This window comes from Salinirubrum litoreum (assembly GCF_020567425.1).
In the GTDB taxonomy this organism is placed as follows: domain Archaea; phylum Halobacteriota; class Halobacteria; order Halobacteriales; family Haloferacaceae; genus Salinirubrum; species Salinirubrum litoreum.
In genome coordinates this window covers 1,349,145-1,403,103 of the sequence record NZ_JAJCVJ010000002.1, presented here as the reverse complement: position 1 = coordinate 1,403,103, position 53,959 = coordinate 1,349,145, and the positions used below count along the sequence as shown (strand labels likewise).

62 protein-coding genes and 4 tRNA genes (2 of these 66 only partly in view) are annotated in these 53,959 nt (G+C 67.2%); 30 read left to right on the top strand and 36 right to left on the bottom strand.

Features of this window, described 5'->3' with window-relative positions:
• Positions 1–96: the 5' end (the start) of a CPBP family intramembrane glutamic endopeptidase gene (locus LI337_RS20215; RefSeq protein ID WP_227230821.1), read on the bottom strand. Its footprint begins 687 nt before the window's first position; the window shows 96 of its 783 coding nt (coding positions 1–96); the start codon lies at positions 94–96; the stop codon falls past the left edge of the window.
• A gap of 135 nt (positions 97–231) precedes the next feature.
• Between LI337_RS20215 and LI337_RS15660 the strand changes: the two genes are divergently transcribed.
• The 6 genes from LI337_RS15660 (at position 232) to LI337_RS15635 (ending at position 3,598) form a co-directional block, all read left to right on the top strand.
• Positions 232–1,302, top strand: a complete 1,071-nt coding sequence (locus LI337_RS15660) for an anthranilate phosphoribosyltransferase (protein ID WP_227230820.1) — start codon at positions 232–234, stop codon at positions 1,300–1,302.
• A 30-nt stretch (positions 1,303–1,332) separates the two neighbouring features.
• Positions 1,333–1,554 (top strand): hypothetical protein, encoded by a 222-nt coding sequence (locus LI337_RS15655; RefSeq protein ID WP_227230819.1) that lies wholly within the window; start codon positions 1,333–1,335, stop codon positions 1,552–1,554.
• Between the two features lie 74 nt (positions 1,555–1,628).
• Positions 1,629–1,931, top strand: coding sequence for a ribbon-helix-helix protein, CopG family (locus tag LI337_RS15650; RefSeq protein WP_227230818.1), 303 nt, complete (start codon positions 1,629–1,631; stop codon positions 1,929–1,931).
• Positions 1,932–2,471 carry a PIN domain-containing protein gene (locus LI337_RS15645; RefSeq protein ID WP_227230817.1) on the top strand — a complete coding sequence of 180 codons (540 nt, stop codon included), beginning with the start codon at positions 1,932–1,934 and terminating at the stop codon, positions 2,469–2,471. It begins immediately after the preceding gene.
• On the top strand, positions 2,464–3,270 hold the full coding sequence (locus tag LI337_RS15640) for an E3 ubiquitin ligase family protein (protein ID WP_227230816.1): 807 nt from the start codon (positions 2,464–2,466) through the stop codon (positions 3,268–3,270). Before LI337_RS15645 ends, LI337_RS15640 begins: the two co-directional genes overlap by 8 nt.
• A gap of 52 nt (positions 3,271–3,322) precedes the next feature.
• Entirely contained in the window at positions 3,323–3,598 is a 276-nt protein-coding gene (locus LI337_RS15635; RefSeq protein ID WP_227230815.1) for a 4a-hydroxytetrahydrobiopterin dehydratase, read from the top strand.
• A 3-nt stretch (positions 3,599–3,601) separates the two neighbouring features.
• Here the strand turns inward: LI337_RS15635 and LI337_RS15630 are convergent, their stop codons facing one another.
• The 4 genes from LI337_RS15630 to LI337_RS15615 all read right to left on the bottom strand — a co-directional run bounded on the left by LI337_RS15630 (position 3,602) and on the right by LI337_RS15615 (position 4,819).
• Positions 3,602–3,853 (bottom strand): type II toxin-antitoxin system HicA family toxin, encoded by a 252-nt coding sequence (locus LI337_RS15630; protein ID WP_227230814.1) that lies wholly within the window; start codon positions 3,851–3,853, stop codon positions 3,602–3,604.
• Positions 3,854–4,123, bottom strand: a complete 270-nt coding sequence (locus LI337_RS15625; RefSeq protein WP_227230813.1) for a type II toxin-antitoxin system HicB family antitoxin — start codon at positions 4,121–4,123, stop codon at positions 3,854–3,856.
• Between the two features lie 147 nt (positions 4,124–4,270).
• On the bottom strand, positions 4,271–4,453 hold the full coding sequence (locus LI337_RS15620) for a hypothetical protein (protein ID WP_227230812.1): 183 nt from the start codon (positions 4,451–4,453) through the stop codon (positions 4,271–4,273).
• Between the two features lie 45 nt (positions 4,454–4,498).
• The gene (locus tag LI337_RS15615) at positions 4,499–4,819 is read right to left on the bottom strand and encodes a DMT family transporter (protein WP_227230811.1); all 321 of its coding nucleotides are present in this window, start codon (positions 4,817–4,819) and stop codon (positions 4,499–4,501) included.
• A 133-nt stretch (positions 4,820–4,952) separates the two neighbouring features.
• On the opposite strand from LI337_RS15615, the gene lwrS reads away from it, so the two are divergent.
• From lwrS to LI337_RS15600, 3 genes are all read left to right on the top strand, one after another.
• Positions 4,953–5,336, top strand: coding sequence for an LWR-salt protein (gene lwrS / locus LI337_RS15610; protein ID WP_227230810.1), 384 nt, complete (start codon positions 4,953–4,955; stop codon positions 5,334–5,336).
• A 206-nt stretch (positions 5,337–5,542) separates the two neighbouring features.
• Complete coding sequence (locus LI337_RS15605) at positions 5,543–7,351, top strand: vWA domain-containing protein (protein WP_227230809.1); 1,809 nt, start codon at positions 5,543–5,545, stop codon at positions 7,349–7,351.
• A gap of 131 nt (positions 7,352–7,482) precedes the next feature.
• Entirely contained in the window at positions 7,483–8,190 is a 708-nt protein-coding gene (locus LI337_RS15600) for an HAD family hydrolase (protein WP_227230808.1), read from the top strand.
• 36 nt (positions 8,191–8,226) lie between these two features.
• Here the strand turns inward: LI337_RS15600 and LI337_RS15595 are convergent, their stop codons facing one another.
• The 5 genes from LI337_RS15595 to LI337_RS15575 form a co-directional block, all read right to left on the bottom strand.
• Positions 8,227–9,051 (bottom strand): HalOD1 output domain-containing protein, encoded by an 825-nt coding sequence (locus tag LI337_RS15595; protein WP_227230807.1) that lies wholly within the window; start codon positions 9,049–9,051, stop codon positions 8,227–8,229.
• Positions 9,052–9,115: 64 nt separating this feature from the next.
• Positions 9,116–11,065 carry a molybdopterin biosynthesis protein gene (locus LI337_RS15590; protein WP_227230806.1) on the bottom strand — a complete coding sequence of 650 codons (1,950 nt, stop codon included), beginning with the start codon at positions 11,063–11,065 and terminating at the stop codon, positions 9,116–9,118.
• On the bottom strand, positions 11,062–12,384 hold the full coding sequence (locus LI337_RS15585; protein ID WP_227230805.1) for a molybdopterin molybdotransferase MoeA: 1,323 nt from the start codon (positions 12,382–12,384) through the stop codon (positions 11,062–11,064). Before LI337_RS15585 ends, LI337_RS15590 begins: the two co-directional genes overlap by 4 nt.
• Before the next feature lie 83 nt (positions 12,385–12,467).
• Positions 12,468–13,493 (bottom strand): sodium:calcium antiporter, encoded by a 1,026-nt coding sequence (locus LI337_RS15580; RefSeq protein ID WP_227230804.1) that lies wholly within the window; start codon positions 13,491–13,493, stop codon positions 12,468–12,470.
• An 86-nt stretch (positions 13,494–13,579) separates the two neighbouring features.
• Positions 13,580–14,833 carry a GNAT family N-acetyltransferase gene (locus LI337_RS15575; protein WP_227230803.1) on the bottom strand — a complete coding sequence of 418 codons (1,254 nt, stop codon included), beginning with the start codon at positions 14,831–14,833 and terminating at the stop codon, positions 13,580–13,582.
• Positions 14,834–14,962: 129 nt separating this feature from the next.
• On the opposite strand from LI337_RS15575, the gene LI337_RS15570 reads away from it, so the two are divergent.
• Both LI337_RS15570 and LI337_RS15565 read left to right on the top strand, forming a co-directional pair.
• Entirely contained in the window at positions 14,963–15,208 is a 246-nt protein-coding gene (locus tag LI337_RS15570; protein ID WP_227230802.1) for a DUF7996 family protein, read from the top strand.
• A gap of 91 nt (positions 15,209–15,299) precedes the next feature.
• Entirely contained in the window at positions 15,300–15,551 is a 252-nt protein-coding gene (locus tag LI337_RS15565) for a DUF8006 family protein (protein WP_227230801.1), read from the top strand.
• Between the two features lie 287 nt (positions 15,552–15,838).
• On the opposite strand, the gene LI337_RS15560 is transcribed toward LI337_RS15565, so the two are convergent.
• A tRNA-Asn gene (locus LI337_RS15560) sits at positions 15,839–15,911 on the bottom strand.
• A 161-nt stretch (positions 15,912–16,072) separates the two neighbouring features.
• Here LI337_RS15560 and cca point away from each other — a divergent pair.
• Positions 16,073–17,455, top strand: coding sequence for a CCA tRNA nucleotidyltransferase (gene cca, locus LI337_RS15555; protein ID WP_227230800.1), 1,383 nt, complete (start codon positions 16,073–16,075; stop codon positions 17,453–17,455).
• 38 nt (positions 17,456–17,493) lie between these two features.
• On the opposite strand, the gene LI337_RS15550 is transcribed toward cca, so the two are convergent.
• From LI337_RS15550 to LI337_RS15535, 4 genes are all read right to left on the bottom strand, one after another.
• Complete coding sequence (locus LI337_RS15550) at positions 17,494–18,501, bottom strand: histone deacetylase family protein (RefSeq protein WP_227230799.1); 1,008 nt, start codon at positions 18,499–18,501, stop codon at positions 17,494–17,496.
• Complete coding sequence (locus LI337_RS20120) at positions 18,501–18,932, bottom strand: histone (RefSeq protein WP_227230798.1); 432 nt, start codon at positions 18,930–18,932, stop codon at positions 18,501–18,503. Before LI337_RS20120 ends, LI337_RS15550 begins: the two co-directional genes overlap by 1 nt.
• 90 nt (positions 18,933–19,022) lie before the next feature.
• Complete coding sequence (locus LI337_RS15540; protein ID WP_227230797.1) at positions 19,023–20,501, bottom strand: single-stranded DNA binding protein; 1,479 nt, start codon at positions 20,499–20,501, stop codon at positions 19,023–19,025.
• 216 nt (positions 20,502–20,717) lie between these two features.
• Positions 20,718–21,209 carry a hypothetical protein gene (locus LI337_RS15535; protein WP_227230796.1) on the bottom strand — a complete coding sequence of 164 codons (492 nt, stop codon included), beginning with the start codon at positions 21,207–21,209 and terminating at the stop codon, positions 20,718–20,720.
• A 123-nt stretch (positions 21,210–21,332) separates the two neighbouring features.
• On the opposite strand from LI337_RS15535, the gene LI337_RS15530 reads away from it, so the two are divergent.
• Positions 21,333–21,405: transfer RNA gene (locus tag LI337_RS15530), tRNA-Arg, on the top strand.
• A gap of 42 nt (positions 21,406–21,447) precedes the next feature.
• Here LI337_RS15530 and LI337_RS15525 read toward each other — a convergent pair.
• A complete protein-coding gene (locus tag LI337_RS15525; protein WP_227230795.1) occupies positions 21,448–21,675 on the bottom strand; it encodes a DUF7564 family protein in 228 nt (75 codons plus the stop codon).
• A 217-nt stretch (positions 21,676–21,892) separates the two neighbouring features.
• On the opposite strand from LI337_RS15525, the gene LI337_RS15520 reads away from it, so the two are divergent.
• Positions 21,893–22,546, top strand: coding sequence for a DUF309 domain-containing protein (locus LI337_RS15520; RefSeq protein ID WP_227230794.1), 654 nt, complete (start codon positions 21,893–21,895; stop codon positions 22,544–22,546).
• Between the two features lie 33 nt (positions 22,547–22,579).
• Here LI337_RS15520 and azf read toward each other — a convergent pair whose 3' ends face one another.
• Positions 22,580–23,401: an NAD-dependent glucose-6-phosphate dehydrogenase Azf gene (azf, locus tag LI337_RS15515; RefSeq protein ID WP_227230793.1), complete on the bottom strand. Its 822-nt coding sequence runs from the start codon at positions 23,399–23,401 to the stop codon at positions 22,580–22,582.
• 221 nt (positions 23,402–23,622) lie between these two features.
• On the opposite strand from azf, the gene LI337_RS15510 reads away from it, so the two are divergent.
• On the top strand, positions 23,623–23,964 hold the full coding sequence (locus tag LI337_RS15510) for a dihydroneopterin aldolase family protein (RefSeq protein ID WP_227230909.1): 342 nt from the start codon (positions 23,623–23,625) through the stop codon (positions 23,962–23,964).
• A 35-nt stretch (positions 23,965–23,999) separates the two neighbouring features.
• Here the strand turns inward: LI337_RS15510 and LI337_RS15505 are convergent, their stop codons facing one another.
• Complete coding sequence (locus tag LI337_RS15505; RefSeq protein WP_227230792.1) at positions 24,000–25,157, bottom strand: DUF7093 family protein; 1,158 nt, start codon at positions 25,155–25,157, stop codon at positions 24,000–24,002.
• A 140-nt stretch (positions 25,158–25,297) separates the two neighbouring features.
• Here LI337_RS15505 and LI337_RS15500 point away from each other — a divergent pair, with 140 nt between their 5' ends.
• On the top strand, positions 25,298–25,597 hold the full coding sequence (locus LI337_RS15500; RefSeq protein WP_227230791.1) for a DUF6432 family protein: 300 nt from the start codon (positions 25,298–25,300) through the stop codon (positions 25,595–25,597).
• Positions 25,598–25,680: 83 nt separating this feature from the next.
• Positions 25,681–26,769: a CAF17-like 4Fe-4S cluster assembly/insertion protein YgfZ gene (gene ygfZ / locus LI337_RS15495; protein ID WP_227230790.1), complete on the top strand. Its 1,089-nt coding sequence runs from the start codon at positions 25,681–25,683 to the stop codon at positions 26,767–26,769.
• A 53-nt stretch (positions 26,770–26,822) separates the two neighbouring features.
• Here ygfZ and LI337_RS15490 read toward each other — a convergent pair whose 3' ends face one another.
• From LI337_RS15490 to ilvA, 7 genes are all read right to left on the bottom strand, one after another.
• Positions 26,823–27,209: a DUF7522 family protein gene (locus LI337_RS15490; protein ID WP_227230789.1), complete on the bottom strand. Its 387-nt coding sequence runs from the start codon at positions 27,207–27,209 to the stop codon at positions 26,823–26,825.
• A 101-nt stretch (positions 27,210–27,310) separates the two neighbouring features.
• Positions 27,311–27,976 (bottom strand): hypothetical protein, encoded by a 666-nt coding sequence (locus LI337_RS15485; RefSeq protein WP_227230788.1) that lies wholly within the window; start codon positions 27,974–27,976, stop codon positions 27,311–27,313.
• Between the two features lie 206 nt (positions 27,977–28,182).
• A complete protein-coding gene (locus LI337_RS15480) occupies positions 28,183–29,268 on the bottom strand; it encodes a geranylgeranyl reductase family protein (RefSeq protein ID WP_227230787.1) in 1,086 nt (361 codons plus the stop codon).
• A gap of 758 nt (positions 29,269–30,026) precedes the next feature.
• Positions 30,027–30,107, bottom strand: a tRNA-Ser gene (locus tag LI337_RS15475).
• Positions 30,108–30,134: 27 nt separating this feature from the next.
• A complete protein-coding gene (locus LI337_RS15470) occupies positions 30,135–30,341 on the bottom strand; it encodes a DUF7981 family protein (protein ID WP_227230786.1) in 207 nt (68 codons plus the stop codon).
• On the bottom strand, positions 30,338–30,724 hold the full coding sequence (locus tag LI337_RS15465; protein ID WP_227230785.1) for a Rid family detoxifying hydrolase: 387 nt from the start codon (positions 30,722–30,724) through the stop codon (positions 30,338–30,340). Before LI337_RS15465 ends, LI337_RS15470 begins: the two co-directional genes overlap by 4 nt.
• Positions 30,725–30,794: 70 nt before the next feature.
• The gene (gene ilvA, locus LI337_RS15460; RefSeq protein ID WP_227230784.1) at positions 30,795–32,006 is read right to left on the bottom strand and encodes a threonine ammonia-lyase; all 1,212 of its coding nucleotides are present in this window, start codon (positions 32,004–32,006) and stop codon (positions 30,795–30,797) included.
• Between the two features lie 812 nt (positions 32,007–32,818).
• Between ilvA and LI337_RS15455 the strand changes: the two genes are divergently transcribed.
• The 8 genes from LI337_RS15455 (at position 32,819) to LI337_RS15420 (ending at position 42,173) form a co-directional block, all read left to right on the top strand.
• On the top strand, positions 32,819–34,276 hold the full coding sequence (locus LI337_RS15455; protein ID WP_227230783.1) for a sodium-dependent transporter: 1,458 nt from the start codon (positions 32,819–32,821) through the stop codon (positions 34,274–34,276).
• A gap of 85 nt (positions 34,277–34,361) precedes the next feature.
• The gene (locus LI337_RS15450; RefSeq protein ID WP_227230782.1) at positions 34,362–38,420 is read left to right on the top strand and encodes an LAGLIDADG family homing endonuclease; all 4,059 of its coding nucleotides are present in this window, start codon (positions 34,362–34,364) and stop codon (positions 38,418–38,420) included.
• Positions 38,421–38,789: a DUF7854 family protein gene (locus tag LI337_RS20115; RefSeq protein ID WP_303645264.1), complete on the top strand. Its 369-nt coding sequence runs from the start codon at positions 38,421–38,423 to the stop codon at positions 38,787–38,789.
• A 79-nt stretch (positions 38,790–38,868) separates the two neighbouring features.
• The gene (locus tag LI337_RS15440) at positions 38,869–39,525 is read left to right on the top strand and encodes a DUF835 domain-containing protein (RefSeq protein ID WP_227230781.1); all 657 of its coding nucleotides are present in this window, start codon (positions 38,869–38,871) and stop codon (positions 39,523–39,525) included.
• 88 nt (positions 39,526–39,613) lie between these two features.
• Positions 39,614–39,835 (top strand): hypothetical protein, encoded by a 222-nt coding sequence (locus LI337_RS15435; protein ID WP_227230780.1) that lies wholly within the window; start codon positions 39,614–39,616, stop codon positions 39,833–39,835.
• A gap of 197 nt (positions 39,836–40,032) precedes the next feature.
• A complete protein-coding gene (locus tag LI337_RS15430; RefSeq protein WP_227230779.1) occupies positions 40,033–40,461 on the top strand; it encodes a 30S ribosomal protein S12 in 429 nt (142 codons plus the stop codon).
• Between the two features lies 1 nt (position 40,462).
• On the top strand, positions 40,463–41,077 hold the full coding sequence (locus tag LI337_RS15425; protein ID WP_227230778.1) for a 30S ribosomal protein S7: 615 nt from the start codon (positions 40,463–40,465) through the stop codon (positions 41,075–41,077).
• Between the two features lie 130 nt (positions 41,078–41,207).
• On the top strand, positions 41,208–42,173 hold the full coding sequence (locus LI337_RS15420) for a M48 family metallopeptidase (protein ID WP_227230777.1): 966 nt from the start codon (positions 41,208–41,210) through the stop codon (positions 42,171–42,173).
• Between the two features lie 407 nt (positions 42,174–42,580).
• On the opposite strand, the gene LI337_RS15415 is transcribed toward LI337_RS15420, so the two are convergent.
• The 4 genes from LI337_RS15415 to LI337_RS15400 are packed head-to-tail and all read right to left on the bottom strand — an operon-like array spanning position 42,581 to position 44,008.
• On the bottom strand, positions 42,581–42,853 hold the full coding sequence (locus LI337_RS15415) for a KEOPS complex subunit Pcc1 (RefSeq protein WP_227230776.1): 273 nt from the start codon (positions 42,851–42,853) through the stop codon (positions 42,581–42,583).
• Entirely contained in the window at positions 42,840–42,974 is a 135-nt protein-coding gene (locus tag LI337_RS15410; RefSeq protein ID WP_066378269.1) for a DNA-directed RNA polymerase subunit P, read from the bottom strand. The genes LI337_RS15415 and LI337_RS15410 overlap by 14 nt, the downstream gene beginning before the upstream one ends.
• Complete coding sequence (locus LI337_RS15405) at positions 42,971–43,240, bottom strand: eL43 family ribosomal protein (protein WP_227230775.1); 270 nt, start codon at positions 43,238–43,240, stop codon at positions 42,971–42,973. The genes LI337_RS15410 and LI337_RS15405 overlap by 4 nt, the downstream gene beginning before the upstream one ends.
• A 48-nt stretch (positions 43,241–43,288) precedes the next feature.
• On the bottom strand, positions 43,289–44,008 hold the full coding sequence (locus LI337_RS15400) for a DUF2103 domain-containing protein (protein WP_227230774.1): 720 nt from the start codon (positions 44,006–44,008) through the stop codon (positions 43,289–43,291).
• 912 nt (positions 44,009–44,920) lie between these two features.
• Between LI337_RS15400 and rtcA the strand changes: the two genes are divergently transcribed.
• Complete coding sequence (gene rtcA / locus LI337_RS15395) at positions 44,921–45,961, top strand: RNA 3'-terminal phosphate cyclase (protein ID WP_227230773.1); 1,041 nt, start codon at positions 44,921–44,923, stop codon at positions 45,959–45,961.
• Between the two features lie 26 nt (positions 45,962–45,987).
• On the opposite strand, the gene LI337_RS15390 is transcribed toward rtcA, so the two are convergent.
• Positions 45,988–47,667, bottom strand: a complete 1,680-nt coding sequence (locus tag LI337_RS15390; protein WP_227230772.1) for a DUF3604 domain-containing protein — start codon at positions 47,665–47,667, stop codon at positions 45,988–45,990.
• Between the two features lie 81 nt (positions 47,668–47,748).
• Here LI337_RS15390 and LI337_RS15385 point away from each other — a divergent pair, with 81 nt between their 5' ends.
• A complete protein-coding gene (locus tag LI337_RS15385; protein WP_227230771.1) occupies positions 47,749–48,219 on the top strand; it encodes an arsenate-mycothiol transferase ArsC in 471 nt (156 codons plus the stop codon).
• Between the two features lie 299 nt (positions 48,220–48,518).
• Here LI337_RS15385 and LI337_RS15380 read toward each other — a convergent pair whose 3' ends face one another.
• Positions 48,519–49,052: a type IV pilin domain-containing protein gene (locus LI337_RS15380; RefSeq protein WP_227230770.1), complete on the bottom strand. Its 534-nt coding sequence runs from the start codon at positions 49,050–49,052 to the stop codon at positions 48,519–48,521.
• A 392-nt stretch (positions 49,053–49,444) separates the two neighbouring features.
• Here LI337_RS15380 and LI337_RS15375 point away from each other — a divergent pair, with 392 nt between their 5' ends.
• Positions 49,445–50,071, top strand: coding sequence for a hypothetical protein (locus tag LI337_RS15375; protein ID WP_227230769.1), 627 nt, complete (start codon positions 49,445–49,447; stop codon positions 50,069–50,071).
• Positions 50,072–50,456: 385 nt separating this feature from the next.
• On the opposite strand, the gene LI337_RS15370 is transcribed toward LI337_RS15375, so the two are convergent.
• The 4 genes from LI337_RS15370 to LI337_RS15355 form a co-directional block, all read right to left on the bottom strand.
• A complete protein-coding gene (locus LI337_RS15370) occupies positions 50,457–50,618 on the bottom strand; it encodes a hypothetical protein (RefSeq protein ID WP_227230768.1) in 162 nt (53 codons plus the stop codon).
• Positions 50,615–50,800, bottom strand: a complete 186-nt coding sequence (locus tag LI337_RS15365) for a hypothetical protein (protein WP_227230767.1) — start codon at positions 50,798–50,800, stop codon at positions 50,615–50,617. The genes LI337_RS15370 and LI337_RS15365 overlap by 4 nt, the downstream gene beginning before the upstream one ends.
• A 500-nt stretch (positions 50,801–51,300) precedes the next feature.
• Positions 51,301–51,374: transfer RNA gene (locus LI337_RS15360), tRNA-Ile, on the bottom strand.
• A gap of 217 nt (positions 51,375–51,591) precedes the next feature.
• A complete protein-coding gene (locus tag LI337_RS15355) occupies positions 51,592–52,218 on the bottom strand; it encodes an FxsA family protein (protein ID WP_227230766.1) in 627 nt (208 codons plus the stop codon).
• A 120-nt stretch (positions 52,219–52,338) separates the two neighbouring features.
• Here LI337_RS15355 and LI337_RS15350 point away from each other — a divergent pair, with 120 nt between their 5' ends.
• Entirely contained in the window at positions 52,339–52,848 is a 510-nt protein-coding gene (locus tag LI337_RS15350) for a deoxyuridine 5'-triphosphate nucleotidohydrolase (protein ID WP_303645288.1), read from the top strand.
• A 29-nt stretch (positions 52,849–52,877) separates the two neighbouring features.
• Here the strand turns inward: LI337_RS15350 and LI337_RS15345 are convergent, their stop codons facing one another.
• Entirely contained in the window at positions 52,878–53,810 is a 933-nt protein-coding gene (locus LI337_RS15345; RefSeq protein ID WP_227230764.1) for a CPBP family intramembrane glutamic endopeptidase, read from the bottom strand.
• A 130-nt stretch (positions 53,811–53,940) separates the two neighbouring features.
• Between LI337_RS15345 and ubaA the strand changes: the two genes are divergently transcribed.
• Positions 53,941–53,959, top strand: partial view of an SAMP-activating enzyme E1 gene (gene ubaA, locus LI337_RS15340; protein WP_227230763.1) — the beginning only. 794 nt of this gene lie beyond the right edge of the window; only the first 19 of its 813 coding nucleotides appear in the window; the start codon lies at positions 53,941–53,943; its stop codon lies beyond the right edge, outside the window.

The following is a 53,959-nucleotide window of genomic DNA, read 5'->3' as shown; positions in this document are numbered from 1 at the left end:
ACCGAGGAAGATGGCCGCGCCGACCGCGAGGAAGTACGGGAGCGTCTCGACGCGGGACGGCGTGCTGGTGCGGGAGGTGGCGAGCGGAGAGGACACGTGTCTGTGGTGTGACGCTCCGGGCGATGAACGTTTCGGCGGCCACGCGGGAACGGACCCTCCCGATGGAACACACGCCGGATCCTGTCCTCCGATAGCGGGACGTTTTTCCTCACCGCGTCCCACGTCTCACACATGGCAGAAGCGACCCAACAGTTCGGTGAGTGGCCCCTGAAGCGGTTGATGACGGAGGTCGTCGGCTCCGGCACCAAGTCCGCCGAGGACATGACCCGCGCGCAGGCGACCGAAGCCTTCGAGCGCATCCTCGCGGGCGAACCGGACCCGACGACGCTCGGTGCCTTCTGGCTGGCGAACCGGTGGAAGCACAACGTCCCCGAGGAACTGTCGGCGTACGCCGACGTGATGTGTGAACGCGTCGAGTACGCAGAACCGGACGCCGACCCCGTGGACTGCGGCGCGAACTACGACGGGAAGGGCGAGACGGCGATTCTGGGGCCTGCGGCCGGTATCGTCGCGGCCGCCGCCGGGACGCCGGTCGTCGCCCACTCCGGCGACCGCGTGCCGACCCAGAAGCAGGACGCCTACAAACACGTCCTCGACGACCTCGGGGTCCGGACGGAACTCCAGCCGAGCGAGTCGGCGGACATGGTCGACGAGACCGGCTTCGGCTTCTACTACCAGCCGGCGTTCAACCCCGCGATCCACGACCTGTGGGAGCGGCGCGATCAGATGGGCGTCCGGACGTTCGTCAACACCATCGAGACCATCGCCAACCCGGCGAACACCGACGTCCACCTCGGCTCGTTCTACCACCTCGCCTTTGCCAAGAAGATGATCGACACGTTCCGCGGTTCGGAGCGACTTGACGTCTCCCGCGTGGTCATGTTCCAGGGGATGGAGGGGTACGACGACATCCGGCCCGGCTACACGAAGGTCGCCGAGTGGAGCGAGGGAAGCGAGTTGGACGACTTCGAGATCGAGACCGCCGAGTACGGCATGGACATGGAGACCGAGGACCTCGAAGTGAATCCCGACGACGTGGCCGGCGACTCCGCGACGATCACGCGGGAGGTGCTCGCCGGCGACCGCGAGGACGCCTTCGCGGACGCCATCGCGCTGAACGCCGCTGTCCGGATGTACGCGCGCGAGGACGTCGAGACGCTGGACGCCGGACTGGCGGAGGCGCGGGCCGTCATCGCAGACGGGTCGGCAGAGGCAGTGCTCGAAGACCTGCAGGCGTTCTGACCCGGCACAGAACAGTTATTCTCGGGCGGTGTGTTCCGAGATACGATAGTCTCCGACAGACTACAACTCGTGGTCGGCGCGTTCGTCGTTGTCCTCCTCGGCGGACTCGCGTGGCTGTACCTGATCGCCGCCGAACGGGCCGGCCTCGGCACGCTGATCGATCCCGTGTTCGTGTTCATCGCTCTGGCGATGACCGGGTTTCTCGGATTCGGCTACGTGCTCGGTGAGCGACTGCAGGACGAGGGGGAGTAGTCGGTAGCGACACGCGCCGGTCGTGAGCGAGCCGGCGCCAAACTTTTACCTTTGTATGTACGACGTATGTACAAATGAGTAGCAAACGAGTCAACTTCCGATTACCCGAGAAGCTGGTCGAACAGGCTGACATCGCCGCCGAGGTGACACACAAGAACCGAACCGAGATCCTGACCGAAGCACTCCAGCAGTATCTCGACGAGAAGGAGTCCGACGAACAGTTCCGAGAGTCTGTAGTCGAACTCTACCTCGACGGAACGATTGGCTTCGACGCACTCGTTGCGATAATCGGTCGGCAAGACGCCGAGTCGGTCCGCGCCTCGAAGGAGCTACTCGACGAGGGGGAGCGACTGGCCGACGAACTCGCCGATCAGTAGATGATCGTCGTAGACACGAGTGCGTTCGTCTCGTTGGGTGTCGGCGACGTTCTCCATCCAATCGCCCGCGAGTTCGACCTCGGAACGACGAAGACGATAGTCACAGAGTTAGAAGAGACAGCTGAGTACGACGACAGACACGGTCGGGCGGCGGCTGTCGCGCTCGATGTGGTGTCCGAGATGACGGTCGTCGACAGTACCGACGAGTCGCTCGTAACGAGTCGAATCGACGCAGGTGAAGCGAGTTGTGTTGCGGCAGTCCGAAATCACGGAGCAACCTTTCTCGTTACAGATGACTTCCGAGCACTGCCGGAGTTGCAAGCGCTCGTAGATGCCGATGTCGCACTCTCGCCGATTTTGCTTCGAGCGTCGGTACGAAGGAGCGTTCTTACAGAGGCCCAAGCGAGAGCCGCACTACAGACAATCGCAGACGAACGCGACTGGCTCGGTGCGCCGATCTATCGGTACGCTCGGCGACTGTTCAAGTTGGCGGCAGGGTCGGATGACACGGAACCATCGGGGGTAGAGAACGATGGTTAACCCCGTCTTCCTCGTCGCCGGTCTCCTCCTCTCGGTACTCGGCGCGTGGCTCCTCTACACCGGTCGGACTCGCAAACGACAGCGCGAGGTCATGGAGTCGACGGCCACCAGCCAAATCTCGACACTCACCGAAGGTCCCGCGGAGATCACGGGCACCGCCAAACCGACCGAGGAACACGGCACCGCACCTGCCCCGTTCACCGGCGAGGACTGCCTCGTCGCCGAGTGGGAGGTCGAAGAGTGGGACGAAGACGACGACGGCGGGCGCTGGTGGTCGAAAGGCGAGGGTGTCGACGGCGTCCCGTTCCTCGTCGAGGACGACTCCGGCGAGGTGCTCGTCCGGCCCCAAGGCGCGACACTGGAGATCGACTGGAGCGACCGGCAGACCATCGAAGTCGGGAGCACGGACCCACAACCCGATCACGTCCAGGCGTTCATCGCCCGTGCCGACACACCCGGTCAGCCGGATCGCCCGCTGATCGCGGCACTCGACTGGGGGACACAGGAGGGCGACCGGCGGTACACCCAGCGACTCGTGCGACCGGGCGAGCAGGTGTACGTCTACGGGACGGTCCAGAAGAAGCCCGAAGACGAACACGTCTGGGGTGGCAACGTCCGGAATATGCTGATCCAGAAGCTTCCCACCGACGCGGCCGGCGAGGAGCCACTGTTTCTCATCTCCGACAAGTCCGAAGCCGAGTTGGTCGAGGATCGGTCGCTGGCGACGGTCCGGATCGTCGCCGGCGCGGTCGCCGGGGTGCTCGGTGCGGTGGCGCTCGTCTTCGGTCTCGTCGGGTGACCCGACCGGCGACGGGCACATCCTTTATTCCCGCGCCGAGCGACAACCGGGTATGGGTGAACTACTGTCCGACGAGGAGATCGAATCGCAACTGCCCGAGGACTGGGAGCGCGAGGACGACGAGATCGTCCGCATCTACGAGTTCGACGACTACCTCGACGGCGTGTCGTTCGCCACGACGGTCGGGGAGATCGCAGAAGAGGAGTGGCACCACCCCGAGATCCGCATCCACTACAAGAAGGTCGAAGTGCGCTTCACCGACCACGAGGCTGGCGGCATCTCCGATCAGGACGTGCGACTCGCCGAACTGGTGAACGCCGAGTTCTGATCGTCAGCTGTTACTGTCTATCCAGTCGCAGAAGGCGCCGAAGTCGTTCGCGCCAGCACTATCGGCGATTTCTCGAAGTGTTCCAGTTCGTAACTCGTCGTGGAGGGGGACTGTCACCTGCCGGCGGTCGGTGTCGTTCGTCGGGTGTTCGTAGTGCAGTTGTGCGTGATCCCCGGTCGTTCGACGCCACTCGAATCCACCGACGTTCACGAGTACTTTGACGACTTCGAGACCCGAGAACGTTCGTCGGGCCATCTACTCCAGCACGTCAGGTGGGGCCTGCGTCCCCGTCTCGTTGTCTTCGGGGTCGATTCCGGCCGCCCGGAGTTCGTCGTCGGTCGGTTCACGACCGATCTCTCCCCTGTGGAGCGCGACTGCCTCGTCGAGATTCGAGAGTGCCGACTCGCGCGACTCTCCCTGTGTGGTGACGCTTGTCTCGACGTGTCTGGCGATCCACCAGTCGTCCTCGGGCCACAGCCGAATTTCGTCGGTGTGGTCGTCGGCGTCTCGGGAGGTGCTGGCCATCGATTACGAGTACGGGCGGAACGGGATAAGTATCCAGCGACAATCTGCCTCAGACCGCAACGCGGTGACGACCCCGAGGTCGGCGGCATCTCCGATCAGGACATTCGGCTCGCCGAACTGGTGAACGCGGAGTTCTGACTACGTCTCTCAGGTACTTCGGTCCCTCGGTCCCCGTTCGAGTCGGCGTCGGAGATACCACCGGACGAGGAGGTATCCACCACCGACTGCGAGCAGGAAGACAGCGAGTGGGAACCAGAACACCAGTGCCAGTGGGACGACGATCAGGAGGACGACGAGGAGGAGGACCGCGAGCGGGGAGTTTCGGGGCACGGCACCCGATTCAGGCGAGCGATACAAGAGTCGGTCGTCTTCGAGTCACGCGCCCGAGACGGAGTGCAGACCGACGATGCCGACGACGATCAGGCCGATAAATCCTGCTCGGACCAGGGTCGCCGGTTCGTCGAACAGCACGACCCCGAGCGTCGCGGTCCCGACCGCACCGATCCCGGTCCAGACCGCGTAGGCCGTCCCGACCGGGAGGTCCTGTACCGCCCGCGCGAGCAACACCACGCTGACGAGCATCGCCAGTCCGGTGGCGACGGTCGGCACCGGCCTGGTGAACCCCTCGGAGTACTCCAGTCCGATCGCCCACGCGATCTCGAACAGTCCCGCGAGCAGGAGCAGATACCACGACATACCGCCCGAGTCGGTCCGGGTCGGCCTGTGACTTTCGCTCCCGTGGTGGCCTGCGACCGCCGACGCACGACAGCGACCACCGATCACCGGCCGACGCCAGAACGCCGAAGACCGCAGACGTCGAAGTCCCCCTATGCACGCCGAGTACGTCTTCCGCGTCCGGTTCCGTCTCGCACCCGAGGGAGGGGTGTCGGTCGCCCCCGCAGAGTTCGAGACGGTCCTGCGCGTCCCGGCAGTCGAACCGGGCGATCCCGACGACGAGTGGCTGTTCTTCCGCGACAACTGCTGGCGCGGCGAGGTGGCCGACGAACGACACCTCCGGGACCGCGCCGAGGAACTGCTGGGCGTGCCGGTCGTCGCTGTCACCTTCTCGGAACTGGCGACCGACGAGGCGTACCTCGACGCGCTGAAAGCGGCCATCGCCGAGGACGTCGATCAGTTCGGCGACGACACCGCCTCGCGGGTGCTGACGACCTACCTCGGGAGTTCGATCCGGGTCGTTGACGACGAGGCCTGAATCGGCGTCGGCGACCGATCCGGAAGCGACGACCGACACGACGTGGGCGAGCGACACGACCCGAGTCGCCAGCGTGGTCCGTGGCAAACTCGTCCAGTATGTACTGCTTACCAGGCATCTAAGCGGTACGTAGCCGTCTCTACCGACTGGTTAGTCTACCGACACTCGACCTATACCTATACCGATATGTCGCCTGCGAAGGGGTGATGACGGACTACAGCATCTCACGCCGCTCGGTCCTCGCGGGCCTCGGCACAATCGGCATCGCCTCCGCAGGCGCTGGACTCGGCACGACCGCCTTCTTCAGCGACGAGGAACAGGTCTCCGCGTCGCTGCAGGCGGGCAAGATCGACCTCAAACTCGACTACCGCGCGACGTACCTCCCGTGGAACCGCGCGACCGAGTTCGACTCGTTAGGCCTGATCCCCGACACCGACCTCGACGGCGATGGCGAAGACGACCGCTACGTGCTGGACGAAGTGCCGAACCCGCGCTACAGCACGAGTGAGGCCGCAGAGCGCGACGACGTCGAGGAAGGCGACCTCTACACCGAAGACGACTGGGGCGAACTCACGAAGGCTATCGGCTGTGGCGACGACGAGTCGCTCGGGCTGATCGACGGCGCGGAGGGCGTCATGTTCACCCTCGACGACGTGAAGCCGAAGGACGAAGGCGAGTTCACGCTCTCGCTGCACGCCTGTGACAACCCCGCGTACATGTGGCTGAAGGCAGTCAGCACCGACGACGGCGAGAACGTCGTCTACGAACCGGAGGATTCCAACGGCGACGCCGGCGATGCGGCCGGTGAACTCGACGACTTCGTCTACGTCGAGGCGTGGTACGACACGAACTGCAACAACCTGCGTGACGGCGGCCAGGGCGTCTCGGCCGTCTTCGTCTCGGACCGCTCCGGCTCGATGACCCCCGCGCGACAGACCGCACAGGCACAGGGCCTGCGGAACCTGCTCGAGGTGTTCAACCCGGACGGCGCGACCGACGACCTCGGCGACAACTACCTCGGCCTCGTCAGCTACGGCGACCGCCCGCTCGTTGCCGAGCGACGCACCTCCAGCCTGACGAACTCCGAGAGCGACTTCGAGGCCGCGATCGCTGACCTCGAAGCGGCCGACTACACCGGCGGCACCGGCGCGTACTACGGCCTCGACGCCGCACGACAGCTATACGCCGAAGCCGACCCCGCAGTCGCGGACACCGACAAGTACGTCGTGCTGTTCACCGACGGTCGGTTCAACGACGAGCCGTCCGCGAGCGACGACGACGGCTTCGAGGGTGCGACCCGGTCGCCCGAGGCCGGTGCGACCGAGATCGATCGCGCCCGCAACACCGTCCTCGCGGCCATCGACGACCTCCGCGCGGCGGTTCCGGACGTCACGCTCGTGACCGTCGGCATCGGTTCCGCGATCGAATCGCCCAGCGACCAGCAGTTCCTCGCGGACATCGCCGACGAGAACGCCGCCGGCGAGACCCTGTTCTTCGCCGACGTGGAGGACTTAGAACGCCTCATCACCGAGGTCGCTCGGACGCTCTTGCCCGATATCCTGCTGTACCGTGGCTCGCTCGCGGGCTTCCTCGACGCCGCCGACGGCGGCATCGCGCTGAACCCCCTCCAGACCGAGAACGTCCGGGTGGACGCGACCGGCGACGACGCGACCTGTGTCGACCCGGGTGTCACCTGCATCGCGGTCAACTGGTACCTGCCGTGCTACAACGAGCAGTCCGCCGAAGCGTGGGAGGCCAGCGGCCGTGGCTTCAGCCAACTGCCCTCCTCTCGCCCCGGTCTCGAAGACCAGGACGACGACGGCATGCTGACGCTGGCCGACGAACTCGTCCAGTTCGGTGGCTTCGACGCCGCCGACCTCGACAACGACGGGCTCATCAACGTCGTCCAGACCGACAGCGCCGGCTTCCGGTTCGACGTGGCTGCCGTCCAGTGCCGCCACAACATGGACAACGCGAACCCCTTCGGCCCCGAACCGGTCTCGGCCGACGAGTAAGCGCCACCACCCGACTGCTGTCTCGTCTTTTCGTAGATCGTGCGTCGACGCCACAGCCACTGCCTACGCCCCGTCGAACGATCTGAAAGGTCAGAAGGTACTTACCGGATAGCGACCTACCTTCGCTCCCGATGGTCGCCGACGACTACGACGTGTGGCTGTTCGATCTCGACGGAACGCTCGTGGACGCGGAGTGGGCGTACACCCGCGAGACGTTCGACCGCGTCGGCGACCGCCTCGGCCGCCACTTTTCGGACCGCGAGGCCGAGGTCCTCTGGCACGGTCTCGGCGGCGCGCGCAACCCACAACTGGAGGCGTGGGGCATCGACCCCGAGGCGTTCTGGCCGGCGTTCCACGCCGTCGAGGACCCGCAGGCCCGCGCCGAGGCGACCTACCTCCACGAGGACGCCGCGCGCTTCGTCCGGCAACTCGACCCGGACACGCCGGTCGGACTCGTCACCCACTGCCAGTCGTTCCTGACCGACCCCGTGCTCGACCACCTCGACATCCGCGACTGGTTCGACACGATCTGCTGTTGCACCGACGAGACCGGCTGGAAACCCGACCCCGCGCCGGTCGAGCGCGTCCTCCGGGAACTCGGTGCGACCGACGGCGACCGGGGTGTGCTGGCCGGCGACGGCGCGAACGACATCGGCGCGGCGTGGAACGCCGGACTGGACGGCGTCCACATCGAACGCCACGATCCGACCCGGAGAGGCCAGTGCGTGCTGGGCGACTACCGCGTGGAGTCGTTCACCGATCTGCTGGACGACGACGACGACATCGTTCCGGCGGAGTCTGCGCGGTCGCTGACCGACGGCGGCCGGCCGGACCGCTGACCGTCGTCGTCCCCCGAACCTATCGGGTCGCGGCGGTCACTCGTCGGCGGACAGATCACGGACCGCGACGGCGCCGCTCCCGGTGACGGCACACTCGAACCCGATGTAGTGGAACCGAACCTGCACGCCGTGGCGGTAGCTCCCGTCCGACCGGGGGCAGACGACGTCGGCGACCGCCTCCGGGTCGACCTCGTGATACAACGACGGGAGCGTCTCCATCTCCGTGTCGGCGATCCCGGCCACCGCCGCGACGACAGACGTGGTGAGTTCCTCCGGATCTTCCCAGTCGTGGAAGCCGACGACCGTCCACTCGGGGCCGAGGTCGGGGATCACTCGCACCGGAGGGTCGCTCGACGCGTCCGGATCGGTGGCCGTGTCCGTCTCTGCGACCGACCACTCGGCGGTCGTCTCGGTCGCTCCACCGGTCGCGGTCCCGTCCGTCTCTCCTGCTGTCTCGTCGGAGTCGTCGGCCGTGTCGGGGGGCGCGCGATCACCGACGACGCGGGAGAGGTGTGCCAAGAGCGTCTCGAAGTCGTTCGCACCGGCCTTCCGGACGTACTCCGTCACCGACCCGCCACGGAGTTCGTCGGTGACCTCGGTGGCCGACTTCGCGGTGAACAGGATCACCGGCAGGTCGGGGTAGTCGCGACCGACCGTCGAGGCGAACGTCTCGCCGTCCGGCAGTCGGACCGAATCGCTGATCACACAGTCGACGCTGGTCTCTGAGAGACGCCGCAGTCCCTCACTCGCCGATTCGGCGGTGATGGCCTCGAAGCGACCGTCACGGTCGAGAACGGACGACGTGAGGGCGAGCAACTCCGGATCGTCGTCGACGTGGAGCACGGTCGTCGTGGCTGACATGATCGTTCCTACGTAAGCAGATGGTAAATAAGTGTGTGGCGGTCGGACACCCCGCTCCCCGCGATCAGACCCGGTCGAATCCCGGTAGCGCGACAACGAGATCGTCGAGAGCGTCGAGTACGGCGTCGAGTGCCCGTACGCCGGGCTTCGCGGCGCGGTCGGGGTTCGCGTGGACGACCACCGACTGTTCGCCGAGTGGGACGAAGCCGAGGCCGAGTCGGTCGGCGGTCGCCCGCAGGCCGAGTCCCGCGTCGGCGTCGCCGGCGTCGACCTTCCGGGCCGGACTCTCGACCGCCTTCACCGTCAACTCGAAGCCGTCGATCGCCGCCACGAGGTCGTGACGCGTGGTACCGCGTTCGTCCGCGAGGGCGGCGACCGCGTTCCCGAGACTCGTCCGGAGCCCCGAGTTCGTGTCGCGGTTGACGAAGCGCAGGTCGCGGTCCACGAGGTCCGCGAGTCCGGCGACGTTTCGGGGGTTGTCGGCGGCGACGACCAGCCCCCACTCGCGGGTCCAGCCCCCGAGTTCGACCGTCTCGACCTCCCGCTCTCGTGGCCCGGCCACGACCGCCACGTCGGGCACGCCGTTCCGGAGGCGGCGCAGTCCCTCGCGGCTCCCGACCGGGAGGTAGCGCGGTCGGTCGAGTCGGTCCAGCAGACGCGACAACAGTGGGTCGTCCTCGCCGACGCCGAAGACCGACGGCGGGCGCACCTCGGGGGAGAACAACTGCACGTCGACCGACTCGCCTTCCGCGAGATACTCGGTGTCCGGGTCGACCGCGACGACGCCGTCCGCCTCGACGAGACTGGTCGTCGCGCCGGAGCCCTTGTCGACCGGGTAGACCAGCGTCTCGCCCGCCTCACTCTCGACGAGGCCGACCGGCATCAGGCGCAAGCGGCCTTCACCGTAGCGCTCCCGGACGGCCATCCGGCCGGTGATCGTGGCGGTCGCCGGTTCGGGGAGGCCGGCCGCCGCCCGGATCGCCGGCGCGACGAACGTCCGGAAGATGGTCAGCGCCGAGACCGGGTAGCCCGGCAGTCCGACGTAAGCCGACTGCGACCGTCCTGCACCACCGTCTTCGGCACCGTCGTCGGTGTCCGCCGACGAGCCAGTTCCGTCGTCCAGTCGCCCGATCAACATCGGCTTGCCGGGCTTGACCGCGACCCCGTGGAGCAGGAGGTCGCCGCGTTCCTCGATGACGCGGTAGATCACGTCCACCGCGCTGGCCGAGGTAGAGCCGGAAGAGAGGACCAGATCACACTCCTCGCTGGCCTGGACGAGCAGGCGTTCCATCTCCGCGTAGTCGTCGCCGGCGTGCGGGTACAGGACTGGCTCACCGCCCGCCTCGGCGACGCCGGCGGCGACCGTGTAGCTGTTCACGTCGTAGATCTGGCCGCGTTCGCTGTGCAACTGCTCGCCGGGGCGGACGAGTTCGTCGCCGGTCGAGACGATACCGACGCGGGGCTTTCTGGCCACCGGCACCTCGTCGACACCGAGCGCGGAGAGGAGGCCGATCTCGCGTGGCGTCAGTTCCGTGCCGGGGCCGAGTGCACGCGCGCCGGCCGCGATGTCCGCGCCGGCGAGCATCACGTGGTCGCCCGGCGCGAGCGAGGTGCGGATCGCGATTCCCGCGTCGACCTCGTCGGTGCGCTCGACCATCACCACCGCGTCGGCACCGTCGGGCATCACCGCGCCGGTGGAGATCTCCGCGCAGGTGCCCGGTTCGACGGTCACGTCCGGTTCCTCGCCGGCGTGGACCTCACCGATCAACTCGAGGACGGCCGGGTCGGCCTCGTCCGCGCCGAAGGTGTCGCGGGCGCGGACCGCGTAGCCGTCCATCGACGCCCGGTCGAAGCCCGGCACGTCCATCCCGGCGTCGATCCGCTCGGCGAGGACACGGCCTCTGGCCTCGGCCAGCGGGACGGTCTCGGTCCCCGGCGAGAGGTCCAGCGAGGCGATGGCCTCGTGGGCTTCCTCGGGCGAGGCGAGGTCGCGGAACTCCTTCCGGTCGCTCACGGCGACCACTCCCAGTCTTCGACCGCGACGGTCGCCTCGGCCGGAATCCCCTCGCTGTCCTCGGGGACGACGACCCACCCGTCGGCGAGGGCGACGCTCGAGAGGACGCCCGATCCGGAGGCCCGCGTCGGGATCGCCTGCGGACGGCCGGCCCGGTCGCTGGCGTCGTCGGTGTCGTCGGTGTCGTCCACGCCTGCGTCCGGGTCCGCACGGTCGGACGCCAGTCGGACGCGGGCGAACGTCCGGACGCCGGGTTCGCTGTCGATCTTCCGGGCGAGGGTCGCCTCGGTGGTCGGGTGGTCCGGTACCGGTGACTCCCGACCGGCGACCGCTCTGATGGCGGGCCGCAGGAACTGCACCGCGTTGACGATGCAGGCGACGGGGTAGCCCGGCAGTGCGAGCACTGGCGTCTCCTCGACGACGCCGAGCGCGACGGGGTGGCCCGGCTTGAGTGCGACCCCGTGGACCAGCACCTCGCCCAACTCGTCGATCACCTCGACCGTGTGGTCGCGCTCCCCGACCGAGGACCCGCCGGTCGTGACAACGACGTCCTTCGTCAGGTCGCGCTGGATCGCGGCCCGGATCGCGTTCGGGTCGTCCGGGACGATGTTACGGTAGGTCGCCTGCCCGCCCCAGCGCTCGACGAGCTGTGAGACGGTCAGGCCGTTCGTCTCGATGACTTCGCCCGGACTCGGGTCGTGCTGGACGATCTCGTCGCCGGTCGGGACGACGCCGACGGTCGGTTCCGCGTACACCTCGGGTGTGTCGATCCCGACCGACTTCAGCAGGCCGAGATCGGAGGGCCGCAGTCGGTGGCCGGGATCGTACAGTCGCTGGCCGACCGCCACGTCCTCGCCCGCGTCACCGACGTTCTCGCCTTCGGCGACCGCGTCGAACACCTCGACTTCGGTGCCGACCGCCTCGGTGTGTTCGATCATGACGACCGCGTCTGCGCCTCCGGGCATCGCGCTCCCGGTGTGGACCCGGACCGCCTCGCCCGGCGGGACGGAGTCGACGTCGGCCGGAGCGGCCGAGTCGGTCTCGGCGTCTGCGTGTTGCCGGAGGATCGCCGGCGAGCGGTCGGACGCGCCGAAGGTGTCCTCGGCGCGGACCGCCCAGCCGTCCATCGCGGCGCGGTCGTACCCCGGCACCGGGACGCCGGCCGTGATCGACTCGGCGAGGACACGGCCGTCGGCGGAGCCGAGCGGGACCGACTCGGTCCGGTCGGTCGACGTCAGGGCGGCGAGCAGTCGCTCGCGCGCCTCGGCGATCCGGGTCCGGTGTTTGAACCCGGATCGCTTCAGGTCGTCGTGGCTCATGACTCGCGGTTGGGAGGCTGTGGGGAAAAGAACACCTGTCGTCTCGGGTGGTGTAGTGTGGGTGTCGCTGTGCTACTCGTCGGTCACAACCGCACCAGATTCGTGACGCCGAGGCTCTCGGAGATCAACCAGACGATGAACACGCCGTAGAAGCCCAACAGCAGATACGACTCGCGCCGGGACAACACCATGTCGGTCCGGAGCACGCCGAAGAAGGCGATGGACGCGACGATGAGAAAGCCCATCATCGGGACGACGACCCCGAAGTCCACCGTCGTCTGGCCCGCCGCGATCACGCCCGCCGGCAACGCCACCAGCAGGGCGAAGATGTTGCTCCCGAGGACGTTCGCCAGACTGACCGAGGCGTTGCCGACCCGCGCGGCCGACACCGAGACGAAGGTGTCCGGGAGACTCGTCCCGGCCGCGACGACCGTCAAGCCCCAGAGGAACGTCGAGGTGCCGAACGCGTCACCCAACCCCACGGCCGCCCGGACGAGGAACTCCGCGCCGACGAGGATCAGGACCAACGAGACGACGAGCATCCCCCACTCTCTGCGCGGGTCGATGCGCCCGGTGTCTATGGGCACGTCCGGGACGTACTCGATGGTGTCGTGGTACTGGATGAAGATGTAGAGGCCGTAGAAGGCGACCGGCGCGAGCGCGAGCCACCAGTACAGCGTCCCGTCCAGTCGCGTCCCGTTGCCGAGCGTCGGGAAGTAGATCACCGCCATCGAGAACGTCAACAGGAGGACGGCGATGGAGAGGATGTAGAACTGCGCTTCCTTGTAGACCAGATCGCGGTTCGACGCGAGACTCCCCTCGCCGAGCAGAGCCGACACCGCCGGGATGACGAGGATGTTGAACACGGCAGAGCCGACGATGGCACCGACGCCGATCTCGAACTCGTTGTAGATCACGGCCGCGATGACGGTACTCGACAGTTCCGGAAACGACGAGCCGACGGCGGCGATGATCGCCCCCTGGACGATGGCCGGCAGGCCGTAGTACGCCCCGAGGCGATCCGAGGAGGCGACGAGTACCTCGCCGCCCTTCCAGGCGAGGGCGGTCCCGGCGGCGGCGAACAACAGGAGGGGCAGTAGGTCGACCACACCCCGAGTACTCCCGGTGCCGACAAAAGAATAGGCGTCTCGCCGCCCAGATCGCCGACAGCGACGATGCCCCGACGCCCGGCGCGTCAGAACCCTTCCCGCAGGTAGACCGGTTCCTTCGGGAACAGCGCGGCCAGCGTCTCGACCGTCTGTTCGGCCGGCGCGTCCCGGTCCGGCCCCGCGACGTCGCCGTAGGACGCCAACTCGCTCGCCGACAGCGACCCGACCGCGAGTTGCGACAGCGGCCCGACCCCGAGGTGGGCGTCCGCACCCGCCTCACTCGTCTCGGTTAGCCACGTCACGGTCCCGCTGCCGTCCGCGACCGAGAGTTCGAAGCGTCCCTCGTTCCAGTCACAGCGCGGGTCGGACACCGACAGCGTGACCGTCGTCGAGACGCCGGCGGGGTACGACAGCGCCGACAGCGCGCGCGCCACGTCCACGATGCGGACCATCGGTCCCGGTCGGATTTCGACGTCGGCCGCGCGCGGATCGGTCAGTCGGTCGAGGAGCGACGTGTCGACCGGCAGCCGGATGCGGACCGACTCCACCTGCGAGTCGTGGTTCCGGCAGAAGCGGTACAGGTGGTCGGTCGCCTCGCGGTCCACGCCCGCGAGTTCGGTCACTGCCATCGTCTTCCCGTCGTCACCCTCGCCTTCCTCGACGCGGTAGACGAGGTAGCCGCGAAGCTCCCCGTCGCGTTCCCAGCCGTAGGCGTAGGGGTCCGACTGCCAGGAGTCGAAGATGCGGTAGCGCCAGAACGCCTCGCTCCGCCGGACCGCCAGCGCCTCGGTCGCCCACTCGTCGCGGACCGACTCGACCGTCTCCCAGTCGTCGGCTGTGAGGCGGACGAACTCGCCGGCCGGGTCGGGGGCGACCGCCGCGAGTGCCTCTGGTGGAAGTGTCACGAGTGCGGTGTCGTTCGACTTCGCCCAGCCGAACCGCCGGTAGAAGTCGTACTCGAAGGGCCACAGGACGGAGAAGTCGACGCCCTCGTCGCGGAACTCCGCGAGCATCTCGTCGAGCATCGTCGCCACGACGCCCGAGCGCCGGATCGTCGGATCGGCGGTGACGACGCTCACGCCGCCGGCGGTGTGCCAGTCGTCGCGGATGCGGGTCGTGAAGTCGTAGTAGCCGCCGGTCGCGTGGAGGTCGTCGGCGGACAACTCGGCGTCCGGCGTCGCCGGGTCGGCGTCGTACATCCCGCGCAGCGTCATCGGTCTCGGTCGGTCTTCGTCGTCGTCCGGTCGCTCCCACGCCGGGCCGTCTTCCGGCCTGAAGGCGTAGCGCACCGCGTCGAAGAACGCCTCGCGGTGCGACTCGGGGACGGAGCGGTAGTCCATGACGGTCGCCACGACGCCCGCCGGTAAAGCGGCATCGTGAGTGTGTGTCACAGTGGCGGGCGCGGAGGACGAGGGGGAGCGGGCGCGACGAACCGAGGGGTTCAGGGTCGTCGGTTCCCAACTGGGGGTATGAGCGACGACGCGAGTGCGGCAGACGGCGGGCGGAGCCTGCTGACGAGCGACACGCTCCTGCTCGCGGTGATCCTGCTGGTGGGTGTCGCGGGCTCCGGGATCGCCCGCCGGTTCCTCGGCGAACTGGGGTACGACACGCTCGGTATGGTGGTCTACGTCCTCGGGTACGGCGGGATGGTCGTCGTGATCTGGTGGGGCTGGCTCCGCCCGCTGGACATCACCGGCCCGATGGATCGGGAGTGACGCCGCCGTCTGGCGTCGGCGAACGGGGGGCGGGTGACGCCGACCGGGAACGGAACTTTAATGGCCGATTCCGGTCGAACTACGGCCAAGGATGCTCCCGCTACAGGTGATCGACAGCTTTCTGCTCAACTACAACGTCGGGCAGGCGCTGCTCCTCGGTTTCGTCGTGACGACGCTCGGGGCGCTCCCCCTGAGATCACAGCAGTTGATCGGCATCAACGTCACCGTGTTCGGGCTGATCTTCGCGCTGACGCCGCAGTCGATTCTGCCGTTCCACTACCTCTTCTTGGGGATCGTACTGCTCGTCGTCGGCCCGATGATCTACGTCACCGCCGACAGCTGAACCGGCGACACACCGACGCCTCGACACGCGACTGCGACACATCGACGCCCGGACGCTCCGGCGCTCGATACCGACTTCTGCCGACCACCTCCCGACTCACCGTGGCGCTCGTGAGCCGTGACCCGTTCTGTCGGACTGGTCCGACAGCCCACTCGTCGGACGGCGTGACGCGCCGGCGTTCACGACCGAGAGGAAGAGACCGACGTCCGACACACGTTCCACTCACGATCTCCACACGAAACGATACGCACACCTCCGGCTCACGAGGCATGTCTCGAGGAGAACCACGCCGTCGCCAGGGCTCGAACCTGGGACCACCTCGTTAACAGCGAGGTGCTCTACCAACTGAGCTACGACGGCTCTATCTCCCGATAACACGAGGTACTTAATTAGGGCTTTCGCTTTCGGGCGACGGGACCGCGACAGCCCGTGACACGACCCACTGGCCGCCGGTCGACACGTGCCCGCCGACCGCCCGCCGTTCCGACACGCTTTCGGCCGACTCGCTCGAACACCGGACGATGACCGACCTCGACGCCGTCGTGGCGCGCGTCCGCGACCGCATCGACCCTTCGGCCGACGAACGCCAGCGCATGGCCGACGCCACGGCGACCCTCCTGTCGCGCGTCGAGTCCGCCACCGCCGACCTCCCCGTCCCGACAGACGCGATCCAGGTCGGCTCGACGGCTCGCGGTACGTGGCTCTCGGGCGACCGCGACATCGACCTGTTCGTGCGCTTCCCGCCGGACCTGGACCGCGAGACGCTGGAACGCTACGGCCTGCAGGTCGGCCACGCGGTCCTCCCGGACGGCCACGAGGAGTACGCCGAACACCCCTACGTCAAAGGCGAGTTCGAGGGGTTCGAGGTCGACCTCGTCCCCTGCTACGACGTCGACGACGCGTCCGAGATCCAGTCGGCGGTCGACCGCACGCCCTTCCACACCGAGTATCTCCGGGGACGCCTGACCGACGACCTCGCGGCCGACGTGCGCGTCTGTAAACGCTTCCTGAAGGGTATCGGTGCCTACGGAAGCAACCTCCGGACGCGCGGCTTCTCGGGCTATCTCACGGAGCTACTCGTCGTCGAGTACGGCGGTTTCCGGCCACTGCTCGACGCCGCGAGCGACTGGCAGCCACCGGTGGAACTCGACCCGGAAGACCACGGCACCGCGACCTTCGACGATCCACTCGTCGTGATCGACCCGACCGACCCCGAGCGCAACGTCGCGGCCGTCTGTGCGCCGGAGAACGTCGCACGCCTCCAGCACTACGCGCGGGACCTCCTCGCGACCCCCCGCGAGGACCTGTTCTTCCCGCCGGACACCGAACCGCTCGCTGCCGAGGACCTCCGCCGCCATCTGGAGCGGCGCGGGACGACCCCGGTCGCGGTCGTCTTCGAGACACCCGACATCGTCGCCGACCAACTGTATCCACAGCTCAGACGCTCGCTGTCGGGCGTCCGGAGCGAACTCGACCGCCGGGGCTTCGACGTGCTCCGCGCGACCACCTTCGCCGACGACCGCGCCGTCCTGCTGTGTGAACTCGAAGTCGCCGAGCGACCGGCCATCCAGCGCCACGGCGGGCCGCCGGTCCACGTCCGCGAACACGCCGAGGGCTTCTTCGGGACGTACGCGGACGGCGAGGCCGACTCTGCCGACGCCGACGACCCGCCTGCTGTCTACGGTCCCTTCCTCGACGGCGACCGGTTCGTCGTCGAACGCGACCGCGAGTTCACGAGCGCGGCCGACTTCCTCCGGAGCGACGCGCTGTTCGACGTGGCACTCGGTACGCACGTCGCCACCGCACTCGACGCGGGGTACGACGTGCTGGTCGGTGACGACCTCGCGAGCCTCACCGACGAGTTCGGCGTCGAACTCGCCGGGTACTTCGACCCGAAACCGTAGTCAGAGACCCGAGTCAGACCGGGAAAACAGCCGTGTCGTCAGTCCAGGTCGTGCATCTCACGGGCCTCGGCGACCAGTTCGACCACGTCCTCGTCGGGGTCCTCGTCGGGGTCGATGGGACTCCGGCCGTCGAACGTCTCGTGGACCGTCGCCACGCCGTCCGAGAGCGTGTCGAGGCCGTATCCCCCCTCCAGTACGAACGCCAGCGGGCAGTCCACGTCGTCTCTGATCTCCTGCATCCGCTCGGTCAAGAGGGCGTAGCCCTCCGTCGAGACGCGCATCCGCGAGATCGGGTCGTGCCGGTGGGCGTCGAAGCCCGCACTGACGACGAGCAGGTCCGGATCGAACCGGGCGAGTGCCGGCGCGAGCACCTCGTCGTTGGCCAGTAGGTAGTCGGCGTCACCGGCACCGGCCGGGAGCGGCACGTTCAGCGTCGCGCCCTTCCCGTCGCCGACGCCGATCTCGTCCAACTCGCCGGTGCCCGGATACAGGCCGTCCTCGTGGAAGGAGGCGTAGAACACGTCGCCCCGGTCGTAGAAGATGTCCTGTGTCCCGTTGCCGTGGTGGACGTCCCAGTCGAAGATCGCCACGCTGTCGGCCGGTCCGTCGTCCAGGACCGACTGGGCCGCGACCGCCGCGTTGTTGAAGAAACAGAAGCCCATCGCGTCGTCCTCGACGGCGTGGTGTCCCGGCGGTCTGCCGAGCGAGAAGGGCGTCCGGCGACCGTCTGCCCCTCGGAGCGCGTCCTCGGCGGCCCACTGGGCGAGGCCGGCCGACGCGAGCGCGGCGTCCCACGTCTCGTCGCTGGCGACGGTGTCGGGGTCCCAGTTGCCGCCGCCGCGTTCACAGAAGGACTCGACGTCGGCGACGTAGTCCTCGTCGTGGACGGCGGCTACAGCGGCCGTACTCGCGGGGTCGGCGTCCACGTACTCGACGCCGTGACGCTTCTGGAGGCCGCGCTTGATCGCCCGGAGGCGGTCTGGGTTCTCCGGGTGCCGGTCGCCGGTGTCGTGCTCCAGACAGGCTTCGCTGTAGCCGAACTGCATCAGTCGAAGAGGGCGAAGTACGTCTCGATGTCTTCCGCCTGGATGGTGCGTCTGTCGGCGTGGCGGGCCAGCGTCGCGGCGGCCGACGCCACGTTGTCGGCGTAGTCCTCGAGGATGTCCGCCAGCGCGATCCGGGCGTCCATCGACACGCGGTAGCTGTCGTCGATCTTGAGTCGTGCGATCCGGTCGACCGGTGCGACCGGCAGTTCCAACTCGTCGCGGGTGACGACCTGTTCGACGCCGAAGTCCGCCGCCATCAGCGTCTTGCGACCGTCGGCGGTCGCCTGTTCGGCGGCGGCGACCGCGAGGTCCGCCCCGTGGTCCTGCACTCGCCGTGCCAACTCCTCGGCCGCGTCGGCACTCACCCGGAGGCGCCCGGCGTTCCGCCGGATGATCGTGTCGACCGGCGCGAACGGCAACTCTACGCTCATACGCTCATATCGTGACCGTGCGGCGTATAATGCTTTCCGTCGCGGGGCTGTGACCGCCGGCCGACAGGTGCCACGCGGCCCTCGTCCCGATCAGAACACTTCGTCGGCGTCGATTCGGCCGTCCTGTTCCCGGCCGCGAACCGTCACTTCCTCGCCGAGTCTGAGGTCGGCGTCGGTCTCGACGCTCCGGGTCTCCTGCCCGTCGTCCAGCACGACCGGACTCCCGGCCTGCACGACGGTCCCGGTGAACTCCGTGACGCCGCCGGCCTCGTCGCCGTCGGCGTCGGCGGTCGTCGCCGTCACGCCGCCCGTCCCGCCGTCTGCGGAGGCGGCCCCCTCGTCGCCGCCGGTCGAACTGCCGTCACCGGACGACCCGAACGACGAGAGTCCGGCGTCGGTGTCGGTTCCGCCGGCGTCCTCGGTCGCGGCGGTGTCGGCACCGCCGGCGTCCGCTGGCTGATCGGTCACCGTGACGGTCGAGCGCCACCCGGCAGACGCCTCTCTGTCGTCCTGCCAGCCGTCCTGGATCTCCACGTCGGTCACGATCACGTAGTCCGCGAGTTCGATGTCCAGGTCGGCCTTGTCGCCCCACAGCGCGACCCGGATGTCGTCGGTGTCGTCTTTCACGCGGATGTTTCTGACCTGCCCCTCCGAACCGTCGTCGCGGTCGAAGGTACGCTTGGGGTCGGTCTCGATGACGCCGCCCTTGATGTCGACCGTCTGGCCGATCTCGGCGGCGGCGATGTCGGTCGTCTCGGGGACGTACTCGATCTCCTCGTCGAGTTCCTCGATCGCCCCCCGGTTGCCGACGTGGAGTTCGAGGTCGCCGTCACGCTCCCGGACGTAGCCGTCGACGACCTCGACGGACGTGCCCGCCGAGAGATCCTCGACGAGTTCGGCCTTCTCGTCCCACAGCGTGACCCGGATTCGGCCGGTCGGATCGCCGATGGCGAGGTTGGCGACCTTCCCCTCGGAGTCGTCGTCGCGGCTGAAGGTCCGGTAGCCGTCGTCCACGTCCAGCAGTTTCCCCTTCAGGTTCACGTCGGAGGCGCCGAGCGTCAGGTCCTCCACGCGGTAGGTGTCCAGCACCTGCACGTCGACCTCGGCGTCGGGGTCCGGTTCCGCCTTGTTCACGCTCACTTCGAGGCCGTTGAACCCCTCCTTCGGGCGGCCGGCGATGCGGAGGACCTCGCCGACCTCCAGTGACTCCACGGCGTCCTCGGCCATCCGGTCCCAGAAGGAGACGCGCACGGTGCCGGTCTCGTCGGCCACGTCGAGGTTGACGACCTTCCCCTCGTCCTGGTCGTCGTCGGCGTCGTCCCGGTCGAAGGTTCGGAGTTCGCCGACGCTCGTCACCTTGGCGATGAACTTCACGTCGTCCATCCCCGGTTCGATGTCGGCGATGCTGTTGACCTCCTCGTCGCGCAGTTCGTGTGCGATCAGCATCGCGGCCGTCTCCTCGTCCGCGAGTCCACCCATCTGCTCGACTTTGTCCTCGACTGCGGCCTCGAACTCCTCGAACTCCACGTCGGTGTCGAGGTCGTCGTACACGTCCTCGATCACGCCCACGGACGCGCACCTCCCCGGCGTCGTGTCATGGCTCCCATAATCGTGTCCGAAGGCAGGAAAGGATCGCGCTTAAGCGTTGTCCTTGGCCCGCTGTGGCGGTGCTGTCGGGTGGTTTCGATCTCGGAGGCCGGCGGCCGGTGAGCATACCGTCGGTGGGTCCGGCTTCACACAAGAAGCTTCGGTCGCCTTCGAGTCACCGGCACGTCTCGCCCGCCGTCACCGACTCGCGTCGGCGGCGGTCGTCGTCTCGCCCATCGTCTCGTGGGTGACGACGACCCGGTCCGGCAGGCCGTTCTCGAAGGTCATCGTCGCCTCGTAGCCGAGGTCGGTCAGCGCCTGCGTGCAGGCCCCGCCGGCGTCGTCCTCCTCGGTCGTGACGGTCACGGCCAGTTCGTCCGCCGCGGCGTCGTACTCGGCCGAGCCGAGCACCGGGACCGAACAGCCGTTCCGCCCGGTGAGACAGCCGGTGACCGTGACGTCGGTCTCGCCCCACGCGACGCTCGCGCTCCCGTTCTCGGGGCACTCGTCGAGTTCGGTCAGGCGCTGGCCGGTCATGCTCGGCGTGGCCGGCGTGCTGGTGTCCTCGGAACCACCCGAGTCACCGTCCGAATCGTCGCCGGTGCCCGTGTCCGGCCCACTGCCGACACAGCCGGCCAGCGCAGTTCCGACCGCCACTCCGACCGTCGAGAGCAGTTCGCGTCGTCGCATACCTCCCGGTTGTGGGGGCATTTTCAAAGGCCTTCGGAAGAGTCAAAAAATCGCTTGTGCCTCTCTCGCGCGGGCCGGTCGGATCGTAACCGACTTAAGTAGGTCCGGTGTATCACAAGATGAGTCCTGATAGGGTAGTGGACTATCCTCTTGGCTTGCGGAGCCAGGGACCGGAGTTCAAATCTCCGTCAGGACGTTTCTACCGACGCCACCGCCGAGTGGCGACACCCGTCTCGGCTCACTCCTCCCGACCGGTTCGGTCACGTCGTCGTTCCTCGGGAGCGTGTCGATCACCGGAGGTCCGCCGGCGCGTCCGACGAGCGAGCAGTCGCGGCGGGCTGTCGGCGTCGGTCGCGGCCGACGACTTCGCCCGGTCGAGCCACGCGGTGTGACAGTCCGGACAGTAGTTCCCGCGATACCGGTTCGTCAACAGGAACCCGTCACCACAGCGAACGCAGTGTCTCATGGCGAACGGCCGGTCTGAGTCGGTCGGAGAGCGGACGCGGTGCGGAGAACGATCATGGTGTGTGCTACCATATCGGTGGCCGAGAGGCATAGGTATGTCTCGCTGGCCAGTGCGGTACGGACTGCCTGTGCCGTGGTAGCACACCGATACCGTGTCGAAAGAGACGACCGGATTCGACCGAGAAACGCCTTTGTCCGGGGGCGACCGACGTCTCGGCATGACCGACGCGGCAGGCGGTGCGAGCGAGTCCGACCTCACCCGCGCACTACGGGCCGGCGTGGCGATCTACGACATCGGCGAGTACCACGCGGCCCACGACGCGTGGGAGGACCACTGGCTCGACCTCCCGAAGCACACCGACGACGAACGTCTCCTCCACGGGCTGATCCAGTTCACCGCCGCCGTCTACCACGCCCGGAGACGCAACTGGTCGGGTGCGACCGGTCTCGCGGAGAGCGCGGGCGAGTACCTCGCGGACCTGCCGAGCGACTACCGCGGCGTGAACCTCGCGGGGATCCGGCGGTATCTCGCGGTCCTGCACGCCGACCCGGAGGTGATCGAACGTCGCCCGCCACTCGCCCTGCGGATCGACGGCGAGCGCCTGCGGCCGGCCGAACTCGACTTCGAGACGGCCGCGGTGGCGGCGCAGGTGATCGCCGGGGAGTACGACGCCTTCGACGCTGACGTGATTGCTCGTGCGGTCGAGGCCGCCCGCGAAGAGGTGCGGGAGGGAACCGAGACGCGCTTCACCGCGCTGGTGATGGACTTCGCCGACGACCCGGTTCAGCGGGACCTGATCTACCAGCGACTCTCGTCGCATCTGGCGAAGCGAGAGCGCGAGCAGGAAGACGTAGAGGGGCTGTTCGACTGAGGCAGTGTCGAGAAACGAGACGGAGCCGGACGCTCAGTCCGAGGACGCGCCGTCGGGCGTCTGGTCGGCGTACTCCTCTTTCGGCGTGCCGTCGAGCGAGAACATCGCGGAGTTGTCCTGCGGTTCGTACCCCAGCACCTCGCGGGCGCGCTCGATGGAGTAGTACTTCCGGTCGTTGTCGGAGATACCGTAGACGATCTCGTAGCCGTAGTCGGCCGTGAGCGTGCAGTCGAACAGGTGCGCACAGTCGCGGTAGGAGAGCCACATCGCCTGTCCGCGTTCGTAGTCGCGCGGCGGGTGCCCCTTCGTGAGGTTGCCGATCCGGACGCAGACGACCGACAGACCGTAGTGGTCGTGGTAGTAGCGCCCGAGCGTCTCGCCGGTCGCCTTGCTCACGCCGTAGAGGTTGCTCGGCCGCGGCGACTCACTCCCGTCGAGTCGGTAGTCGTCGCTCTCGCGGTAGAGGTCGGGCTTCCGGTCGTCGGTCTCGTAGGCACCGACCGCGTGGTTCGAGGAGGCGAAGGCGAGTTTCTCGACGTCGGCCTTCGCGGCGGCCCACATCACCGAGTGAGTCCCGTCGATGTTGTTCCGGAGGACGCTCTCCCACGTCGCCTCCGGCCGGGGGTCGCCAGCGAGGTGGATGACCGCGCCGACGCCCTCCATGACCTCGTGCATCCGGTCCTCGTCGGTCACGTCCGCGACGATCACGTCGTCGCTCGTCACGCCCTCGGGGAGTTTCGACCGCGAGAGCGGTTCCCGGTCTAAGAGTCGCCAGTCGTATCGGGAGCCGAGATCGCGGAGGATCGCCTGCCCGACGCGTCCCCCCGCCCCAGTGAGCAGTACCGGGTCGTCCATTCACTCTCCTATCGGCCGACGAGGGTCTTGTATGATGCGGTTCGGCCGGGTTCAAGTCGGCTGGCTGACGCTCGCGGTCCCGTCACCCATTTCTCCCCGCCGACCGAGGATCGGGTATGAACGATCACGATTCGGACGCGACCGGCGACAGCACCGGCGCGACCGACGAGCACGACGCGGACACGGCCGACGACCGCGATTCGGACACGACAACAAAGGAAATCACCGACCCACAGCAGGCCTGCTTCGAGGCCGGCATCAAGTTCGGCTCGCTGTACCACCAGTTCGCCGGGACGCCGCTCTCGCCGGACAGCGCCGACAGCCTCGAACGCGCGATGAGCGAGGCCATCGAGAACCAGCCACACTGCGAGTCGGTCACGGTGTCGATCCTGGGGGACGCACTCGCCGAGGAGTTGGCGAACTCGACGGCCGACTACACCGAACTGACGGGGCGGTTCATGGAAGTCGAGATGCGCATCCGGTACGAGGACGTCACGGTCGAGACGCGCATGGAGATGGAAGAGGGCTACCCGCTGATGAAACTCGTCTCGGTCGTCGAGTGAGGAGAGAACAGCAGACAGGAGAGACGGACCCCGAGTCAGCGCGGTTCTTCGGCGATGTAGCCGCGTTTGCACTCGGGACAGATGTCGCCCTCGCGCATCGACGACCCGGAGGCGGGCCGGCGCAGGCCACACTCCGGACAGACGTACTCGGTCGGGACGTCCTCCGAGTCCCGCGTCGTGTCGATCGCGGTCGCGCGGGTGATCGCGCCGTTCGCCGCACGACTGGCCTCCGACCCGTTGTCGACGAACTCGGCGTCGAAGCCGTCTTCGACCGTCTCGACGTCCTCGGGCGAGTCACCCTGCTGTGAGTCCGACTCGGGTGCGATACCGCCGAACTCCACGTCGGTCGCGCTCCCGTCGCTCGGTTCGGCGTCGAACCCTTCGTCGTCTCCGACCTGTTCGGGCCACTGTGCCCGGTCTGGCTCGGTCTCGGAGACGACCTCCGCGTCGCGCGTCTCGTCGCCGGCTGTCGAGTCCTCGCCATCGGCCGGCGCGCCGGTCGCCGCCGTCGCGTCGTCCTCGCCGCGAACCTCCTCGATCGTCGGCGTCTGCTCCGGTGGCCCGTCGTTCACGTCGTCGGCCTCGGGCCACTCGCCGTGACCGCGTTCGCCCGACTCGGACTCCTCGTCGGCGTCGAGGATGACGCCGTCGTCCTCCTCGGCCGAGGGCCCGTCGTCGGCGTCGCCCGGTTCGGCGTCGGCGACCGGCGCCTCCACCTCGTCTGCCGTCGGGGTGTGTTCCTCGTCGGTGGTCTCGTCGATGATCTCCGCCCCACCCTCGGCGTCCGCGTCGGTCGTCTCCGGGACGTCCGCGTCCCCGTCGGCGGGCGTGGCTGGCGTGTCGGTCGAGTCGGTCGAATCGGCCGCGTCCGCCGGCGTCGACGTGGCCGCCGCGTCGGGTGCCTCGGTCTCGACTGCCGACTCGGCGGACGCCGACTGGTCGCCGCCCATCGTCACGCCGTCGGCGTCGACGACCTCGGCGTCGTGGGCGTCGTCCGCGGCGAGGCCCTCGATCTCCGCCGGAGAGGCGATGGACGTGACCTCCTTGTTCTCGCTGACGACACGCTCGGCACCACAGCGCGTACAGGTCGCCACCTCCCGGATGGTGACGACCACCTCCTCACCCTGTTCGTCTCGGTCGCGTTCTAACTCGGGGTCCCCGTAATCGTGCCCGAGCAGACATCTCAGACCCATTGCCACGAGGTTCCGAACCGGACACCAAAAAAACACCCCCTCGGCGTCCGACGCCCGTCTGACGCCGGGCCGGCCGCCGAGAGTCTCGGGCCGTCGACGTGGGCGGTAACGGTAAAACGACGCCGGACGTTGTGACGCCTATGAGAGCAAAGCGGGAGTACCGGGATCGCGCCGACATCGAGGTCGCGGTACTCGACGCGCTCGTGGACCGGGCCGAGGACGGGATGACCGTGTTCGAGGTCCGGGCTGCGGTCGAGGCCGACATCGACGCCATCGAGGACGCACTCGGCGCGCTGAAAGCCGACGGCCTGATCGAGGTCGAACACGAGTCCGAGCGTGTCCGCATCCTCCCGGCCGACCGCGTCGTCCCCGATCCGAGCGAGGAGTTGGACGAAGAGGAGAGTTTCATCGACGCGATCCGCGAGCGACTCGGTCTGTAGCCGGCGGCCGCCCCTCCGAGCGGGAACATCTCGCGCCTGTCGCAAGCGAAAGCCCGTTACACGCCGGTCGCGTACCCGGTGGCATGACTGTCGTCCGCGACACACACGCGGCACACGGGGCGACGTTCGAGGAACGCGGCGGGCGGGAGATCGTCCGCGACTACGGCCGCGCCGAACGCACCCACCGCGCGGTCCGCAACGGTGTCGGCGTGATCGAGATGGGCTACGGCGTCGTCGTCGTCGAGGGCGACGACCGGGTCGACTTCGTGGACAACGCGGTCTCGAACCGCGTCCCCGCGGAGAACGGCCGGGGCGTCTACGCGCTCCTGCTCGATCCACAGGGCCGTATCGAGACCGACATGGCCATCTACAACGCCGGCGAGCGTCTGCTCTGTTTCACGCCGCCGGACCGCGCCGGCCCACTCGTCGAGGACTGGAGCGCGAAGACGTTCGTGCAGGACGTGACGATCCGGGACGCCTCGGCCGACTTCGGCGTCTTCGGCGTCCACGGGCCGCAGGCGACCGAGAAGGTCGCGAGCGTCCTGAACCACGCGGGCGCGCCGGAACCGGCCGGCACCTTCGTCCGGGGGTCGATGGCCGACGAGGGCGTGACCGTGATCGCCGCGGACGCACCGACCGGCGAGGAGGGGTACGAGGTCGTCTGTGCGGCCGACGCCGCCGACGAGGTGTTCGAGACGCTCCTCTTACGCGGCGTGAACGCGGTCCCGTTCGGCTACCGGACGTGGGACACGCTGACCTGCGAGGCCGGCACCCCGCTGTTCGAACCGGAACTCGTCGACCGGATCCCGAACGTCCTCGGTCTCCGGTCGGCACTGGACTTCGAGAAGGGCTGTTACGTCGGCCAGGAGGTCGTCTCGAAGGTCGAGAACCGGGGCCGCCCCAGCCAGCGACTCGTCGGCCTCCTGCCCGACTCGGTGCCCGCTGCGGGTGCGGCGGTGTTCGACGGCGACAGCACGGTCGGCGAGGTGACGCGGGCCGTCGAGAGCCCGAGTCTGGAGCGCCCGGTCGCACTCGCGCTGGTGGACTTCGACCGTGAGACGACGGAGTTGACCGTCAGGGTCGGCGGGGAAGAAGTGACGGCGACGCGCACGTCGCTCCCGTTCGTCGAGGGGAGCGACCGGTCGGGGCGACTGCCGGTCTATCCGGAGTGAGTCGGACCGTATCCAGCGTCGGCACGGGTCGGGACGCCGGGATCGGTGTGGGCTCAGTCTTCGTACTGGGCCTCGCGGAAGTCGACACACCGGGCAACGATGTCGCCGACCTCCGAGAGTGACGCGGTGTCGTCCAGCCCGACGCCGACGCCCGCGTTCTCCGAGAGCGGGACGTTGATCGAGGTGCCGCCGTCGAACAGACGGATCGTCGCGTTCAGGTCGCCCATGTCGTTCAGCATCTGCTGCTGGTACTCGACGGAGACGCCTTCGAGGTACATGTCGCGGGCGATCTCGTCCAACCGATCCTGCGCGTACCGCTGTGCGAAGTCGTCTCTGATGAACAGCACGTCGTAGTCGCCGCCGTCGTACACACCGATACCCAGGACGGCGTCGTCGGCGATACTTCTGAGGTCCGAGACGAGCGCGTCGTGATCGGTCATCGATAGGTCGTTAGCGTTAGAAGGTTAAATCAGTCGTGGTCCCCCGCAATTCACACGAACGACGAGTCGGCAGACAACTCGTGCTGTCGACAGATCCGGGCTCACGAACTGCCGGCAGTCGGGATCGTATCGATCAGGTCACTGTCGCGGTGCTCCCGGAGGATGAACTCGAAGTACGGCGTCATGACCTCGCGTGCCTGCCGCCAGTGGAACTCGGTGTGCATGTCGTGGAGTTCGACGCCGAGGAGGTACCGCGTCGCCTCGGGGCCGTACCCGGACTGCCCGTCGCTCGGCTTCTCCGGGTGAGCGGCGTCGCGGACGGCGGCTCTGATCTCGTACACCTGCGCTTCGAGGGCAGGCGTCCAGTAGTCGCCACCGACCTTGTGGTTCCGCCAGAAGTCCGTACTCTTCCACGCGTAGTCGGGGGCGATGCCCAGCGCGTCGGCACGCTCCCGGAATCGGCGTTCGACGCCCGTCCAGTCGGCACCGCGCAGATCGTCTCTGGCGAGCGCACCGGCGTCGTCGCGGTGCTCGGCTTCGATCGCGTCTTTCGCCCACAGTGCGTCGACGAACGCGGTCGCACCGCGACGGGCGGCCTCGTCGCCCACGTGTGAGAACTGCCGCCGGTCCACCTCGTAGAAAGCGTCGACCGCCGCCCCGTGCCGTCCGTCGTCGTGTGCGATGAAGCCGAGACACGTCTGTTCGGCCATGTACGACGCGGTCTCGGTGATCTCGTCGTCGACAGCACCACCGGGGAATGAGACCATGCTGGTGGTGTTCGGAGTGATCAGGGATATCTTTTCTCACTGCGCCCACGAAATAGGTGGACGGTGCGGCGTCCCGTGAGCACGACGGATTTCTCGGTTCTGTGTCGTGTCGGCGTCGATCTCTCGGTCGAGTGTCGTGTCGGCGTCCCCGAGTCGAACCGGTGTCGACCGGGAGGGCGGTCGCCAAGCCGGACTGGCTGTCCCGATTACCGCTTCACCAGTGTCCGGAGGTGCGAGGGCGAGAAGAACGACGAGGGCCGGTCCATGTGGACGCCGATCTCACCCGACAGCGAGCGCAAGCCGAGATGTTGGACCGGTTCCGGGAGCGAGTACGCCCGGCGGACGAGGTGGCCCAGCCGAATCTCCGAGGCGAGTTCGTCGCGCCACGCGCGTTCGTAGTCGGCGAGCGAGGAGGGCGTCCGGGGGTCGATTGTCGCCACGGCGCGGTCGGCGGCGGTCATCCCGTAGAGGATGCCGCCGCCGGTGAACGGTTTCGTCTGGCTGGCGGCGTCACCGAGGAGGAAGACGCGCCGGGTCGTCACGCTGTCCGGCGGGCCGATCGGGATGGCCCCCGAACAGAAGCGGTCGGTCTCCACGTCGTAGGCGGCGGTCAGGCGGTCGAACAGTTCTTGTACTTCCTTCCCCGGCGGGGCCGCGAGTCCGTACTCCACCCCGGCGTCGCCACGGGGGATGCGCCACGCGAAGAAGCGCGGCGCGGTGAGGTGGACGTCCACGAAGTCGGAGTGATCCGCCTCGTCGGTGAAGGCGAGGACGCCGTGGAGTTTCTCGGCCGGTTCCGGGAGGCCGACCTCGCGGCGGACCCGCGAGACGGGGCCGTCCGCGCCGGCGACCATGCGAGCTTCGAACTGTGTCGTCCCGCCGTCAGCGACGCTGGCGGTGACGACCACCCGGTCGCGGTGTTCCTCGACGGCGGTGACGGTGTGGCCCTCGCGCACGTCGGCACCGGCCTCGCGGGCGCAGTCCGCGAGGGTGCGGTCCAACCCGACGCGGTCGATCACGTTCGAGATCTCCTCGTCCTTGTAGAAGGGGTACGAGTGCGAGTCGGGGCCGCCGACGTGGAAGCGCGCGCCGAAGACGCGGTTCTGGAACAGGCGCTCGCGGGCAGCGTCGGGGACGAACTCCCAAATGTCGGTGCTGACGTGTCCGGAGCAGGCGAGTGGGGTGCCGACCTCGCCCTTTTCGAGTGCCAGCACGTCGTAGCCGACCTCGCTCGCGCGCCGGGCGAACCGCGCTCCGGCCGGACCGACGCCGACGACCACGAAGTCGTACATCGAGATGTGGTATCGGGCGGGCGTCCAAATCTTTTCTGTTCCTACTTCTCCGTAGGTGGTGGCTACTCCGGACGAGACCGTGACAGCGACTGCGACGGCGAGTGTCTCGGTAACGTAGACCGCCACAGCACCGGCACCGCTACGATTGCTAGCACACCGACGAGACGACCGCACAGCACCGCAGACCGCGACCGCGACAGCACCGCTACTCGATCCGGTACACACGGACTATTCGACCACAACCGATACCGCCACAGCACAGCAACCGCCACCGCGACAGCACCGCACCTCGAACCTCCCCAGCCTCGACAGACGCTCTCCGCACCGCCCGCGTCTGCCTCCCTCGCGCGTTCCTCGCGCGCCATCCGCACCGCAACGCGACAACCGGACTAAAATCCCGACTCACGACACGCCTACCAGTCGAGTGGGCTGGCGCGAGTTTAGCTCGCGCCGACGGTTTCAGGGAGGCGCTCACGCTGAAAGCGACTGGTCCACCGAGAGTTGCATGCGTCCCCGCGAAATCGCCGGGTGGGACTGAAAGGGGCCGGTCTCTCGATCCCTCCCGGACGACTCAAGCACTAGACTGAACGAGGGCGCGGAGCAACGCGACGCGCCCTCGTGAAGGAAGCGCGCAGGGGAGTCCCGGAGGGTCGAGAGACCGGGGGCTTTCACCCCTCGTTGTCCACGACAGATTCAGCAGAGGTCGCATCACAGACCGATTTTACACCCACATCTACCAAGTCGAAATCGTAAGAGAGCGCCGGGACAGGGATTTGAACCCTGGATCCCAGAGGGAACACGCTTTCCAGGCGTGCGCTTTACCACTCAGCCATCCCGGCTCACGTCGTTCTACCGCCGTCCGAAGTTTAAGTCCTTCCTTTCCGTGCCAGTCGGCCCTCCAGCAGGTACGACACCCCACCGGCCACGATACCGACGACGACGGCGAGTGCGAGTTTCCCGAGGAAGCCGACCGGCGTCGGCCCGACGAGCAACTGGTAGCCCTGCACGAGGACGAGGAAGGCCAGCAGGCCGACCGCGCCCCACAGCAGGGCGGACTTCCGACGAGGCGTCACTCGTCGTCGACGACCGCGATGGCTTCGATCTCGACGCCGGCACCCTTCGGCAGGTTGGCGACCTCCACGGCCGACCGCGCCGGTGGTGCCGACTCGAAGTAGGTCGCGTAGGTCTCGTTCATCTCGTCGAAGTCCTCGATGTCGTCCATGAACACCGTCACCTTCAGCACGTCTTCGGGCGTCGCGCCCTCGCTGTCCAGAATCGCCACGACGTTGTCCAGCGCCTGCTCGGTCTGTTCGGCGATGGAGGCGTCGTCGAGCAGTTCGCCGTCGGGCGTGAGTGGAATCTGCCCGGCGGTGAACAGCAGGTCGCCATTCGTCGTCGCCTGACTGTACGCGCCGACTGCGGCCGGTGCCGCGTCCGTGCTGATGGTTCGCTTCATACCTCGGGCGACGACCGGCCGGGAGTAAAAGCGTGTGGTCCGGCGCTCGGGGCGTGGTTTACCCCCTGATTCACATCAGCGTCTCGACCTCGTAGTCGTGGTCGCGCAGGGCAGTGAGCAGTTCCTCGACGTGGTCGTGTCCGCGCGTCTCCAGGTCGAGTTCCACCTCGGCGGCGTTCATCCCGATCTCACGCGAGGTGCGGTCGTGCCGGATCGCGTAGATGTTCGCCTGCTGGCCGGCGATCACCTCGATCAGGCGCTCCAACGCGCCGGGGCGGTCCCGCAGGACGGTCTTGATCTTCAGATAGCGGCCGGTCTCGACCAGGCCGCGCATGATGACGGTCGTCAGGGTGTTCATGTCGATGTTGCCGCCACACAGCGCCGGGACGATGGTCTCGCCCTCGCTGTACTCGAACGTCTCGAACAGCAGGGCCGCGAGCGCCACCGCACCCGCACCCTCGACGAGGGTCTTCGAGCGTTCGAGCAGGTAGGTCAGCGCGACCGCGATCTCCTCGTCGGAGACCGTCACGACCTCGTCCACGCGCTCCCGGATGACCTCGAAGGGCTTCTCGCCGACGTGCCGGGTGGCGATCCCGTCGGCGATGGTGTCCACGCTGTCCCGCGAGACGATCTCGCCCTTCTGGAGGGAGTCGGCCACACTCGACGCGCCTTCGGCCTGCACGCCGATCACGCGAGCGTCGGGGTGTTTCCCCTTGATCGCGGTGGCGATCCCGGAGATGAGCCCCCCGCCGCCGATGGGGACGACCACGGTGTCCAGATCGGGACAGTCCTCGACGATCTCCAGTCCGATGGTGCCCTGGCCGGCCATGACGTCCTCGTCGTCGAAGGCGTGGACGTAGGTTCGGCCCTCCTGTTCGGCGATCTCGTGGGCGCGGTCCTGCGCCTCGTTGTAGTCCTCGCCGTGGAGGACGACCTCCCCGCCATAGCGTTCGGTGGCCTTCACCTTCGAGATGGGCGCGTGGCGCGGCATGACGATCTTCGAGTCAACGCCCGCACGGGAGGCGGCGAGCGCGACCCCCTGCGCGTGGTTGCCGGCACTGGCGGTGACGACGCCGGCCTCGCGTTCCGCCTCGGAGAGGGTGCCGATCCGGTTCGACGCGCCGCGAATCTTGAACGACCCGGTGCGCTGGAAGTTCTCCAACTTGAGGTGGACGTCCGCGCCGGTCAGCCGCGAGTAGGTGTGTGAGTAGTCGAGCGGTGTGTGCCGGGCGACCTCGGCCACGCGAGGGCGAGCGTCGCGCACGTCGTCGAGCGAGAGCATACGTGGGGTAGCCGGTGGACCGGGTTTCAAATTTATGTTCCCGGGTTGGCGCAATCGTTGCCATACTGTGTGGAATACGTTGGTGACATCGGTGTCGGTGTGGTCGCTCTCGGCGTCCTCCCTGTCGAATCGGTCGCGGGCAACGAGTGGTGAAAATCCCCAGTCGAAGCGGCCGGTTTTACCCGAGTCGTGGACGACGAGCGGTAAAAGCCCCCGACCGCTCGACCCGCCGCGTCTGGCGAGAGCGAAGCTCTCGCTGAGTCTCGTTCGCTTCGCTCACGAGACACTCGGTGCGCTCCTCAGTCGGTCGAGCCAGCAAGCTGGCTCTCCCTCCCTGCGGTACTGACGGGCGAGCCACGCCTCCTCGCCCGTCTGCTGGCGAGACCTCCGGTCTCGCTCTGTCACCGGCGCGGCGCGCCGGTTTCCAGCGGGACCGACGGTCCCGCCCGGCTTTCGTCGTCCGGGAGGGGTCGAGCGGTCGGCCCCTTTCAGTCCCACCCGAAGTTTGCGAAAGCGCACGCACCACCCGGTGGACCAGTCGGTTTCAGCGTGAGCGCCTCCCTGCGACCGTCGGCTCGCCTGAGCCGGGTGCATCCCGGCGAAGTGCGCGACACAGGGTCGCCCGAGGCGGCCCCACGCCGCCGAGGTGTCGCGCCAGCCTATCTGACTGGTGAGTGTGACGCGAGCAGAGTTCTCTGGCTGTCTCGGTCGTCGTCGACTCGGCTCGCTGGCCCTCAAAAACCGTTATCGTCTCACAGTGACGCTTAGACGACTCGAAACCGTCTTACAGCACCTCCGTCGAATGCCACCTAATGGCACGTGAGACGTGGGCGACGCGCGTCGGGTTCATCCTCGCCGCAGTCGGGAGCGCAGTCGGACTGGGCAACCTCTGGCGGTTCCCGTGGATGACCGCCGAGAACGGCGGGAGCGCCTTCCTCGTCGTCTACCTCGCGATCGTCCTGCTGGTCGGCGTCCCCGGTCTGCTCGCCGAGTTCGTCATCGGCCGCCGGACGAACCGGAACCCCTACGGGGCGTTCCGGGCGCTCACCGACTCCCGCGTCTGGCCGCTTGTCGGCGTCTTCAGCGTCCTCACGGGTGTCGTCCTCCTCTCGTTCTACAGCGTCGTCGGCGGGTGGATTCTCCGGTACACGGCCGCGAGCGTCACGGGCGCGGTCGGGATCGGAGCGGTCCCGTACTTCGCCGACCCCGGCGCGTTCTTCGGCGCGGTCGCGGTCGGTCCCGACGCCGTGGTGGCGCACCTCGTCTTCCTCCTCCTCACCGGTGCAGTCGTCCTCGGGGGCGTCCGGCGGGGCATCGAGGTCGGCACGACGCTGATGGTCCCCGGCGTGGCCGTCCTGCTCGTCGCACTCGCAGTGTGGGCCGCCGGCCAACCGAACGCCGGTGCCGGCTACGACTTCTACCTCCGGTTCGACCCGAGCGTCCTCGCGGGCGATTTCCTCGGCGTACTGGGGCCGGCGGCGGGGCAAGCGCTGTTCACGCTCTCGGTCGGTGCGGGGACGATGATCACCTACGCCTCCTACCTCGGCGAGGACCGATCGCTCCCGTTCGACGGCGCGACCGTCGCCCTGCTGAACACTGCAGTCGGCGTCCTCGCGGGACTGGTCGTCTTCCCCTTGCTCTTCTCGCAGGGGATCGACCCGACCGCCGGGCCGACCGCAGGGGGCGGTCCCGGCGCAGTGTTCGTCTCGCTGGCGGGCGCGTTCTCGACGCTCCCGGCCGGTGAACTCGTCGCCGTCGCGTTCTTCGGCGTCGTCTCGCTGGCGGCGCTGTCGAGTTCCATCAGCATGCTCGAACTGCCGGTCTCCTTCCTCGTCGACGAGTTCGGCGTCTCGCGACCGGTCGCGGTCGGTGGACTCCTCGTCCTCGTGGGCGTCACCGGGAGCGCGACCGCGCTGGACCAGTCGCTGTTCGGCGTCGTGGCCGGGCCGGTCGTGGACACGATGTTGACGCTCGGACTGACCGCCTTCCTGCTGTTCGTCGGCTGGGTGCTCGGCCGGGACGCGGTCGTGGAGTTCGAGCGCGGCGCGGGCGAATTCGCCCGCCAACTCTCGACACCGTGGCTCCTCGTGGTCGGCGTCCTGCTGCCGGTGTTCCTGCTGTTCACGCTGTTCACCGCGCTCGGTCTGCCGGGGGTGCTCGCGTCGGTCGGCCTCACGGGGACCGTCGGCGTCGTCGGCACGGTCGGCCTCGCGGTGCTGGTCGCGGTCGGGGCGTTCGTCGCGCTCAGAGGACCCGAGTCGGTCGTGTAGTGCGGTTCTGCTCTGTCGGACGCCCGCCGATCACTTTCGCTGTGACCCGACAGTTCTTACCCGATGCCGAACTAAGCCCGTGGCAATGGCGACTGGGCAGAACCAAGAGTTGACGGATCGGTTCATCCAGTTCTACCGCAACTACTACCGGGAGGCCATCGGGCAACTCGCCCAGCAGTACCCCAACGAGAAGCGGTCTCTGCTCGTCGACTACGACGACCTCTACCGGTTCGACGCCGACCTCGCGGAGGACTATCTGGACCAGCCCGACCAGCTACAGGAGTACGCAGAGGAGGCGCTCCGACTGTACGACCTGCCGGCCGACGTGAAACTCGGGCAGGCACACGTCCGCATCGAGCACCTCCCGAGCGAGAAGAACGTGGACATCCGGGACATCCGCGTCCACGACGACCACATCGGGAAACTCATCTCGGTGTCCGGCATCGTCCGGAAGGCGACCGACGTCCGCCCGAAGATCACCGAGGCGGCCTTCGAGTGCCAGCGCTGTGGGACGATGACCTACATCCCGCAGTCGGACGGCAACTTCCAGGAACCGCACGAGTGTCAGGGCTGTGAGCGACAGGGCCCGTTCCGGGTCAACTTCGATCAGTCCGAGTTCGTCGACTCCCAGAAGGTCCGCATCCAGGAGTCGCCGGAGGGCCTGCGCGGCGGTGAGACGCCCCAGAGCATCGACGTGAACCTCGAAGACGACGTGACCGGGCGCGTCACGGCCGGCGACCAGGTGACGATGGTCGGCGTCCTCCACATCGAACAGATGGGCAACGACCGCGAGAAGTCGCCCGTCTTCGACCTCTACATGGACGGCGTCTCCCTGCGCATCGACGACGAGGAGTTCGAGGACATGGACATCACCGACGAAGACAAACAGGAGATCGTCGAACTCTCCTCGCGTGACGACCTCTACGAGGCGATGGTCGCCTCGGTCGCGCCCTCCATCTACGGCTACGACCAGCAGAAGCTGGCGATGATCCTGCAGTTGTTCTCGGGCGTGACGAAGCATCTCCCGGACGGTTCACGGATTCGTGGCGATCTGCACATGCTACTGATCGGTGATCCGGGTACGGGTAAGAGCCAACTTTTGTCATATATCCGACATATCGCACCACGTTCCGTCTACACCTCCGGGAAAGGCACGTCCAGCGCGGGGCTCACTGCAGCGGCTGTGCAGGACGACTTCGGCGACGGACAGCAGTGGACGCTCGAGGCTGGTGCGCTCGTCCTCGCCGACAAGGGGATCGCGGCCGTGGACGAACTCGACAAGATGCGGTGCGTGACCGGAGACACACTCGTCCACACGACCGACGGAATCCTCCCGATTCGGGAGATTGCACACCGAGCGAGCGAAGCCGGCGATATCGAGCGACTCCGGAACGGTCGGACGATCCGAGGCGACGCTCCAGCAGTCTGGACGATGGACGACAAGGGCAGAATTGTCCGGCGTGACGTGAGGGCAGTCCACGAGTACGATGCGCCGGAGACGCTTCACGAGGTGGCGCTGGAATCCGGCGAATCGGTGACTGCGACAGCCGATCACCCCTTCTTCGTCTTCGAGGATGGCGAGCGGGTAGAGCGTCCGACTGCCGAACTCGATGCCGGAGACTGGGTCTACGTGCCCGAGTCGATCAGAGAAGAAGCGACTGACGGTGGCACGGTCGCCCTTGACACTGAACCGCCCGACGTGCCGTGTGACGAGTTGGTCGAAGACACGGTCTCTGTCGGTCCTGCGAAGGGGGCAATACTCGGATACATCGCAGGCGACGGCAACGTCTACAGTGACGACGACGGCGGAAGCCACGGAATCCGATTTACCAACAAAGAGGAACAGCTACTCTCACACTTCGAGTCCGTCTGTCGTGAGGCGTACGAACTCGATCCGGTACGGCACCCGAGCGAGCAACGTGACGACGGAGTCGAGACAGTTCGACTTCACGGGCGAGCAGTCGTGGACGACCTGCTCAATGCCGGGTTGAACTTGGAAACCTACGAAGGAAAGAGGGTTCCCGAAGGAGTCGGTCGAGGGAGTAGAGCGACGAAGGCCGCATTCGTTCGGGCACTCGCAGATTCAGAGGGCGGAGTAGGCGAACGCGCGATCAGGATCGCATCGAGTAGCTACGAACTCCTACTGGGGACGAAGATGCTCTGCTTGGAGTTCGGTATTCGGTGTCAAATCCAGCGGCGAGAACGAGACGACCGCCGTGATCTCTTCGTTCTCGCAATCACGGCGGACGACTCCCTCACGACGTTCCAGCGCGAGATCGGGTTCACGCTCGACAGAAAATCCGAGGCACTCGCACGAACGACCGACGAGACGACCGGGGACAGAGCGGTCCTCGACGTACTCCCGGATCTCGGAGCCGATCTCGGCGATCTCCGGGAATCCCTCCGGTTGTATCAGTCCGAGTGTGGAGTGAACGCCACGACGTACTGCAACTTCGAGAACGGAGACGCGAACGCATCGCTCCACAGAGCGGAGAGAATCTACCAGACGTTCCGTTCCCGCCGTGAACAGGCACGGGAAGATCGAACGCGGCTGGACGAATCGACGGGCTGGGAGGTACTCTCCGAACTGGCCGACGAGTACCACATTTCCCAACGCGACCTGGCCAGCGGAACCTGCTACTCTCAACAGAGAGTCTCCGAACTGTGGGAATCCGACGAGAGCCTTCGCACGACCGCAGTCGCTCGTATCCAGACGATACTCGATTCGGTCGCTGGAACGTCTTTGAGCCGGCTCGGGAACCTAGTCGACGGTGACGTTCGCTGGCGGCGTGTCGCGTCGGTCGAATCGGTCGAGTCGACGGAGTACACAGCAGACGACGGGCGAGTCCCGGTTCTGAAGAGGGAGTTGGCAGAGACGCTTGGCTGTCCGCGGGAGGACGTTAGCAGACGTGCAGAATCACTGCTCTGCGACGAACCGAGTGCCGTCTCGTGGGACGATCTCCGTGCGGAACTCGACCGACACGATATCTCTCTTCAGCAGGTCGCCACAGAGATGGGCGTGGCGGGTTCGACTGTCTCACGATGGTTTTCCGGAGCAGTCGATGTTGGGAACTTTACGACGGTCAGAGACGTATCGCTCGGCCTCGTCGACGATGTGAGAAGCGACGTATCCGCGCTCTACGAGGAGATCCTCGCCCGAAAGCGTGACACGAGGGTCTACGACCTCACCGTCGAGGGAACCCACAACTTCGTCGCAAACGGGATGATCGTTCACAACTCCGAGGACCGCTCCGCCATGCACGAGGGGCTCGAACAGCAGGAGATCTCCATCTCGAAGGCGGGAATCAACGCGACGCTCAAGTCGCGCTGTTCGCTGCTCGGGGCGGCGAACCCGAAGTACGGGCGCTTCGACCAGTACGAGCCCATCGGCGAGCAGATCGACCTCGAACCCGCGCTCATCTCGCGGTTCGACCTCATCTTCACCGTCACCGACCAGCCCGACCCGGAGAAGGACGCGGACCTCGCAGACCACATCATCAACACGAACTACGCCGGGGAGCTCCACACCCAGCGGACGAACACGACCAACTCGAACTTCACGCAGGAGCAGGTCGACAACGTGACCGAGGACGTGGCTCCGGAGATCGAACCCGAACTGCTCCGGAAGTACATCGCCTACGCGAAGCGGACCTGCTACCCGACGATGACCGACGAGGCGAAGCAGGCGATCCGCGACTTCTACGTCGACCTCCGGGCGAAGGGGGCCGACGAGGACGCGCCCGTCCCGGTCACCGCCCGGAAACTGGAGGCCATCGTCCGCCTCTCGGAAGCCAGCGCGCGAGTCCGCCTGTCGGACACCGTCGAGATCGAAGACGCCGAGCGCGTCATCGAGATCGTCCGGTCGTGCCTGCAGGACATCGGCGTCGACCCCGAGACCGGGCAGTTCGACGCCGACGTGGTCGAGACCGGGCGGTCGAAGACCCAGCGCGACCGCGTGAAGAACATCCGCCAACTCATCAACGACATCGAGGGCGAGTACGAGCAGGGGGCACCGGTCGAGGAGGTGCTCGAACGCGCCGAAGACGTCGGGATGGACCGGTCGAAGGCCGAACACGAGATCGAGAAACTGCGCCGGCAGGGTGAAGTGTACGAGCCGAGCAGTGGCCACCTGAGGACGACGTAGATGGACCGCATCTCCGCACTCCGCAACGTCGAGGACGCGATCCGGGCGTTCGAGGCCGGCGAGAGCGATCTGGCCGGAACCGAGCGCCGGGTGGTGACGGTTCTCCGCACCTACGCCACCGAGTTCGAAGCCGAGGGTCGCACCGTCTACCGGGCGACCGGCGACGAGGCCGTCGCGGACACCGTCGTCGTCGCCGAGAGTCGGGCGGCGGCGCGTGACCGAGTCCGGACGCTCGCGGACGACGGACCCCGGTCGACGAGTGCCGGCGACGCGACCCAGTCCGACGACGAGGGACGGCAGACCACCGACGGTAGAGATCAGTCGGCCGACGACGACACGCTCACCTTCGAGGTCGAACCGCTCGGGTGAGAGAGTCCCACCCGTACGGAGACCACAACAGTTTTGTTTTGGCGATTCGAGCTACGTACTAACTCAGGAGGCCGTCGCCATGCCAACGCACGTTTCTCAGCCACCGATTCGGGACTCACTCGGGGAGGCAGCGACCGTGCTCGTCGAGTCGAGTTCGACGGACCCGGACCGGGCGGCGGTCTGTACCGACCTCCTCCACTGTCACCCGACGGACCGCGAGAATCTGCTGTGGGTGACGTACACGCGCGGGCCGGACGAGAAACTCTCCTCGTGGCGGCGACACGCCGACGCCACGCCGGCCAACCTCGGTGTCGTCAGCGTCGGCGACACCATGCGGTCGGCGGCCGCCGCCTCGGCGGCCGTGGGTGGTCCGGAGGCGTCTGGATCGGCCGACACGAGCGGGAGTGGCCCGCCGAACCCGGTCGAAGCCGTCGAGAACCCGAGTGATCTGACCGGACTGGGGATCACGGTCAGTCGGTACTTCGAGGCGTGGGGACCGGCGCACCCGACGAGCCTCTGTTTCGACTCGATCACCGCCATGCTCCAGTACGTGGAGTTCGAGACCGCCTACCGGTTCCTCCACGTGCTCACCGGGCGGGTCGCGACCGCCGGTGCGGTCGGGCACTTCCACGTCGACCCCGCCGCCCACGACGACCAGACGATGGAGTCGCTGAAGACGCTGTTCGACGCGGTCGTCAGCCTCGACGACGACGGGCGAGTCGTCCGAACGCGATAGTTCGAGCGCCGTCTCGACCGTCGGCCCAGAAAGTACTTCTCGGAACTCCACGTAGAGTCGGGCGCTTCGTTCTGAAGCGGTGATTCCAGTGGCCGACTTCGACGCCATCTCCGAAACCGACGTGATGTCCGCGACCGGCCGTGGCTGGCCGGAGTGGTTCCGCGTGCTCGCCGAGTACGACAGCGCGTACGACGACGTGACACCGGTCGACCGACGACGCCACCTGCGCGAGGAGTTCCGCCTCGATCCGTGGTGGGCACGCGCCGTGACCGCCCGGTACGAGGCTGACCGGCACCGTCCGTCGGGGTAACGGCCGATCCGCCAGTACCCGATCCGCCAGCGAACGACTCTCCACGCGTCTTACCGCCTGCGCGTCGTTGAGCGACCGTGATCCGGGGTCGAAACTGGCTCAGATCGCTTCTTACACCCCGCTACTGCGACCTGCGCCGGTCTCGCCGGGTACGAAACGGGAGGCTTAAGAAGCTCCGTCGGGAACCAGCGTGTACTATGGCGAACGGCAAATACGCCGCCCGCAAACTCAAGAAGGACCGTCAGAAGCGACGATGGTCCGACTCGGAGTACGCCCGACGGGAGCGTGGGCTTCGCAAGAAGTCCGACCCGTTGGAGGGGGCACCGCAGGGTCGAGGCATCGTACTGGAGAAGGTCGGCATCGAGGCGAAGCAGCCGAACTCCGCCATCCGGAAGTGCGTCCGTGTCCAACTGATCAAGAACGGCAAACAGGTCACGGCGTTCTGTCCCGGCGACGGTGCCATCTCCTTCATCGACGAACACGACGAGGTGACCATCGCCGGCATCGGTGGCGCGAAGGGTCGCGCGATGGGCGACCTCTCCGGTGTCAACTACAAGGTCGAGAAGGTCAACGGCGTCTCGATGATCGAACTGGTTCGCGGGAACGCGGAGAAGCCGGTGAGATAAGATGTCGGAGAGTGACTCCCCCGAACCCGAGGCCCCGGCCGCCAGCGAGGACGCCGCCGCGAACGCGCTACTCTTTGGCGAGTGGGACGTCTCGGAGATCGAGTACGACGACCCCTCGACGGAACGCTACCTGCGCGTGACGCCCATCGCCCACACGATGGGTCGCCACGCCTCGAAACAGTTCCAGAAGTCGGAGATCAGCGTCGTCGAGCGTCTGATCAACCGGCTGATGCAGACCGAAGACAACACGGGCGCGAAGCAGCGTGCGACCCGCATCGTCCGTGACGCCTTCGATCTGGTGCACGAGCGCACCGACGAGAACCCGGCGCAGGTACTCGTCACCGCCGTCGAGAACGCCGCCCCGCGCGAGGAGACCGTCCGCCTGAAGTACGGTGGCATCTCGGTCCCGAAGGCCGTCGACGTGGCACCCCAGCGCCGTGTCGACCAGGGTCTGATGTTCATCGCAGAGGGTGCGAAGAAGGGCTCGTACAAGACGAAGACCTCGGCCGCCGAGTCGCTGGCCCAGCAGTTGGTCGGCGCGGCGGACTACGACCTCCAGACGTACGCGATCAACCAGAAAGAAGAGAAAGAGCGCGTCGCGGCCGCCGCACGGTAAGCTCTCTCGTCTCTCTATCTCTGTCTCTCCCGTCGGCTAGCGGTGGTGCCGTCCCGCCTCGCCTCGACGCGCGGGCGGCTCGTCGCCGGAAGGCGACAGCCGTTTTTCCGATGCGTTCGTATCGGCGGCCATGCGCCGACTCGCCCTCCGGCTCTCGATGCTCCTCGTCGGCGTGAGCGTCTTCGCCGTCTACGCCGGCGGGGCGTACCTCAGTCTGCTCCTCCTGCGGTCGCTGTGGGTCGACGGCCTGTCGCTGGAGACGACCGTGGTGGTCGTGGTCGGGTCGGCACTCCTGTTCAGCTATCTGAGCTACCGCGTCGGGACGCGGCAGACGCTCGTCTCGCTGGACGCGGTGGCCGTCGACGCCCGGCGTGCGCCGACGGTCCACGGCTGGCTCGACAGGTTCACGGCGCGGATGGAGATCGGTCGCCCGGCGCTGTACGTCGCCACGATGCAGGCACCGAACGCGCTGGCACTCGGCAGCCGAGGCAGTGGCGCGGTCGTGCTGGATCGGTCGCTCTTTCGACTCCTCGAACCGGCGGAACTGCGGGCCATCGTCGCCCACGAACTCGCGCACCTGGAGAGTCGGGACAGCCTCGTCCAGACGCTCGCGCTCGGTCTCTTTCGGACGCTGTTCGGGGTCGTCCTCGTCGCGCTGTTTCCGGTCTCGTTGCTCCTGACCGGCATCACACGCGGGGTGGCGTGGGCGGCCGGCCGGCCGCAGGGGTGGGACGCGAACCCGGTCGCGCGACTGCGCCGGGCGGTCGGACAGGTCCTCTTGGCCGTGTTCGTCGCCGTCACCCTGCTGGTCCGGGCGCACTCTCGGCGGCGGGAGTTCGCGGCCGACGACCGCGCGGTCGAGGTGACGGGCGACCCCCTCGCGCTGGCGCGGGCGCTCCGGAAGATCGAACGCGCGAGTTCCCCCGAGTGGAGCCTGCTCTCGCCGCTGTACGTCCACGACGACGAGGACCGGGACCGGTGGACGCGCCTGCTCTCGACGCACCCGCCGGTGGACGACCGCGTGGATCGACTGGTGGAACGTGCGGAGTCGGACCGATCCCGTGGTGCGGTCGCGTCGCGGGGTCGGAGTCGGTGACTTCCGTGAGAAACGTGGCCTGAGAATCTACGAACATTCTGTTCGTATATTCGTGAACGGTATCGAGTTCGACGTGGACGGCGAGCGGTGCGGGGCGACTTCCGGCGCGGGTGTTGTCGAATCGGTCGCAGACGACGAGCGGTGAAAGCCCCCGCGCTCTCGGCCCCGTTCAGTCCCACCCGGTGAATCTGCGACCCACCGTGCAACGCTCGGTGGGCCGGTCGGGTCAGCGTGTGGGCCTCCTGCGACTGGCGGCGTCTTCCGAGGCGGCCCTACGCCGCCGAGGTGTCGCCCGAGGCGGCCCCACGCCGCCGAGGTGTCGCGCCAGCCCGGTCGACTGGCGAGTGTGTCGTCTGTAGAAGTACTGGTCGAGTCGGTCGTCGGTCGTACTCGAGGTCGGCCCGTCGTCAGGCGTCGTCGGCGACCGCGAGCATCTGCTCGGCGGTGTCGAGAAAGCGCGTCCAGGTGTTCACGCCGGCGCGGAGCGCCACGAGGTCGGCGGCGGCGACGTGGACCGAGACCGTGTCGGCCTCGCGGGCGACCGTGGCGCTGGACCGGGCGTCGTCGATCTCGCCGACCTCGACCGCGAGGGCGCGTTCGACGAGGCGTGCGCGTCGCTCGTCGGACAGCGAAACGGAGAGGTGGCAGTCGTGGGGAGGGTCGCCGCTACTCCACGTCAACTTCCTTCACGTCGCGGGACCGTTCCTTCAGCAGGACGCGGTGGCCGCAGTACGGACAGCGCACGCCGCCGTACTCGTCGAGTTCGACGTCGCGCTTACAGCGGGAGCACTTGTAGCTCATTCGTCGTCGCCGGAGAGTGCCGCACGGATCGACCGGCGAACCTGCTTGCCACCGGGGGTCTGCGGGCGGTAGGCCCCGCCGGTGAAGACCTCGCCGGTCTCCTCGTTCTTCCACATGCCGGTGCCGATTCGCTTGACGGAGTCACCGTCGACCTTCGCGTTGTTCGTGTCCGCCTCGATGTCGGAGACGCGCTTGCGGGCGACGCGCCCGTATCGTGCGCCGAACCGTCCCGCGCTCCCGACAGTGCGTGCCTTCTTCTCGGCCATAGTACCGTCTCGTACCGTCGGCGCACTCAAAAAGGCTACGAGTCGAGGTTACTGCAGTTCGGCCTCGCGCAGCGCCTCGTTCAGGTCGTCACGGACGCGCTCGCCCGTCTCGCGGTTCATCGCGGTCGTCACCACGCGGTTCTCCTGCACGCTGGAACCGTCCCGCAGGAGGAGTCGCACGTTCCCGTTGTCGTCCGCGCGGGTCACCTTCGCCCGGAGGCCCGACTGCGAGCTTTTTCCGCCGGCGTCGATGGGGCCGGGGACGATCTTCTTCACGTGCGGGTGGCCGGCGACGGTGCTGATCGCCCGCCGACCCTTCCGGTCGCCGATGACGGTGGAGTGGCTCCCGCCGATCTTCTCGCGCGGTGGCGTCTCGACGACCGCGAGCGCGCGTTCCCCCCGGCGTTCGAGCACCGACTGGACGAGGTCCTCGCCGGTGACGCGGTAGAACTCGTAGTGCAGTTGCGCGCGGGTCTCCCGCAGGGCGTCGCGGTCCCCGGCGGCGTACACGACCTCGGGGCGCTTGCGCCTGATCTCGTCGGCGACTCTGCCGGCGTAGTTCCGCAGTTCGATCACGCCGGTCTCCTCGCCGTCGTCGGGGACCGTGGTGATCGTCGTCTCGCCGACCACCTCGTCCTCGTGGAGCATCGTCAGGTCGGCGCGGTCCCGGGCGAAGTCGGCGACGACGGCGTCGGCGTTTGCGGTGTCACAGACCAGGCAGTAGTCGCCCGGTTTGTCGAGGGGGGTGTGACACCGCCGGCAGTCCATATCGGTGGTGGGGTGCGGGAGTGGATAAGTGCGTTCGTTCGACGCGAGGAGCGGGTGAACCGAGGTGGGACTGTAAGGGGGTTGAGCGAGACGACCGCGACACCACTGGAACCGCAACTCCGACGGCACAGCAGACAGCGACAGCACTGCGAATCACGACAGCACGGCAACAGCGACCGCGAACAGCACAGCAGACCGCGACAGCACCGCTACTGTTAGTAGCGCACCTCCCAGCGGAACCGCGACCGCACCGCACCTCGACCGCCCCAGCCTCGGCGAACGCTCTCCGCACCGCCCGCGTTCGCCTCCATCGCGCGCGACCACGACGCGCGCGCCGGACTCTGAGGGGAAGCGCACGCCACACTCGTCACCCGAACAGCCGACGACAGCCAAGACCCCGACAGGACGCGACCCGTCGACGACCGGCACCGAGCAGTGTCCGAACACCGTGAGGATCTGCTCGCGGGTCGCGTCGTCGGCAGTCGGGGAGGTTCGGGGCGTACTGCGATTGCTGGGTTCCCAATCGACAGACGATTCGCCGGGTGACGACTAGTAGCGACGTGAGCGTTCGCACACTCGGGTGGGACCGAAAGGGGCCGGCGGTCTCGTGAACGAAGTGAACGAGACGTTGGAGAGCTTCGCTCTCCAGAATCTCGATCCCGCCCCGACGACGAAAGCCGGGCGGGACCGGAGGTCCCGCTGGAAACCGGCGCGCCGCGCCGGTGACAGGGCGAGACCGGAGGTCTCACCAGACGCGGCGGGTCGAGAGACCGGGGGCTTTCACCGCTCGCCGTCTGCGACCGATTCGACCGACTCCACCTCGAAGACCGATTCGGCAGTGTTCTATCCGGCGTATCCACCGATCTCTCCGTACCCGTACACCTACGACTCGGGGCCACGAACCACCACCCCATGCTCGAACTCGACGGCGCGGCCGGCGGCGGCCAGCAACTCAGAACCGCCCTCTCCCTGTCGCTCGTCACCGGCGAGGCCTTCCGGATGACCGACGTGCGCGCCAACCGCCCGAACCCCGGCCTGAAACACCAGCACCGGGGCGCGGTCCGACTCGCCGGTGAGATCGGCGACGCCGACGTGACGGGCGACGACGTCGGCACGACAGCGGTCGAGTTCGCCCCCGAGACGGTCGCCAGCGACCCGGTCGAGATCGACCTCCAGACGGCCGGGAGCGTCACCCTGCTGTTCGACGTCGTCCTCCCACTCGCGGTCGCGCTGGACGAGTCGCTGACCGTCACCGCCCACGGCGGGACCGACGTGGCGTGGTCGCCGACAGCCGACTTCCTCCGGCACGCGAAACTCCCGCTGCTTGCCGAGCACGGTCTCGACGCCGACCTGTCTGTCGCCCGGCGCGGCTTCTACCCCGCCGGCGGCGGCGAGGCGACGCTGACCGTCCACCCGAGCGACCCCAGCCCGCTCGACCTGACCGACCGCGGCCCGGTCGACTCCGTGGCAGTCTACTCGGTCGCCAGCGAGTCGCTGGCCGACCCCGAAGTCGCGGAGCGACAGGCCGACACCGCAGTCGAGGCGCTGGGCGAGAGCGCTCCCGACCTCGCGGTCGCCGAGCCCCGAATCGGCTACGACGAGACCGCATCGCCCGGTTCCGCGATCGCGGTCGTCGCCGACTGTGCGCCGGGGCGGGCGGGGTTCGACGCACTCGGGGAGAAGGGCGTCCCCGCAGAACAGATCGCCGAACGTGCCGTGGAGCCACTGCTGGCGTGGCTCGACGGGGGACCCGAACGTGCCCACGCCCCGCCGGTCGACACACACCTCGCCGATCAACTGCTGGTCCCGCTTGCGCTCGCCGGCGGCGCGGTTCGCGTCCCGCGTGTCACCGACCACGTCCGGACGAACTGCGAGACGATCCGCGCGTTCGGATTCGAGGTGAGCGTGGCGGAAGCCGACGACGGGACCGCCGTGGTGTCGGCACCGAGGTAGTCGGTCACCGCGAACACTCTCGCGTCTCAGTCGTCTGCGTCCGCGACCGTGACCCAGATCGGGCCGGCCCACGCCATCCCACCGTCGGCCTGCGTCAGGCGGACGTAGTAGGTGTCGTCGTCGGTCCCGCGCTCCTCGTCCCAGCGCATCCCCTCGACCGGCGCGTCGTCGGTCCACGACAGGTCGGCGGTGTAGCTGTCGAGGTCGGCGTCCGGGTCGTCGGTGCCCGCGTACTCGTGCCAGACCGCGTTGTTCTTGACCAGTTCGACGCGCTCGATGGGCGCGGTCCCGGCCGCCTCGACGGTCACCTCGCGGGCGGCGTCGGCCTCGGGAATCGACACCTCGCTGTCCGCCTCGCCGACACGCTGGTCGTCGATCCGGAAGTCGACGACGATGCGGTGTGGCTGGGTCGTGCCGTACACCCGCCGGGACTGGAGACTGTCGAAGATGGCCTCGCGGGTCAACTCGGGGGCGTAGAAGGCGTGCAGACCGCCGGGGTACGAGCGCTCGTTCCAGACGCGCCAGATCAGCCCCCAGCCGAGGCCGTCCTCCAGCCACTCCGAGAGGGAGGGAAGGTGTGGCTTCGCGTGGATCAGCGAGTGGCCCGGATGCGGGCCGTGGTAGTCGGCCGAGGCGTTCATCCCGACGCGGTAGCCCATCTGGAGGGCGTCCTGCACGTAGTGGCCCGGTTCGTTCATCTCCCCTTGCCCCATCTCCAGTGGGTACTGGTTCCCGTCGCTGCCCGGTCGCTCGCTGGAGCCCCACTGGGAGTACACCTCGACGAGGGGGGCCATCTCGTCGTCGTACGCCATCTCGGAGAAGTCGAAGGGGTACATCGCCTCGGCCGGGTGGTGCGGGATGGAGACGACGTCCGTCTCGTGGGCGTCGTTCCACTCGCGCAGGCGCGCCCAGAGCTTCTCGTAGGTGTCCGTCTCGGGGTCGTGGGAGTCGAACAGTTCCGCCGACTGGGTGTCGTCGAAGTAGACGTTGATGTGGCCGCCGACGTTGGGCTGTTTCGTCCACTCGTAGCCGAACAGCGTGACGAACTCGCCGTCCTCGTGGAACTCCTCGGTCGTTCGCTTCATCCGGTCGAACAGGCCGTCGTGCATCCGCTTGCGCTGGAGCGACGGCGGGATGAAGAAGCCCATCGTGTCGTGGTCGGTGAACGCGGCCACGTCGAGGTCCATCACGTCACGACCGAACCGGTAGCCCTTCGCCATCGACCCGACGCCGTCAGAGAGGATCGAGTGCAGGTGGATGTCGCCCCAGTAGAGCCGAAAGTCGGGTTCGTCCGCGAAGACGCGGATCGGGTTGCTGTGGAACGACTCGCCGGTCTGCTCGTTCGTCAGCGTCAGGTAGTGCGTACCGGGCGTCTCGAAGCACAGGCCGGTCTCGGTGCGGACCCCGCCGTTGTAGGCGTCGAACCGGACCGTCGCTGGCACCGAGGCGTCGGGGTCGGTCGCCGTCACCGAGACCGTCCCGTCGAAGTCGTCGAGCAGGCGCTCGTACTCGTCCCACGCCTGTACCGTCAGGTCGACCGCCTCGCCGGTCGTCGCGGTCGAGGGGACGACCGCGTGTAGTCGATCGAACGTGGGAGAGCGACTCGCCAGGAGGTCGCGGATCGGCGGCCGCCGGTCGAGGAAGATGCGGACTGTCTCGCGGGCTTTGAACAGGGGACCCTCGCTCCCGAGGCTGGACAGGTCCATACGTCTCGTAGAGTCGTCTGGTATTTGAAACGGTCGGCGGGAGAGGAACGGTTATCTCCGCCGGTCGGATACTGCGAGACGATGGCAGACACCACGACGGCCGACCTGCCGACCGGCACAGCCGACGACCCGATCACGGTCGCGTTCGTCTGCGTCCAGAACGCGGGGCGGAGTCAGATGGCGGCCGCGTTCGCCGAACGGGAACGCGACCGCCGAGCACTCGGCGACCGGATCGACGTCAGGACCGGCGGCACCGACCCCGCGGACCACGTTCACGAGGAGGTCGTGACCGTCCTGGAGGAGGTCGGCATCTCGGTCGCCGACCGGACGCCCCGCGAAATCGGCCGCGAGGAACTGCTCGACGTGGACGTGGTGTTGACGATGGGCTGTTCGGCAGAGGGTATCTGTCCTGCGACGTGGCGCGGTGACGCCCGCGACTGGGCGCTCGACGACCCGGACGGCCGGCCACTGGAGGCGGTACGGGCGATTCGAGACGACGTCGAGGCGCGGGTTGCGGCGCTGTTCGACGAACTGTTCGGCGACGCCGAGTGACTGGCGGGGGTGCTCCTCCGGCGGGACCGTAGCGACTTCGAGGCCGCGGCACTCACCGGCGACGATGGCCGGGAGAGAGCCGGATCGGTCGACGAAATCGGACAGCGCCTCGCGGACGAGTCTCCACTATCGCCGACGTCGATTCTCGCGGTCTCCCGTGGTTCGGCAGGGAGGCCGCCGCCCGCCCGACCTTCGTTCGCCTGCTCGGTGCGTACCGTCGAGAGCGACACGACCCCGTTGTGCTCGGGGTGGCCTGTGACGTCGAACGAGTCCGGCGACTCGGCGCGACAAAAGGGGCCTCAACACCAGTTCGGGATGCCGTCACCGTCGCTGTCGGACGGGGACCCCGGCGGCAGGCGCGGATCGCGTGGGACGGTCCACTTCTGGACGGTCAGCGCGTCGCCGTCGTCGTCCTCCCAGATGATCCAGTAGGTCTGGCCGGCGTCACAGATCGGGTTCAGGACGGAGTCGCTCCCGAAGCCGTCGATGTGGACCGACTCGCCGACCTTCACGACCGGGCCGCCGGTCCACACGTCCTCCCAGTAGATCGAGTTGCCGGCGTCGTCCTGGATCCGGATGTTGCTCGCGTCGGCCGACTGCCCGAACTGGTGGGTGATGACGACGAACGGCCGGTCGTCGGTGTTCCCCTCGCCGCTGGCGGTGTAGGCGCGTTCGTACGCTCCTGCGGGGGCCGGTTCCTGCAACTTGTCCTCGAAGCCGAGCGCGATGGCTCCGAAGATGCTGGCGAGGGCGACGACGATGGCGACCATCAGCACGACCCCGATCACCGGCGAGATCGCCCTGTTGTCGCCCGACCCGGCAGTGGAGGACATTGGGGTGTCTACCTCGACCTATCGGCCACAAGATACTAATAGTGGTTGGTCAGTTTCAGGTTCTGAAACAGCCGTATCTCGGTGATGTCGGTGGAATAGTCACTGGATAGTTCGTGGAGCAGACATGCTGTGTGGAGACTGGTTTACCGTGTTTTCATTGGGTACAGTGAACCGGTCTCGGTTGCGACGAGACCCGGTTGATTCGTGTCGAATGTGGATGTGGGTTGTTGGGATGCAGTTCGACTCAGGAGGTCGTTTAGAGTATCCCTGGTGAATGGACAAATCAGTGAATATCTAACGATCTGATTCTGGACGGGTTAGCCAGTCCGTGATAAATAGGGTCAAAAATACAGACCACAGACTTACAATTCCTCTCGCTCAAAGGCCAGTTGATGAGCACCGATAACCCGAATCCAGAGATTGACGGCACCATCGGGTATCTGATTAAGTCCTTTGTTGGGTACATCGGGATGGCGATGATCCTGGCTATATTTGTAGTGCCGAGTGCTGTCATAGCCGGCATAATCATTGGCCGGCTTGACCCTTCTGCTTCCCCGTTTATTTGGCTCGCAACTCTGGGCTTTTTAGCTGGCATGATGGGGCACGCCGGCAAGAAAGACATCGCCCAGGGAGTAGAGGTAGCGGAGAGAATGCAATCTTGGACGCGAAAAGAAGCGATCATCTACATGGGTGGGCTGATGATGATAATGTTCGGTATGATAATCTCAGAAATCACCCTGTTGAGCCTGCTTTCTGGAGCTATTTCCGGACTTAGTGAAGAAGGCGTGATTGTTGGAGTTCTGATCGCAATCATTGGCCCGGTCGTAGATGCTTGGGTGGGGAGAAACTCACGTCGATATACGAAGAGAAAATTCGGTAAAGGCGTAGGAATCTCATTTGCGAATCTAGGGTACTATATTGCATACCTACTCCTAGTGTTGGTTATCCTTGCTCAAGACATCCCCAAAGAAATAGCTCGATCTGCTCGTGACGACATTGACAGCATGGTCTGGAGTTAATCCTCCTCTATTTCCCTGTGTATATCGGCGTTGATATACGTACAAGCTATTGCTTGTCTGTAAAACAGCAGGGTGACTGCGATGAGGGGCAAATTTCCGATAGGCTCGCTACTCAGAGAGGTTAGTTCACTGATCCCACCAAAAAATACGACCGCATTGACAAGCACTAGTGATACCGCAAACGAGAGGAATAGCTCAGTTGCTACTTTTAGCACCACTGCTACGGAATATTCGACGGTTGATCCTTCAGCAAGTGCACGACACCCCCACCTCCGTATCCCTATCATCTGTGAGCTCGGGATCTAAAATTTGATTTCATGGACGATATCGATCTCGCTTACTCGTGCTGTCGGGTCGAACTGCTGTCAAAAAAGGTTATCGAGACCTACAACGAGTCGTCGGTCTGAGTCGAGACCGCGTAGGCCCCGATCACGAACGCGATGCCGGGGACGAGTCCCGACACGTCGGGGAAGATCGCTTGCTTGATCGCCAGCGCGCCGATCCCGAGCAGGACGCCCGCCGCGACGTTCAGCAGTTCGTCGTTCATGATCGCATCCTGTAGTACCGGACCCACAGCAGGAACCTGTTCAGCGCCTCGACCGTGTACTCGCCGAGGACGACCGTGGTGAAGAACCCGAGCAGGCCGATTCCGGCCACCATGTCGTGATCGATCACCACGCCGATCACGGCCAGCGCCAGCCCGACGAGAGGCGGCCAGCCCCACAGCACAACGCGCGTCGTCGGCCAGTGTCATAGTCGGTTCGCCGCTCTGTTGTTGTCGATATTCGAGTTTATCGTCGTTCTGAGTCCTCTCGCGTCGTTTTCGCTCGATTCGCCGATCTACTTCGAAAACCGGCCCCCGGCGAGACCGGGTTTCCAGCGCCGCCGGCCCGGTGGACACCAATAGTATAGTAGTATTCGCCGCCGGGGGTGTCGGTGGAGGACCGGGTGGACGCCTACGCTGTCATGCGCTTCCGTCCGCCTCGGGTTCCGGTACGCCGTCGAGGTGGTTCCACTCGCCGGCCCGCCACTCCACGACACGGTTGCTCGACCACGAACTGCCGTAGTCCTGCTTCTGTGCGGCGGCTGTCCGAATTTCGCCGCTGTCGGATCACGGCTTGCAGTCGAGCAGAATCACGCGGATGCGCTCGAAGTGAGAGCAAAGACTGAGAGATCGAAACACCGCCAGAAACGATTCTGCGAAAGCGAAACACACGAGAGAATCGGAGTGGGCCGACACGGATTTGAACCGTGGACCTCCCGGTTATCAGCCGAGCGCTCAACCTGACTGAGCTATCGGCCCGCGCATTTCCACGTATTCGGCAACGACTGTTAAGCGTTTCTTTTCGGCATCCCGCTTGCGTCTCGGACTCACGACGGGGGTGGATCGAAACACCTATTTCGGCAAACGAGTCACGCTCACACGCCACACGACCGACGCTGGCGACCCGAGCGGCCGCCAGCACTCGACTGACCACCAGCGACCGACCGTCGCAGAGCCACCACGCGCAGGGATCCGCTCAGTTCGACTCCTCTTCGACGCGGTAGTTCACGTCGTACACGTCGTCGGAGCCACCGGACTGTGACGTGCGGTCACCGGAGCCTTCGGTCCCGCCGACGCCGCCACTGCCGCTACCACTCCCGCCGACGCCACCGCCACCGAAGCCGTCGTCGCCGAAGTCCGACTGTCCCGCCGGGCCGCCCTGCTCGAAGTCGTCACCCTGCGGGAAGCCGCCGACCCAGACGTTACCGGAGACGAAGCCGTCTGCCTTCTTGTCGAGGTACGGCTTCACGACGAACCGCTTCAGCACCTCCCGAATCGGGTAGCGCGTGAAGGGGAGTGCGAGCAGGAAGCCGAGCGTGTCGGTGACGAGTCCCGGCGTGAGCAGGAACGCCCCCGCCGCGATCAGCATCCCGCCGTCCATCAGTTCGTTCGTCGGCAGGTCGCCGGTCGCCAGCTTTCGCTGGACGCTCCGGAGGGTCGCCCGTCCTTCGGCGCGGACCAGCAACATCCCGACGAGTCCCGTCAGGACGACCAGCGCGACGATGACCGGCCACTGGATCCACTGCGAGAGGACGACCAGGAGGAGGGCGTCCGACAGCGGGATCAACAGCAGGAGCGCGATGTACCAGCGCGTGCGGGCCATACCGGGCGTTGTGGGTCCCGGTTCATAGCCCTTCTGTCGTGGCGGAGGCGACAGGCGGCGAGTCGTCCCGGCGGTCGGTGTTCGGCGCGATCCGGCACGCTTTTGCGCGCGTCACGGACACTGCGGAGTATGTTCCGAGCCGGCGACTTCGTCGCAGAGCAGGTCGATCCCGTCGAGTCCGAGCAGATCCAGCCGAACGGCGTCGATCTGACGGTCGCAGGCGTCGCCGAACAGATCGACCCCGGTCGGATCGGCCGCGAGGGCAAGGAGATCGGCGAACGCCAACCGGTCGAGTTGGCGGAAGTGCGCGAGGACGGTCCGGCGACGTACTACCTGCCCGAAGGGGGCTACGTCGTGGAGTACGCCGAGACGATCCGGGTACCGGAGGGCCACGTCGGCTTCGTCTACCCGCGGTCGTCGCTCCTGCGGAACTCCTGTATGCTGAACACGGCGGTCTGGGACGCCGGCTACGAGGGGAGAGGCGAGGGACTCCTGCAGGTCCACCACGACGTCGAGATCGAACGCGGGGCACGCATCGCCCAGTTCGTGCTCGCGGAGGCGAACCACGACGGCACCTACGACGGCGCGTATCAGGGCGAACGACTCGACGAGTTCCTCCCGGACGCCTGAGTCGCGGGTCGCGTCTCTTTCTGTTTCGCTCAGCCGACGAGGATCACCACGGCCGAGACCGGGACGATCAGCGCGTGGAAGGCGACGTGGCCGAGCATCGCGGCCTCCAGACTCCGCCGCCAGAACAGCCAGCCGAAGCCGGTTCCCAGGATAGCGTTCAGTAGGATCGTCCGCCCCACGACCGGGAACGAAGCCGGCCCGAGTGCGAACAGCGTCGGCAGGTGGCCGAGTCCGAACGCGACCGCCGCGATCAGGATGCCGGCCCAGACGACTGCCGAGGTCGGCGCGGGGGCGGTCGGGGCCGACGGGCCGTCACCGCCACCACCGGTGTCTCGACCGCGCCGACCGACTGCGCCGACGACACCGGCGAGTTTCCAGAGGAGCCAGACGGCGAGCGACATGAACCCCCAGCGGAGGAGCAGTTCCTCGGTGATCCCGCCGTACAGCACTCGGAGTGGGATCGACCCCGCGAGCGCGAGGAGCGCCGCGTCGGGCGAGACGGTGCTGGTCGTCGTGATCGACCCGAAGACGGATTGGAAGCCGAAGTCGAGGAGGATCACGACGACGCCGAGACCGCCGCCGACTGCGACCGCGACGCGCCACTCGCCCGCGAGTTTCGGCAGGACGCGCGACCCGGTTTCCACCCGGTCGGCGACGTGTGACCGGAAGCCGACGCGCGGCGCGAGGACGGTCCCGAGGACGACCGCGACCGCGAGCAGGATGGTCGGCACCAGCGCCGAGAGGAGCGCGAGGATCTCGGGCGAGAAGGGGAGGTTCGCCCGACCGCGATACTGGACGTAGGTCGTGGCGACCAGCGCGCCGACGCCGAGCAGACCGAGGCCGAACAGGACCGCGAGCTGTTGCAGCAGGATCGTGTCCCGGTCCCCGGAGCCGGTCGCGGCGTGGTCTCTCCGGTCGGGATCGTCGGAGCCTGACGTCGCGGAGGCGGCAGTGGAGGACATGGCTCCGGGTTCGTCGTCCGGCCTGATAAGTCTCGGTCGCGTGGCGTGTCGGTCACGTCTGCGGGCACGAGCCGATGGCGGTGTGTCGGTCGGCCGCAGGCTTATCTCCGGCACCCGCCAACCGTCGGGTATGACACTCTCACTCGACA

Bases quoted from the DNA above. Each gene is read 5' to 3' on its own strand.
- LI337_RS15660 (WP_227230820.1), top strand. From the start codon at position 232: ATGGCAGAAGCGACCCAACAGTTCGGTGAGTGGCCCCTGAAGCGGTTG.
- LI337_RS15650 (WP_227230818.1), top strand. From the start codon at position 1,629: ATGAGTAGCAAACGAGTCAACTTCCGATTACCCGAGAAGCTGGTCGAA.
- LI337_RS15645 (WP_227230817.1), top strand. From the start codon at position 1,932: ATGATCGTCGTAGACACGAGTGCGTTCGTCTCGTTGGGTGTCGGCGAC.
- LI337_RS15640 (WP_227230816.1), top strand. From the start codon at position 2,464: ATGGTTAACCCCGTCTTCCTCGTCGCCGGTCTCCTCCTCTCGGTACTC.
- LI337_RS15635 (WP_227230815.1), top strand. From the start codon at position 3,323: ATGGGTGAACTACTGTCCGACGAGGAGATCGAATCGCAACTGCCCGAG.
- LI337_RS15630 (WP_227230814.1), bottom strand. From the start codon at position 3,853: ATGGCCCGACGAACGTTCTCGGGTCTCGAAGTCGTCAAAGTACTCGTG.
- LI337_RS15625 (WP_227230813.1), bottom strand. From the start codon at position 4,123: ATGGCCAGCACCTCCCGAGACGCCGACGACCACACCGACGAAATTCGG.
- LI337_RS15615 (WP_227230811.1), bottom strand. From the start codon at position 4,819: ATGTCGTGGTATCTGCTCCTGCTCGCGGGACTGTTCGAGATCGCGTGG.
- lwrS (WP_227230810.1), top strand. From the start codon at position 4,953: ATGCACGCCGAGTACGTCTTCCGCGTCCGGTTCCGTCTCGCACCCGAG.
- LI337_RS15605 (WP_227230809.1), top strand. From the start codon at position 5,543: ATGACGGACTACAGCATCTCACGCCGCTCGGTCCTCGCGGGCCTCGGC.
- LI337_RS15600 (WP_227230808.1), top strand. From the start codon at position 7,483: ATGGTCGCCGACGACTACGACGTGTGGCTGTTCGATCTCGACGGAACG.
- LI337_RS15595 (WP_227230807.1), bottom strand. From the start codon at position 9,051: ATGTCAGCCACGACGACCGTGCTCCACGTCGACGACGATCCGGAGTTG.
- LI337_RS15585 (WP_227230805.1), bottom strand. From the start codon at position 12,384: ATGAGCCACGACGACCTGAAGCGATCCGGGTTCAAACACCGGACCCGG.
- LI337_RS15575 (WP_227230803.1), bottom strand. From the start codon at position 14,833: ATGGACTACCGCTCCGTCCCCGAGTCGCACCGCGAGGCGTTCTTCGAC.
- LI337_RS15570 (WP_227230802.1), top strand. From the start codon at position 14,963: ATGAGCGACGACGCGAGTGCGGCAGACGGCGGGCGGAGCCTGCTGACG.
- LI337_RS15565 (WP_227230801.1), top strand. From the start codon at position 15,300: ATGCTCCCGCTACAGGTGATCGACAGCTTTCTGCTCAACTACAACGTC.
- cca (WP_227230800.1), top strand. From the start codon at position 16,073: ATGACCGACCTCGACGCCGTCGTGGCGCGCGTCCGCGACCGCATCGAC.
- LI337_RS15550 (WP_227230799.1), bottom strand. From the start codon at position 18,501: ATGCAGTTCGGCTACAGCGAAGCCTGTCTGGAGCACGACACCGGCGAC.
- LI337_RS20120 (WP_227230798.1), bottom strand. From the start codon at position 18,932: ATGAGCGTAGAGTTGCCGTTCGCGCCGGTCGACACGATCATCCGGCGG.
- LI337_RS15535 (WP_227230796.1), bottom strand. From the start codon at position 21,209: ATGCGACGACGCGAACTGCTCTCGACGGTCGGAGTGGCGGTCGGAACT.
- LI337_RS15525 (WP_227230795.1), bottom strand. From the start codon at position 21,675: ATGAGACACTGCGTTCGCTGTGGTGACGGGTTCCTGTTGACGAACCGG.
- LI337_RS15520 (WP_227230794.1), top strand. From the start codon at position 21,893: ATGACCGACGCGGCAGGCGGTGCGAGCGAGTCCGACCTCACCCGCGCA.
- azf (WP_227230793.1), bottom strand. From the start codon at position 23,401: ATGGACGACCCGGTACTGCTCACTGGGGCGGGGGGACGCGTCGGGCAG.
- LI337_RS15505 (WP_227230792.1), bottom strand. From the start codon at position 25,157: ATGGGTCTGAGATGTCTGCTCGGGCACGATTACGGGGACCCCGAGTTA.
- LI337_RS15500 (WP_227230791.1), top strand. From the start codon at position 25,298: ATGAGAGCAAAGCGGGAGTACCGGGATCGCGCCGACATCGAGGTCGCG.
- ygfZ (WP_227230790.1), top strand. From the start codon at position 25,681: ATGACTGTCGTCCGCGACACACACGCGGCACACGGGGCGACGTTCGAG.
- LI337_RS15490 (WP_227230789.1), bottom strand. From the start codon at position 27,209: ATGACCGATCACGACGCGCTCGTCTCGGACCTCAGAAGTATCGCCGAC.
- LI337_RS15485 (WP_227230788.1), bottom strand. From the start codon at position 27,976: ATGGTCTCATTCCCCGGTGGTGCTGTCGACGACGAGATCACCGAGACC.
- LI337_RS15480 (WP_227230787.1), bottom strand. From the start codon at position 29,268: ATGTACGACTTCGTGGTCGTCGGCGTCGGTCCGGCCGGAGCGCGGTTC.
- LI337_RS15465 (WP_227230785.1), bottom strand. From the start codon at position 30,724: ATGAAGCGAACCATCAGCACGGACGCGGCACCGGCCGCAGTCGGCGCG.
- ilvA (WP_227230784.1), bottom strand. From the start codon at position 32,006: ATGCTCTCGCTCGACGACGTGCGCGACGCTCGCCCTCGCGTGGCCGAG.
- LI337_RS15455 (WP_227230783.1), top strand. From the start codon at position 32,819: ATGGCACGTGAGACGTGGGCGACGCGCGTCGGGTTCATCCTCGCCGCA.
- LI337_RS15450 (WP_227230782.1), top strand. From the start codon at position 34,362: ATGGCGACTGGGCAGAACCAAGAGTTGACGGATCGGTTCATCCAGTTC.
- LI337_RS20115 (WP_303645264.1), top strand. From the start codon at position 38,421: ATGGACCGCATCTCCGCACTCCGCAACGTCGAGGACGCGATCCGGGCG.
- LI337_RS15440 (WP_227230781.1), top strand. From the start codon at position 38,869: ATGCCAACGCACGTTTCTCAGCCACCGATTCGGGACTCACTCGGGGAG.
- LI337_RS15430 (WP_227230779.1), top strand. From the start codon at position 40,033: ATGGCGAACGGCAAATACGCCGCCCGCAAACTCAAGAAGGACCGTCAG.
- LI337_RS15425 (WP_227230778.1), top strand. From the start codon at position 40,463: ATGTCGGAGAGTGACTCCCCCGAACCCGAGGCCCCGGCCGCCAGCGAG.
- LI337_RS15420 (WP_227230777.1), top strand. From the start codon at position 41,208: ATGCGCCGACTCGCCCTCCGGCTCTCGATGCTCCTCGTCGGCGTGAGC.
- LI337_RS15410 (WP_066378269.1), bottom strand. From the start codon at position 42,974: ATGAGCTACAAGTGCTCCCGCTGTAAGCGCGACGTCGAACTCGACGAG.
- LI337_RS15405 (WP_227230775.1), bottom strand. From the start codon at position 43,240: ATGGCCGAGAAGAAGGCACGCACTGTCGGGAGCGCGGGACGGTTCGGC.
- LI337_RS15400 (WP_227230774.1), bottom strand. From the start codon at position 44,008: ATGGACTGCCGGCGGTGTCACACCCCCCTCGACAAACCGGGCGACTAC.
- rtcA (WP_227230773.1), top strand. From the start codon at position 44,921: ATGCTCGAACTCGACGGCGCGGCCGGCGGCGGCCAGCAACTCAGAACC.
- LI337_RS15390 (WP_227230772.1), bottom strand. From the start codon at position 47,667: ATGGACCTGTCCAGCCTCGGGAGCGAGGGTCCCCTGTTCAAAGCCCGC.
- LI337_RS15385 (WP_227230771.1), top strand. From the start codon at position 47,749: ATGGCAGACACCACGACGGCCGACCTGCCGACCGGCACAGCCGACGAC.
- LI337_RS15380 (WP_227230770.1), bottom strand. From the start codon at position 49,052: ATGTCCTCCACTGCCGGGTCGGGCGACAACAGGGCGATCTCGCCGGTG.
- LI337_RS15375 (WP_227230769.1), top strand. From the start codon at position 49,445: ATGAGCACCGATAACCCGAATCCAGAGATTGACGGCACCATCGGGTAT.
- LI337_RS15370 (WP_227230768.1), bottom strand. From the start codon at position 50,618: ATGAACGACGAACTGCTGAACGTCGCGGCGGGCGTCCTGCTCGGGATC.
- LI337_RS15355 (WP_227230766.1), bottom strand. From the start codon at position 52,218: ATGGCCCGCACGCGCTGGTACATCGCGCTCCTGCTGTTGATCCCGCTG.
- LI337_RS15345 (WP_227230764.1), bottom strand. From the start codon at position 53,810: ATGTCCTCCACTGCCGCCTCCGCGACGTCAGGCTCCGACGATCCCGAC.